Source organism: uncultured Marixanthomonas sp., assembly GCF_963974425.1.
Taxonomy (GTDB): domain Bacteria; phylum Bacteroidota; class Bacteroidia; order Flavobacteriales; family Flavobacteriaceae; genus Marixanthomonas.
In genome coordinates, this window is the sequence record NZ_CAXBCK010000014.1 from 1 (window position 1) to 57,671 (window position 57,671).

The 57,671-nt window shown below is 34.8% G+C and carries 55 protein-coding genes and 1 pseudogene (1 of these 56 running past the window's edge); 35 read left to right on the forward strand and 21 right to left on the reverse strand.

The genetic code is table 11. The annotated features are described in order from the left end of the window. From AACZ92_RS05395 to AACZ92_RS05410, 4 genes and pseudogenes are all read left to right on the forward strand, one after another. A pseudogene (locus AACZ92_RS05395) lies at positions 1-130 on the forward strand (magnesium chelatase); the annotation flags it as partial. A gap of 1 nt (position 131) precedes the next feature. Further along, positions 132-1,463 carry a DUF58 domain-containing protein gene (locus tag AACZ92_RS05400; RefSeq protein WP_339698021.1) on the forward strand — a complete coding sequence of 444 codons (1,332 nt, stop codon included), beginning with the start codon at positions 132-134 and terminating at the stop codon, positions 1,461-1,463. 105 nt (positions 1,464-1,568) lie between these two features. After that, positions 1,569-1,997, forward strand: a complete 429-nt coding sequence (locus tag AACZ92_RS05405; RefSeq protein ID WP_339698024.1) for a DUF2141 domain-containing protein — start codon at positions 1,569-1,571, stop codon at positions 1,995-1,997. 138 nt (positions 1,998-2,135) lie between these two features. Then, on the forward strand, positions 2,136-3,074 hold the full coding sequence (locus AACZ92_RS05410; protein ID WP_339698027.1) for a hydrogen peroxide-inducible genes activator: 939 nt from the start codon (positions 2,136-2,138) through the stop codon (positions 3,072-3,074). 29 nt (positions 3,075-3,103) lie between these two features. Here AACZ92_RS05410 and AACZ92_RS05415 read toward each other — a convergent pair whose 3' ends face one another. From AACZ92_RS05415 to AACZ92_RS05455, 9 genes are all read right to left on the reverse strand, one after another. Continuing rightward, positions 3,104-3,301, reverse strand: coding sequence for a hypothetical protein (locus AACZ92_RS05415; protein WP_339698030.1), 198 nt, complete (start codon positions 3,299-3,301; stop codon positions 3,104-3,106). 126 nt (positions 3,302-3,427) lie between these two features. Beyond that, on the reverse strand, positions 3,428-4,228 hold the full coding sequence (locus AACZ92_RS05420) for a TIGR00266 family protein (RefSeq protein WP_339698033.1): 801 nt from the start codon (positions 4,226-4,228) through the stop codon (positions 3,428-3,430). Positions 4,229-4,307: 79 nt separating this feature from the next. Further along, positions 4,308-4,649 carry a 2TM domain-containing protein gene (locus AACZ92_RS05425; RefSeq protein WP_339698221.1) on the reverse strand — a complete coding sequence of 114 codons (342 nt, stop codon included), beginning with the start codon at positions 4,647-4,649 and terminating at the stop codon, positions 4,308-4,310. Further along, positions 4,646-4,996 carry a 2TM domain-containing protein gene (locus AACZ92_RS05430; RefSeq protein ID WP_339698036.1) on the reverse strand — a complete coding sequence of 117 codons (351 nt, stop codon included), beginning with the start codon at positions 4,994-4,996 and terminating at the stop codon, positions 4,646-4,648. The genes AACZ92_RS05425 and AACZ92_RS05430 overlap by 4 nt, the downstream gene beginning before the upstream one ends. 8 nt (positions 4,997-5,004) lie before the next feature. Beyond that, complete coding sequence (locus tag AACZ92_RS05435; protein WP_339698039.1) at positions 5,005-5,322, reverse strand: 2TM domain-containing protein; 318 nt, start codon at positions 5,320-5,322, stop codon at positions 5,005-5,007. A gap of 100 nt (positions 5,323-5,422) precedes the next feature. Continuing rightward, positions 5,423-6,754, reverse strand: a complete 1,332-nt coding sequence (locus AACZ92_RS05440) for a 2TM domain-containing protein (RefSeq protein WP_339698042.1) — start codon at positions 6,752-6,754, stop codon at positions 5,423-5,425. After that, positions 6,754-7,380 carry a hypothetical protein gene (locus tag AACZ92_RS05445; RefSeq protein ID WP_339698045.1) on the reverse strand — a complete coding sequence of 209 codons (627 nt, stop codon included), beginning with the start codon at positions 7,378-7,380 and terminating at the stop codon, positions 6,754-6,756. The genes AACZ92_RS05440 and AACZ92_RS05445 overlap by 1 nt, the downstream gene beginning before the upstream one ends. A gap of 142 nt (positions 7,381-7,522) precedes the next feature. Further along, on the reverse strand, positions 7,523-7,936 hold the full coding sequence (locus AACZ92_RS05450; protein ID WP_339698048.1) for a DUF2141 domain-containing protein: 414 nt from the start codon (positions 7,934-7,936) through the stop codon (positions 7,523-7,525). Between the two features lie 127 nt (positions 7,937-8,063). Continuing rightward, on the reverse strand, positions 8,064-10,232 hold the full coding sequence (locus AACZ92_RS05455) for a TonB-dependent receptor (protein ID WP_339698051.1): 2,169 nt from the start codon (positions 10,230-10,232) through the stop codon (positions 8,064-8,066). Between the two features lie 178 nt (positions 10,233-10,410). On the opposite strand from AACZ92_RS05455, the gene AACZ92_RS05460 reads away from it, so the two are divergent. The 3 genes from AACZ92_RS05460 to rlmH are packed head-to-tail and all read left to right on the forward strand — an operon-like array spanning position 10,411 to position 12,596. Beyond that, positions 10,411-11,007, forward strand: a complete 597-nt coding sequence (locus tag AACZ92_RS05460) for a YdeI/OmpD-associated family protein (protein WP_339698054.1) — start codon at positions 10,411-10,413, stop codon at positions 11,005-11,007. Further along, on the forward strand, positions 11,007-12,116 hold the full coding sequence (locus tag AACZ92_RS05465; protein ID WP_339698056.1) for an adenylate/guanylate cyclase domain-containing protein: 1,110 nt from the start codon (positions 11,007-11,009) through the stop codon (positions 12,114-12,116). Before AACZ92_RS05460 ends, AACZ92_RS05465 begins: the two co-directional genes overlap by 1 nt. A 6-nt stretch (positions 12,117-12,122) precedes the next feature. Further along, positions 12,123-12,596 carry a 23S rRNA (pseudouridine(1915)-N(3))-methyltransferase RlmH gene (gene rlmH, locus AACZ92_RS05470; RefSeq protein ID WP_339698058.1) on the forward strand — a complete coding sequence of 158 codons (474 nt, stop codon included), beginning with the start codon at positions 12,123-12,125 and terminating at the stop codon, positions 12,594-12,596. A gap of 2 nt (positions 12,597-12,598) precedes the next feature. On the opposite strand, the gene pgi is transcribed toward rlmH, so the two are convergent. The 9 genes from pgi to AACZ92_RS05515 all read right to left on the reverse strand — a co-directional run bounded on the left by pgi (position 12,599) and on the right by AACZ92_RS05515 (position 23,468). Beyond that, the gene (gene pgi / locus AACZ92_RS05475; RefSeq protein ID WP_339698060.1) at positions 12,599-14,164 is read right to left on the reverse strand and encodes a glucose-6-phosphate isomerase; all 1,566 of its coding nucleotides are present in this window, start codon (positions 14,162-14,164) and stop codon (positions 12,599-12,601) included. Positions 14,165-14,166: 2 nt separating this feature from the next. Further along, entirely contained in the window at positions 14,167-15,018 is an 852-nt protein-coding gene (locus AACZ92_RS05480) for a BadF/BadG/BcrA/BcrD ATPase family protein (RefSeq protein ID WP_339698062.1), read from the reverse strand. A 2-nt stretch (positions 15,019-15,020) separates the two neighbouring features. Then, positions 15,021-16,016, reverse strand: a complete 996-nt coding sequence (gene gap / locus AACZ92_RS05485) for a type I glyceraldehyde-3-phosphate dehydrogenase (protein WP_339698064.1) — start codon at positions 16,014-16,016, stop codon at positions 15,021-15,023. A 49-nt stretch (positions 16,017-16,065) separates the two neighbouring features. Further along, on the reverse strand, positions 16,066-17,052 hold the full coding sequence (pfkA, locus tag AACZ92_RS05490) for a 6-phosphofructokinase (RefSeq protein WP_339698066.1): 987 nt from the start codon (positions 17,050-17,052) through the stop codon (positions 16,066-16,068). A 273-nt stretch (positions 17,053-17,325) separates the two neighbouring features. Next, positions 17,326-19,326: a cytochrome c biogenesis protein CcdA gene (locus tag AACZ92_RS05495; RefSeq protein WP_339698069.1), complete on the reverse strand. Its 2,001-nt coding sequence runs from the start codon at positions 19,324-19,326 to the stop codon at positions 17,326-17,328. A gap of 7 nt (positions 19,327-19,333) precedes the next feature. After that, complete coding sequence (gene tilS, locus AACZ92_RS05500; RefSeq protein ID WP_339698072.1) at positions 19,334-20,644, reverse strand: tRNA lysidine(34) synthetase TilS; 1,311 nt, start codon at positions 20,642-20,644, stop codon at positions 19,334-19,336. Further along, positions 20,644-21,348 carry a DUF3307 domain-containing protein gene (locus AACZ92_RS05505; protein ID WP_339698076.1) on the reverse strand — a complete coding sequence of 235 codons (705 nt, stop codon included), beginning with the start codon at positions 21,346-21,348 and terminating at the stop codon, positions 20,644-20,646. The genes tilS and AACZ92_RS05505 overlap by 1 nt, the downstream gene beginning before the upstream one ends. Positions 21,349-21,353: 5 nt before the next feature. After that, a complete protein-coding gene (locus tag AACZ92_RS05510) occupies positions 21,354-22,040 on the reverse strand; it encodes a fumarate hydratase (protein ID WP_339698079.1) in 687 nt (228 codons plus the stop codon). A 135-nt stretch (positions 22,041-22,175) separates the two neighbouring features. Continuing rightward, a complete protein-coding gene (locus tag AACZ92_RS05515) occupies positions 22,176-23,468 on the reverse strand; it encodes an anthranilate synthase component I family protein (RefSeq protein WP_339698082.1) in 1,293 nt (430 codons plus the stop codon). Positions 23,469-23,712: 244 nt separating this feature from the next. Here AACZ92_RS05515 and AACZ92_RS05520 point away from each other — a divergent pair, with 244 nt between their 5' ends. Together AACZ92_RS05520 and AACZ92_RS05525 are read left to right on the forward strand one after the other, a co-directional pair. Further along, complete coding sequence (locus tag AACZ92_RS05520) at positions 23,713-24,915, forward strand: hypothetical protein (protein WP_339698086.1); 1,203 nt, start codon at positions 23,713-23,715, stop codon at positions 24,913-24,915. A 147-nt stretch (positions 24,916-25,062) separates the two neighbouring features. Beyond that, positions 25,063-25,578, forward strand: a complete 516-nt coding sequence (locus AACZ92_RS05525; protein WP_339698089.1) for a hypothetical protein — start codon at positions 25,063-25,065, stop codon at positions 25,576-25,578. 76 nt (positions 25,579-25,654) lie between these two features. On the opposite strand, the gene lpdA is transcribed toward AACZ92_RS05525, so the two are convergent. Further along, complete coding sequence (gene lpdA, locus AACZ92_RS05530) at positions 25,655-27,058, reverse strand: dihydrolipoyl dehydrogenase (RefSeq protein ID WP_339698093.1); 1,404 nt, start codon at positions 27,056-27,058, stop codon at positions 25,655-25,657. A gap of 84 nt (positions 27,059-27,142) precedes the next feature. Further along, complete coding sequence (locus AACZ92_RS05535) at positions 27,143-27,604, reverse strand: Lrp/AsnC family transcriptional regulator (protein ID WP_339698095.1); 462 nt, start codon at positions 27,602-27,604, stop codon at positions 27,143-27,145. A gap of 177 nt (positions 27,605-27,781) precedes the next feature. Between AACZ92_RS05535 and AACZ92_RS05540 the strand changes: the two genes are divergently transcribed. The 11 genes from AACZ92_RS05540 to ribB all read left to right on the forward strand — a co-directional run bounded on the left by AACZ92_RS05540 (position 27,782) and on the right by ribB (position 38,901). Next, the gene (locus tag AACZ92_RS05540) at positions 27,782-28,993 is read left to right on the forward strand and encodes an aminotransferase class I/II-fold pyridoxal phosphate-dependent enzyme (RefSeq protein WP_339698098.1); all 1,212 of its coding nucleotides are present in this window, start codon (positions 27,782-27,784) and stop codon (positions 28,991-28,993) included. A 118-nt stretch (positions 28,994-29,111) separates the two neighbouring features. Next, positions 29,112-30,593 (forward strand): Na+/H+ antiporter NhaC, encoded by a 1,482-nt coding sequence (gene nhaC, locus AACZ92_RS05545; protein WP_339698102.1) that lies wholly within the window; start codon positions 29,112-29,114, stop codon positions 30,591-30,593. Positions 30,594-30,761: 168 nt separating this feature from the next. Continuing rightward, positions 30,762-31,397 (forward strand): peroxiredoxin, encoded by a 636-nt coding sequence (locus AACZ92_RS05550; RefSeq protein WP_117159946.1) that lies wholly within the window; start codon positions 30,762-30,764, stop codon positions 31,395-31,397. A 5-nt stretch (positions 31,398-31,402) separates the two neighbouring features. After that, positions 31,403-31,717: a thioredoxin family protein gene (locus AACZ92_RS05555; protein ID WP_339698109.1), complete on the forward strand. Its 315-nt coding sequence runs from the start codon at positions 31,403-31,405 to the stop codon at positions 31,715-31,717. Then, positions 31,698-31,946, forward strand: coding sequence for a hypothetical protein (locus tag AACZ92_RS05560; RefSeq protein ID WP_339698112.1), 249 nt, complete (start codon positions 31,698-31,700; stop codon positions 31,944-31,946). Before AACZ92_RS05555 ends, AACZ92_RS05560 begins: the two co-directional genes overlap by 20 nt. A gap of 147 nt (positions 31,947-32,093) precedes the next feature. Beyond that, on the forward strand, positions 32,094-32,594 hold the full coding sequence (tpx, locus tag AACZ92_RS05565; RefSeq protein ID WP_339698115.1) for a thiol peroxidase: 501 nt from the start codon (positions 32,094-32,096) through the stop codon (positions 32,592-32,594). A gap of 1 nt (position 32,595) precedes the next feature. Then, on the forward strand, positions 32,596-32,955 hold the full coding sequence (locus AACZ92_RS05570) for a diacylglycerol kinase family protein (protein WP_339698118.1): 360 nt from the start codon (positions 32,596-32,598) through the stop codon (positions 32,953-32,955). A 177-nt stretch (positions 32,956-33,132) separates the two neighbouring features. Beyond that, the gene (locus AACZ92_RS05575; RefSeq protein WP_339698121.1) at positions 33,133-35,511 is read left to right on the forward strand and encodes a DNA translocase FtsK 4TM domain-containing protein; all 2,379 of its coding nucleotides are present in this window, start codon (positions 33,133-33,135) and stop codon (positions 35,509-35,511) included. Beyond that, positions 35,492-36,154, forward strand: a complete 663-nt coding sequence (locus tag AACZ92_RS05580) for an outer membrane lipoprotein carrier protein LolA (RefSeq protein ID WP_339698124.1) — start codon at positions 35,492-35,494, stop codon at positions 36,152-36,154. The genes AACZ92_RS05575 and AACZ92_RS05580 overlap by 20 nt, the downstream gene beginning before the upstream one ends. Positions 36,155-36,216: 62 nt before the next feature. Then, positions 36,217-37,665: an LptF/LptG family permease gene (locus AACZ92_RS05585; RefSeq protein WP_339698127.1), complete on the forward strand. Its 1,449-nt coding sequence runs from the start codon at positions 36,217-36,219 to the stop codon at positions 37,663-37,665. 87 nt (positions 37,666-37,752) lie between these two features. Beyond that, positions 37,753-38,901 carry a 3,4-dihydroxy-2-butanone-4-phosphate synthase gene (gene ribB / locus AACZ92_RS05590; RefSeq protein ID WP_339698130.1) on the forward strand — a complete coding sequence of 383 codons (1,149 nt, stop codon included), beginning with the start codon at positions 37,753-37,755 and terminating at the stop codon, positions 38,899-38,901. 165 nt (positions 38,902-39,066) lie between these two features. Here the strand turns inward: ribB and AACZ92_RS05595 are convergent, their stop codons facing one another. Then, the gene (locus AACZ92_RS05595; RefSeq protein ID WP_339698133.1) at positions 39,067-40,260 is read right to left on the reverse strand and encodes a DegT/DnrJ/EryC1/StrS family aminotransferase; all 1,194 of its coding nucleotides are present in this window, start codon (positions 40,258-40,260) and stop codon (positions 39,067-39,069) included. A 297-nt stretch (positions 40,261-40,557) separates the two neighbouring features. Between AACZ92_RS05595 and lysA the strand changes: the two genes are divergently transcribed. The 15 genes from lysA to AACZ92_RS05670 all read left to right on the forward strand — a co-directional run. After that, positions 40,558-41,763: a diaminopimelate decarboxylase gene (lysA, locus tag AACZ92_RS05600; protein ID WP_339698136.1), complete on the forward strand. Its 1,206-nt coding sequence runs from the start codon at positions 40,558-40,560 to the stop codon at positions 41,761-41,763. 299 nt (positions 41,764-42,062) lie between these two features. After that, positions 42,063-43,046, forward strand: a complete 984-nt coding sequence (locus tag AACZ92_RS05605; protein ID WP_339698139.1) for an SDR family oxidoreductase — start codon at positions 42,063-42,065, stop codon at positions 43,044-43,046. 67 nt (positions 43,047-43,113) lie between these two features. Beyond that, entirely contained in the window at positions 43,114-43,488 is a 375-nt protein-coding gene (locus tag AACZ92_RS05610; protein ID WP_339698142.1) for a four helix bundle protein, read from the forward strand. Between the two features lie 86 nt (positions 43,489-43,574). Beyond that, positions 43,575-44,936, forward strand: a complete 1,362-nt coding sequence (locus tag AACZ92_RS05615; protein WP_339698146.1) for a nucleotide sugar dehydrogenase — start codon at positions 43,575-43,577, stop codon at positions 44,934-44,936. A gap of 3 nt (positions 44,937-44,939) precedes the next feature. Further along, the gene (wecB, locus tag AACZ92_RS05620; RefSeq protein ID WP_339698150.1) at positions 44,940-46,061 is read left to right on the forward strand and encodes a UDP-N-acetylglucosamine 2-epimerase (non-hydrolyzing); all 1,122 of its coding nucleotides are present in this window, start codon (positions 44,940-44,942) and stop codon (positions 46,059-46,061) included. 6 nt (positions 46,062-46,067) lie between these two features. Beyond that, positions 46,068-47,279 carry a UDP-N-acetyl-D-mannosamine dehydrogenase gene (gene wecC / locus AACZ92_RS05625; protein WP_339698153.1) on the forward strand — a complete coding sequence of 404 codons (1,212 nt, stop codon included), beginning with the start codon at positions 46,068-46,070 and terminating at the stop codon, positions 47,277-47,279. Between the two features lie 5 nt (positions 47,280-47,284). Next, positions 47,285-48,637 (forward strand): oligosaccharide flippase family protein, encoded by a 1,353-nt coding sequence (locus AACZ92_RS05630; protein ID WP_339698156.1) that lies wholly within the window; start codon positions 47,285-47,287, stop codon positions 48,635-48,637. Further along, positions 48,631-49,857 carry an O-antigen ligase family protein gene (locus AACZ92_RS05635; protein ID WP_339698159.1) on the forward strand — a complete coding sequence of 409 codons (1,227 nt, stop codon included), beginning with the start codon at positions 48,631-48,633 and terminating at the stop codon, positions 49,855-49,857. The genes AACZ92_RS05630 and AACZ92_RS05635 overlap by 7 nt, the downstream gene beginning before the upstream one ends. Beyond that, positions 49,841-50,734 carry a hypothetical protein gene (locus AACZ92_RS05640; protein WP_339698162.1) on the forward strand — a complete coding sequence of 298 codons (894 nt, stop codon included), beginning with the start codon at positions 49,841-49,843 and terminating at the stop codon, positions 50,732-50,734. The genes AACZ92_RS05635 and AACZ92_RS05640 overlap by 17 nt, the downstream gene beginning before the upstream one ends. Positions 50,735-50,826: 92 nt before the next feature. Continuing rightward, complete coding sequence (locus tag AACZ92_RS05645) at positions 50,827-51,978, forward strand: glycosyltransferase family 4 protein (protein WP_339698165.1); 1,152 nt, start codon at positions 50,827-50,829, stop codon at positions 51,976-51,978. A 65-nt stretch (positions 51,979-52,043) separates the two neighbouring features. Further along, positions 52,044-53,942, forward strand: coding sequence for a heparinase II/III family protein (locus AACZ92_RS05650; RefSeq protein ID WP_339698168.1), 1,899 nt, complete (start codon positions 52,044-52,046; stop codon positions 53,940-53,942). Further along, positions 53,939-55,180 (forward strand): glycosyltransferase family 4 protein, encoded by a 1,242-nt coding sequence (locus AACZ92_RS05655; RefSeq protein WP_339698171.1) that lies wholly within the window; start codon positions 53,939-53,941, stop codon positions 55,178-55,180. Before AACZ92_RS05650 ends, AACZ92_RS05655 begins: the two co-directional genes overlap by 4 nt. Beyond that, positions 55,173-55,778, forward strand: a complete 606-nt coding sequence (locus AACZ92_RS05660; RefSeq protein ID WP_339698174.1) for a sugar transferase — start codon at positions 55,173-55,175, stop codon at positions 55,776-55,778. The genes AACZ92_RS05655 and AACZ92_RS05660 overlap by 8 nt, the downstream gene beginning before the upstream one ends. After that, entirely contained in the window at positions 55,771-56,409 is a 639-nt protein-coding gene (locus tag AACZ92_RS05665) for an acetyltransferase (protein WP_339698177.1), read from the forward strand. Before AACZ92_RS05660 ends, AACZ92_RS05665 begins: the two co-directional genes overlap by 8 nt. Before the next feature lie 433 nt (positions 56,410-56,842). Further along, positions 56,843-57,671: the 5' portion of a DMT family transporter gene (locus AACZ92_RS05670; RefSeq protein WP_339698179.1), read on the forward strand. Its footprint extends 77 nt past the window's final position; 829 of the gene's 906 nt are visible here — the first part of the coding sequence; it begins with the start codon at positions 56,843-56,845; its stop codon lies off the right edge, out of view.

Sequence of the window (57,671 nt, forward strand, 5' to 3'; positions counted from 1 at the left end):
GGATGCAAAACGTGCTTTAGCACCCGTGCTTCGCCATCGAGTTATTGTGTCGCCAGAGCGTGAAATGGAAGGCATGACACCCGAAACAGTGATTGATATGATTGCCCAATCCATAGAAATACCTAGATAACGTGATTAAATTTATAAAATCCTTATACCTCACGCCACGTTTCTTTTACGTGTTGGCAAGCCTTTCGGTGTTGTTTTTGGCATCGTATTGGTTTACAGAAGTGTATGGTATTATTTGGATTTTAGTATTAGCATTCTTGGTCTTCATTCTGTTTGAAATATCCATGCTGTACAGCAAAAACGGATTGAAAGGGGAACGAATTTTACCCGATAAATTTTCAAATAGTGATGTGAACGATGTGCAAGTTCAGCTTAAAAACAACTATAAATTTACCATTGAAGTCGCTCTGGTAGATGAATTGCCTATTCAGTTTCAAAAACGAGATTTTTTCAGAAAAACTATACTGCCGGGAAAAAACAGAAATACTCTGCAATACCAAGTACGACCGGTGGAACGGGGTGAATATAGCTTCGGGAATTTAAATTGTTATGCAACTTCGGTCATTGGGCTTATAAGACGACGCTATACCTTTAACAATGAACAAATGGTGAAAGTGTATCCGTCTTTCATTCAAATGAAAAAATACGACTTTCTGGCTATTGATAATCGATTACGGCAAATTGGTTTAAAGAAAATACGTCGTATTGGTCACACCATGGAGTTTGAACAAATAAAAGAATACGTGGTGGGCGATGATGTTCGTACCGTAAACTGGAAAGCGACTGCAAAACACGGTCACTTAATGGTGAATCAGTATCAGGACGAAAAAATGCAGCCTATCTATTCGATTATTGATACCAGCCGGGTAATGAAGATGCCGTTTAACGAATTGAAACTACTCGATTACGCCATAAACAGCTCGTTAGCTTTCAGCAATATCGCATTAAAAAAAGGCGACAAAGTGGGAGTGGTGGATTTTTCGAACAAATTAGGAGCTTTTTTACCTGCAAATGCCAAGAAAACATATTTAAAGACCTTGTTGGAAACTCTTTATAATGTAGACACCAAATTTAAAGATTCCGATTTTGGAATTTTACAAGCCTTGGTACGGAGAAAGATCACCCAGCGCAGTTTGTTGTTGCTATACACAAATTTTGAGCACATTTCATCTTTAAAACGACAGCTTCCCTATTTGCAAGCCATCGCAAAAAAGCACGTGTTGGTAGTCATCTTTTTTGAAAATACTGAACTGAAATCGTTGAGCGATACAGATGCTGAAACCATCCCCGAAATTGTAGACAAAACCATAGCACAACAATTTCAGTATGACAAGAAGTTGATGGTTCGTGAATTACAACAACGCGGCATACAAACCGTCCTAACTGACCCAGAGGATTTAACAGTAAACACCATCAATAAGTATTTGGAAATTAAGGCTAAAGGGCTTTTGTAACAATTCAGTCACTACATTATACAGTTGGGTAGATTACTTTATTCTGAAACAAGGAAACACCCCATCTTTGTTGTAAGAAAACAATAACCACCTAAATACTGTATTATGAAAACAATCATTGTAACATTAAGCTTAGCTTTTACTTCGCTATTTTTAAATGCTCAAACGGAAGTAGAAACAACTTCAGAAACTCAAACCATTACCGTAACCGTTCCTGTTCAAAGCGAAGAAGGAAACGTCGTTTTTGGTCTCTATGACGAAACTTCTTTTATGAAACAACCACTTGTGGGATTAGAAGGGGAAATCAAGGATGGAAAAGCATCCGTAACCTTTGAAGATGTAAAACCGGGAACCTACGCCATCTTATTGTTTCACGACAAAAATGGAAACAAACAAATGGATTTTGAAGCCAACGGTATGCCAACTGAACCGTATGGAGCAAGTAATAACGTAATGAGCATGGGACCTCCACTATGGAGCGACACCAAGTTTAAAGTGACCAACGAACCTGTTGACCTTGAGGTTAGAATGTAACATTCGTATTATTAAAAATGTACTAAAGCGCAATGATAAATAACTTCATTGCGCTTTTTGTATAAGAAAAAACATAAAAAATAAAATTTTAATAGATTTTATCAATAACATCGTATCTTTGCAATAAAGATAAAAGCTATGACCATTACCCAACTAAAATATGTTCTTGCTGTTGCTGAACACCAAAATTTTACCAAAGCAGCACAGAAAACGTTTGTGACTCAACCTACTTTGAGTATGCAGATACAAAAGCTGGAAGAAGAGCTTGACATTCTAATTTTTGATCGTAGCAAAAAACCTATTGAATTGACAGCTGTGGGTCAAAAAATTGTTACTCAAGCCCGTAATATTGTTAATGAGTCTGAACGTATGCAAGACGTAGTAGACCAAGAAAAAGGATTTATTGGAGGTGAGTTTAAGTTAGGTATCATCCCTACCATCACGCCTACGCTACTACCTATGTTTTTAAAAGCGTTTACTAGTAAATACCCTAAAGTTCAGCTTAAAATTGAAGAACTTACGACTCCTGAAATTATTGCAAAACTTCAAGATGGTCATATAGATGCCGCAATTGCTGCAACACCATTGCATATAGAACGAATAAAAGAACGTGCTTTATATTATGAGCCTTTTGTAGGATATATCCCTTCTAATCATAGGCTATCTAAAAAAGAAAAAATAGACAGTACCGATTTAGAACTAGACGATATTCTGTTATTGGAAGATGGACATTGCTTTCGGGATGGAGTAATAAACCTCTGTAAATCGTCAAAACTTAGTGGTAATGACAAGTTTCAATTAGAAAGTGGCAGTTTTGAAACGTTGATAAAGCTTTCAAATGAAGGATTGGGAATGACACTCCTTCCCTATCTACATACCCTAGATGTTTCAGAAAAACAACAACAAAACCTTCGTTATTTTAATGAGCCGTCACCAGCAAGAGAAGTAAGTTTAATTTACAGTAAAAGTGAATTAAAACTGCAAATAATCGAGGCATTACACGACGTTATTTCAGGTGTTGTAAGAGGTGCAATAGCTTTTCAAGATGTGAAAATTATTGATCCTTTAAAAAAATAAAAAAGTCCGGTATTACTACCGGACTTTCTTTATGGGTTTAATAAAATTAGACATTGATTTAATTCGGGATTCTGTTTAATAAGAGCATCTACCCAAGCTTTAAGTTCCTCAATTTCATAAGGAAGCAGCCTGTCCATCGCCTTCTTCAACTCTTTACAGAACAAATTCACATCAAAACTCACCTTTGAAAGCACAGCTTTGGTGTAATCAAACATTGCTCTAGCCATCGTTTAACTAAATTTAAAATAGGTTAAGTAGAAGTGTATCTATATGCAGAGGGTTTAATTGGTTAGTTTGTTTAAATATAACAAAAATATTTCAAAAATATTTCTTTTGTTGATAACTAAAGAATGTTAAAATCGGTTATCCCCATCTAATAGGCTTCCAAGTCCGCCAAGCACACTGCCTTCGCCTTTATCTTTACCACCACCTTTTGGAGCAGCTGCCCAAACTCGGTTTGCCAATCGGCTAAAAGGTAAGGATTGTATATAGACGGTTCCAGGACCAGTTAAGGTTGCAAAAAACAATCCTTCTCCACCGAATATGGTATTTTTTATACCACCTACAAATTCAATATCATAATCTACCGTTTGGTCAAAACCAATAATACAACCTGTATCCACTTTTAGCTTTTCACCTGGTGCTAATTCTTTTACGGCTGTTGTTCCACCAGCGTGGACAAAAGCTTTTCCAAAGCCTTCTAGTTTTTGCATTATAAAGCCTTCACCTCCAAAAAAACCACGACCTAACTTCTTGGAAAATTCAATACCAATAGAAACGCCTTTTGCCGCACAGAGAAAAGCATCTTTTTGACAAATAAATTTTCCGTTGAATTTTTCAAGATCAATAGCAATTATTTTTCCAGGGTACGGAGAAGCGAAACTTACTCGTTTTTTCCCAGGAACGGTATTGTAAAAGGCGGTCATAAACAGACTTTCACCTGTCAATAGACGTTTTCCGGCTCCGAAAACTTTTCCTAATAATCCTTTGTCATTTTTTGATCCATCTCCAAAAATGGTTTCCATTTTAATGCCGTTATCCATCATCATAAAGCTACCGGCTTCGGCAACAACGCCTTCGTTGGGATCTAGTTCAATTTCCACATACTGCATTTCTTCGCCGTAAATGGTATAATCGATTTCGTGTGCTTTCATTCTGCTAGGGTGTTTTCTATTAGTTGTATAAAAATAAAATATGTTACAAATGGAAGTAGCTAAAAGCTTTCAAAAATTATTATTCACAGAGATTATTATTCTGAAAATCTTTTTCTTCCTCTTCCATAAATTGTTTTATTTTTCGCTCTTCCCAATCTCTAAAAGGCATCAATTTTGGCTTAAAAACATAGAGCCAGTTGATAACAATTACTATTCCCCAGAAAAATGGAGTCGTAAAGTAAGACCAATTTGGAAAATGAATAGGTACGAAAGTGTCTTTAAATACACCAAGCACTGCTAGAAGCATTATTCTATTGATTGTAAGGTAAATACTTAGGTGGATATAAAAACCCTTTATATCTTCTACTCTTTTTTTTAGCGCGTGCGTATTTTGTTTTGTCTTCGGGTTCCATGCTACTATTGTTTAAGTTTTTCTTCAGCCTCCATAAACTGCTTGATCTTTTTTTCTTCCCAATTTTTGAAAAATGAAATTTTAAACGCTTTAAACTTATCTCCTTTAAAGACTTTTAGTCCGTGGAAAATCAATACGATGGTCCATACTATTGAAAAGAATAAAAAATTTGCGTCTATCCAATTTTTGAATCCTTGATTTTCAATAGTTTCATAAAAGCCTCTAATTACAAAAAGCCAAATTAAAATAGAGGCGATATTAATGAGTAGATAAACAATAATGTGATTGTAAAATACTTTGATGGTATCTACTTTTTTCTGAGCACGATGATATGCGGTTTCGGTATAGTTTTTCATAATTAAACTTATTTCCAAAGGTCTTTACTGTTTTTTTCATCTTCTTCCATGAACTGTTTCATTTTACGTTCTTCCCAGTCTCTTCCTAAAAAGGAATTAAACTTAAAAGCTTTTGCAGCTTGAAACACAATGCCTATTCCCCACCCCAATGCGGCCCATAAAAACCAAGGGTAGCGTAATTCGTTGGTATAATAATTAAGCCCAGCAAGAAAAAGGATAAATACTATGTAGAAGAATAAACTGGTATAGAATTTTTTTATATTTTCCATACGTTCTTTAGCACGCAAGTACTTGTTATCTCTTTCTGTATCTCTATCGGTATTCATAATGCGTTGTATTTTATTTTTAATAAAGGTATTTCAATCGGTTTCATTTTTAAAAGAAAGGTTACTGGATTGTAACATATCCCGACTGAATTGTCATCTATTAATCGTCTTCTTCCATCAACTCCTTAATTTTTTGTTTTTCCCAGTCTTTTCCGAAGAAAGGATTATAATTAAACGTTTCTGCAGCGTGGGCCAGAACACCCATACCCCACCCGGCTATTGGGAAAATAGCCCAAGGGAAACCCGCTCCCGATTTATAATTGACCCAAATAAATACCGGTATAAAAATTATGTACATCCCCAAGTTTCCATAAAAACCTTTCAGTTTTTGAACGCGTTCTTTTGCTCTCGCATATTTTTTTTCTGAAATATAAGTTTCTTGTGAGGACACAGTCATCGTCTGTTGTGTTAAAAGTGGTATGGAGATTCTAAATTGTTTTGCATCTTGTTGAATTTCAACAGGTCTATTGGTCAATAAACCGTAGCGTTGCCGAATGTTCTTCAACCCTACTCCACTACTTTCCCTAACAACTTGTTTGGGTTGATAATTATTAGTGATTAATAGGTTGCCTTTATCTTCAGTAATGACAATATGCAACTTTTTTGAAGGGGTAACTTGGTTATGTTTCACTGCATTCTCAAGTAGTAATTGCAGTGATAGTGGTACTACCTTGGCTTCCGGATTGCTTAATTGTGAAGGCACCATAAATACAATGCTTTCTTCAAATCGCATTTTTAGTAATGACATGTACAATTGGGCAAATTTCAGCTCTTCTTCAATCGTTACCAATTGTTTATTTTTCTGTTCTAAAACATATCGGTACACTTTTGAAAGCGATGTTGTAAATCGGGTGGCAGCTTCTGGGTTTTCTTCAATTAAACTAGTCAATACATTCAAGCTATTAAACAAAAAGTGTGGATCTAATTGGTTTTTTAATGCATCGAACTGGGCTGAAGCAGCACCGGCAATTATTTTCTGTTCTTTAACCCTTTTTTCTTGCGTATGCTTATAATAAAAGAAGCCATAAAATATAATCAGTACTACAATAGAAATAATTAATGAAACCTTATAAAAATCAAAGTTTTGTGCTGCTATAAAATCAGGTATTGTATTTCCCTTAATAACCACACTTATTATAAAATGAATTAAAAATAAGGTAGCCATAGTAACAATAATATTCGTTAAAACAGCTTTCCACAATATTTTTCGAGAATACAAAGCGCCTTTAAACTTTTCAAGAAAATACATGATCACATAGGCGTTTGCCATATACAAGGTAACCGAATAGAACTGGTTGTATAAAAACCGACGTAAGAGTTCTGTTCCGGTTTCTATGGTGTTCCCAGTTGCAAATTGTATGAGTCCTAATACTAAAAATATGAGAGAGCCCACAAAAAATGCCTTACCCAATTCTTTAAAAAATCGAATCATTATTGTTTACAGTTTGTTTCAAAAATTTTTTGGGCACGTTCTTCTCCATAGGTGGGGTAGAATTTGCCTTCAGGTTTAAAGGTAGCAAAAAGTTCTATGGCTTTTTGAATGTCCTTGCAGTAGGGTTCTACAGACTGTTTAAAATAGGTTGCGCTGCCTATATCCCATTCGGCTTTACTTAGAATAACGCGTGGGTTATTAGGGGCTAATTGTAAAGCTTTTTGATACAGTTGTTGTACTTTTCCAGAATACTTCATTCCGTATTGCTGTCCATCAAAGGCGATCCAAGCAGTATACCATTGCGCTTCCAATATGAGTATTTCGGGGTTTTCTTTTGAATTAATTTTGGCTTGATTTATAAAATCTTGCGCTTTTTCCAATTGTGCCGTTAGTTTGGTTTTATCTTTTTCGCCGAAGCTATTGATCACATTTATTTGCGCCACATAATAAGGTGGCAACCATTTTTCGGGTTCTGCCTGGGTAATACGCTCAAAAAGATTAGCAGCCTCCCAAGGTTTTTCGGCTTGCCAAAGCTCGAAGGCTTTTTGCATCCCAGTTTCATATTTTGATTGACAGAAACCAATTCCCGAAATAAGCAATACAGTAAGTATAAGTAGTTTTTTCATCTTTTTCTCTTTTAATAGTAATTAATAAGTAGTAAAACCCCGCCTACTAATAAAAATAGGCTTACAAACAGTAGTGCTGTTAGGGTATTTGGTTTTTTGTGTTTTGACAGTAAGACACCTAACATACTCTCTATGTTTTAAGTTAAAGATTAATTTCAAAAGTCTTTGTTTCACTATTATTTATCTCAAACTTGGCGTCCTTCCACTTGGGTGGCCCAAATTTGGCTGGTGCATTGTTTGAAGTGCCATAGTCTTCAGTAGGCATCATTCCCATAAACATATTTAGTTTTTTGTTATCGTCTTCATCATGAAAGCAAGAAACGGCATATACACCATCTGGTACATCCATGAAGGTCACTGTTGCTGTTTGATTTTCAATTTTAGCAGTGCGTGACATAAAATTCTTTTCTAAAAAGGTTTCTTCAGAATCATATAGCCCGACCAAAGCAGTGCCGTTATCGTTATCAAAATCAGTCATAGTTACAGTAACAGTATTCTGCGCTTGCAGAATAAGTGTGGTGAACAAAAGTGTTATGATTGTGATTATCGTTTGCATGTTGTTTTAGTTTTTAATTTATATGTCAAATATCCTTTAAGAAAAGGGTTTTATAAAATTTGATGTACTGAATTGTTTCTTTTTAAGGTTGAACTGTGTTCTTGATATACATAGATTAGTCTAACATCTACAAATTGTCTAACTGATTGTCTTCCCCATCATCACTAATAGTCCAGAAAAAGCCTACAAAGAAAAATTGATCTGTCGCTGGCCGTAATGTCCTTCTTGCAAAGTCACCATTTACAGTTGGTGTATCGGCATATTGATAGCCATTCACATTAGTAAAACCTAATACGTTGTTTACCGAAAAATACAATATCTTTTGTTGCGACAACAAGTACGCCCAGTTTAAACTAATACTGTTATAATCCTTTGTTTTATTCTGTAGAAATCCGCTTTCATTTGGATTGGTATAAGTTCGACCACTTCCGTACTGATAACTAAAGCCCACTTGGCTTTTCCAGTCTTCAATCCAGTATTTACCAACTACCGAAAGATTATGCGTACTAGCAAAATTGGGTGTGGCGGCAATAGGGTAGTTTTTGTACTTCCTTTCAGTATCCAAATACGAATAACTCACCCAATAATCCATATTCTTGAGGCTTTCATTATCTCTCCAAAATAGATCAATTCCTTGAGCAAAACCGTCTCCATTAGTATTAAAATTAGTGTCAAATGAAGGGAAGTCTGAATTGTAAGTAATTAAGTTATCATACTCTTTTCGATAAAATTCAGCTCTAAAAATTCGGTTATTGGCGGTATATTGATAATTCAGTATATAGTGTTGGGACTTTTGTGCATCCAAATCCTGCTGAAATTTTAAATACTCATTAAGTGGCTGTTGATAAAAATCGCCATATGCTAATGATAACTGACTGTTTTTACTCACCTTATATGCTAACGAAGCTCTTGGGGAAAGAGTTACCGCATCAAAAAGCTGACTATACTCACCTCGTAACCCTAACTTTACAGCAAACTTTTTCGAGAAAATAACATCAGCTTCGGTAAAAGCTGCAGAAATGTTATTGTTGAAGTCATAATTAGTGATAAAGGATTCATTTTCGAAATCTTCATTAAAGTCGGTAAAAAACTGCTCTACGCCGTAACTCATTTTAAAACGATTACTAAAGTTTTTCCGCAGTTTCAATTTTAGATGAGCAGATTTCTCAGTATCATCAATATTATCTTCAATAACATTAATAGCTGTCTTTGAAAGCGTAAAGCTAGCTCCTGTTTCCAATTTCCATTTGTTTTTTAACCTGCCAGAATAACTAGCATTGGTATATAAGTTTTGGTTATTTAGCTTAAAATTCACTCCTTCAGGCTGGTTAATATCTTCTTGTGTTAATTGAAATTCGGTAGCATCATACGCTCCATAAATTTTCAATAGTCCGCTTTCAAATTCGTGTCGATAAACAGACTCCCCTGCAAATGTTTCAAAGGGTTTTTGCCAATCGTTTCTACCTGGAAATAATTCATTATACGGCGCTAAATTAATGTAGCTCGCATTTACACTTAACGAATTATTGCCCCAAATTTGGGTGTTACCTACTCCACCGCCTACACTCATAATAGAGATTTCGGTTTTTTCTTGATCTGGAAAATCAACCGTATTTAACAATAAAACAGAAGACAATGCTTGTCCATATTCCGCAGAATACCCCCCTGTAGAAAAGGTTATCCCATCAAACAAAAAAGGGCTATACCGTCCTCGCGTTGGAATGTTATTAGTACTAGGCGTATAAGGCGTAAATACACGAATGCCATCTATAAAAATTTGAGTTTCACCTGCATCTCCACCACGTACAAACAGTCGGCCGTCCTCAGAAACTGTTGTAGTTCCTGGTAAGGTTTGTAAGGCTCCTACAAAATCGCCCAATGCACTGGCTGTGGTAACCACATCCAAAGGTTTTAAAACTGAAACCTTACTGTTATCGCCTGCTTCAAAAGTACCGGCAGAAATCACCACGGTATCCAACGAGCTTACATCTTCACGAAGCTGAATAGTTAGGTTTTGCATTTCAGTTACTAATTTGGTTACTCTAAATGTTTCAAAAGAAACAAAAGAGACTACTAAGATCTGTTCTTTAATTTCAGATGTGGAAAACGAAAACCTTCCTTTATCATCTGTTGTGGTTCCATCATAGGTGCCTTCCAAATAAACATTCGCCCCAAGAATGGGTGTTCCATTTTTTTGTGTAACGATACCTGAAATTCTAACTTGGCAAATTGCCGAAAAAGAAACAAAGAAAAATATGATGGCAAATTTTAAATTTATAGTATTTTGAAGTTTCATGGGTAGTTAGTTTAATATTGCCCCACAAAAATGAATAAGATTTAATCTATTTCAGAAAAAAACAAACCGAACTGTATAATATATATTCTCAATTGTAGTATGTTTATTTTAATCTTTCTTTAGAAAAATAGCTTCGGAAAAATAGTATCTTCGATTTAAGAGTAACAACTAATTAATTATGGACACTTCAGAAAAAGTAACTGCATATATTGACAAACATGAAAAATGGAGTGATGAACTATTAAAACTCCGAAGCATTTTTCAGAAAACAGAACTTACCGAAGAAGTAAAGTGGGGAGCGCCTACCTATACGCTTAATGGTAAATTGGTCGCAGCATTAGCTGGTTTTAAAAACCATTATGCTATCTGGTTTCACCAAGGTGTTTTTTTAAAAAATAAAGAGGACAAATTGGTAAATGCACAAGAAGGCGTTACCAAAGCATTGCGGCAATGGCGTTTTGAAGAAGGCGACCCTATAGAAGCGGATTTGATATTAAAGTACATACAAGAAGCCATTGAAAACTGTATTGCGGGTAAGGAATTAAAGCCTAAACGTAAAAAAGATGCAGTAATACCTCCATTACTAGAAAAAGCATTTAAAACTGATACTAATCTGGCTAAGGCTTTTAAAAACCTAACACCAGGAAAACAGCGAGAATATGCCAATCATATTTCAGAAGCTAAAAGAGAAGCCACCAAAGAAAGTCGACTCCAAAAAATAATTCCCATGATTTTAGATGGTAAAGGACTCCACGATAAATATAAGAACTGCTAATGGATTTCAAGCTTACTCGATATACTTCGCGCCAATTATGGTTTTATGGCAAGCGTGCCTTTTGGATACTCATCTCGTGGGTACTCATTTCGAATATTTTATTTTTTTACGAGTATTTTACTTTAAAAAGCGAAGGGGTTTTAAGTTCGGCTTTCGATTTTGAATCTTCTTTTACAGCTAATTTAATTGTTGGTGTTAGTGCTGGACTTATTGGTGGTTTATTTACCATTAACCTCATGGAACAATGGCTGAGAAGGCATGTATTTTGGAAAGCTCTATTATACATAATTGGTACTTATATTGCCGGAGCTCTTTTAATTAGCACTATCGGAGCATTATATTTTAATAGTGAAAATTTAGGTGTCCCTTTTTACCACCAAGATGTGATAGTAGCGACACAAGTATTTTTCAGTACGTGGCTGTTTCTTAAAAACTTCATTGTTTGGTTATTTATCGTTATTATCACTTTAATCGTTTTAATAGTAAACGATAAATATGGTCCTGGTGTATTTCCAGATTATTTAATGGGGCGCTATTTTCATCCCAAACACGAACGACGCATTTTCATGTTTGCTGACATTAAAAATGCCACCGGTATTGCCGAAACCTTAGGGGAAGAAAAATATTTTAATTTTCTGAAAGACTTTTTCCGGCATATTGCTCCTGCTATTGTGCAAACTCGGGGCGATGTTTATCAATATGTAGGGGATGAAGTCGTGGTTTCATGGAAAATGAAACATGGATTAAGACGCGGAAATGCCATACAGTGTTACTTTTCTATGCAACGTATCATTAAAAGAAAGAGTTATAAATACCTAAAAAAATATGGTATTGTACCCGAGTTTAAAGTAGGCTACCATTTTGGTCCCGTAATGGTAGGAGAAATTGGAGCTATTAAACGTGATATTGCCTTTTCTGGCGATGTACTTAACACAACAGCCCGCATACAATCTATTTGTAACGAACTGGATGTAAAGATATTAGCGTCAAAGGAATTTGCGAATATCGCTTATAAATTACCAAAAGGAGTAACCAAGCTAGATATGGGCAAAGAACAATTACGCGGAAAAGCTGAAGAAATTGGTTTAGTAACCTATAAAAAAGGATAAGTACACATGAAAATTACCCTATTGGCAATTGGTAAAACGGATGATAAAAATTTACAAACTTTAATCGCAGCATATACTAGGCGATTAAAACATTACGTCCCATTTTCCTTCGAACTCATTCCTGATATTAAAAACGTTAAAAATCTTTCTGAAACCTTACAGAAACAAGCAGAGGGCGAAGCAATTTTAAAACGGCTACAAAATGCCGATATACTTATTCTTTTAGATGAAAACGGAAAGCAATTTAGCTCGGTAGGTTTTTCACACTTTCTTCAGAAAAAAATGAATAGCGGCCTTAAGAATCTTGTACTTGTAATTGGCGGACCGTATGGTTTTAGCGATGAAATTTATAAACGGGCAAATGGCAAAATATCACTATCAAAAATGACATTTTCTCATCAAATGGTACGGTTATTCGTTGTTGAACAGTTGTATAGAGGCTTTACTATACTAAAAAATGAGCCGTATCACCACAGATAAGTTTATTTTTTAATTTTGGCCAGTAAGCCTTTGGTTGATTGGTTGTTTATTAATGAGAAATCATTAGTTTTAATAGCTTCCATCACATTTTTAGCAACGGTTTTCCCTAGCTCTACTCCCCATTGGTCATAACTAAAAATATTCCAAACCACACCTTGCACAAATAGTTTGTGTTCGTACAAAGCTAATAAGCTTCCTAAGCTATGCGGTGTTAGTTTTTTTATAAGAATGGTGTTTGAAGGCTTATTGCCTTGAAATTCTCTGAATGGATTCTCAATACTTTTACCAAACGTGCCTTGTAGCAAGGATTCAGATTGTGCAAAACAGTTTGATATGAGTTTTCTATGATGCTCTTTATCTCCGTGTAGCGATTCTATAAAAGCAATAAAATCTACTGGAATTAAGCGTTTTCCCTGGTGAATTAACTGAAAAAAAGCGTGTTGGGCATTGGTACCTGTATCACCCCAAACGATGGTTCCAGTAGTGTAATCTACTTTACTACCATTTCGGTCGGTGCCTTTTCCGTTGCTTTCCATCACTGCCTGTTGCAAGTAGGTAACCAATTTGCTTAAATATTCAGAATATGGAATAACCGCTTCACTTTCAGCTTCAAAAAAGTTTGCATACCATATAGAAAGCATCGCAAGAATCACTGGAGTATTATCACCTAAGGCTGAGGATTGAAAATGAATATCCATCTCGTGTGCTCCTTTCAATAATTCTTCAAAATTATCATAGCCCACTGCGCAGCAAATAGAGAGACCAACTGCACTCCAAAGAGAGAAACGACCGCCAACCCAATCCCACATTGGGAATATGTTTGTTGAAGCAATCCCAAAATCAAGAACCGCTTCTTTATTAGTAGAAACCGCTACAAAGTGATGTTCAATATCTTTTTCTGAATGTTTTACTAAAAACCAATTACGAATCGTATTCGCGTTGGTTAAGGTTTCAAGCGTCGTGAAACTTTTTGAAACCACTATAAACAAAGTTGTTGCTGGATTTAAACTTTTTATGGTTTCCTTCACGTGATCACCATCTACATTTGAAACAAAATGAACGTTTAAATGATTTTTATAAAAATGTAGTGCTTCGGTTACCATTTTTGGTCCTAAATCACTCCCGCCTACGCCAATATTTACAACATCGGTAATAGGTTTCCCAGTACAACCTTTCCAATTTCCTGAAATAATTTTTTCTGAAAAAACCTTCATTTTCTGAAGGGTTTCTTTCACTTCTGGTTTCATTTCAGTAAAATCACGCAATGCAGTATGTAGAACCGCTCTGCCTTCCGTTTCGTTTATTTTTGCACCTTTAAACTGAGCTGATATAGCTTCTTCTAACTTAACTTCTTTTGCTAAGTCTATTAATAATGATTTTGTGGTATCTGTAATTCGGTTTTTGGAATAGTCAATATAAAAATCATTCCACTCGATGGAGAACTTTTTAGAACGAGATGCGTCCTTTGCAAACAAATCTTGCATATTTACATCTTTCATTTCTGAAAAATGTGCTTCTAAGGCATTCCAAGCTTTCGTTTGTGTGGGGTTTATTTTGGGTAAACTCATTCTTATAATTCCTTAGTTTTATAATAAGTAATCAGCCCATCAATGGGTCTTTTAATAAAATTTCCAGGTTTCAAATTATACTCTTTTAAGCATTGACTAACTACTTCTATTGAAAAATGAGCAATAGATCCCACAAAATGAATGGGAACTTGTTTTGCCTCTTTATAAATAAGCACCTGATTTTCAACAAACAGCGCTATTCCTGTTTTTATTAATTGATTGAAATAATTTTCATCTTGCTTACAAAGAAAGAGAAATTCGGCAAAAGAAGCTAAATATGCGTTGGGATTTGCTTTTTTATATAAGTTTACTTTAATAGTATCAGGGTCAAGATCGAATGTACTTTCAAATTCTGAAGCAACTTTAGTCGGCATTTTTTTATAGAAGTAATCCCGTAATAATTGTTTGCCGTAATAATTTCCACTAGCATCATCCATTACCGAATAACCCAATGATGGAGCACCTGAATGAATTTTAGTACCATCAAAATAACAGGAGTTAGAGCCTGTACCTAAAATACAAATAATACCAGGTTTTGTAGTTGTTGCATAGACCGCAGCAGCTATATCTTCGTGTACAGTGACCTTTGCTAAAGAAAACAAATTACTTAAAGCTTCTTGCAATAGTAATCTTGGTGTTTTTGTACCACAACCAGCACCGTAAAAATCAACTCTTTCAGTTGTACTGAAAATAGCATTTAAAGCTTCATTACTTTGAATACGGTCTTTAATTTCAGATTGAGATACAACTGTAGGATTTAAACCTAACGTACGGGTTTTTTGAATGACATCGCCAGACTTATTTAAAAGAATCCAATCGCATTTTGTTGAACCGCCATCAGCTATTAAAATCATACTTATACTGTTGCAACGTGAGCGGTAAGTTCAATTAACTTTGCCGAATACGCATATTCATTATCATACCAAGCCACTAACTTAAAGAAATTATCATTAAGCGCAATCCCAGCTTCGGCATCAAAAATGGAAGTTCTTGGATCGCTTACAAAATCTTGTGATACTACTGCTTTTTCAGTATAGCCAATTATTCCTTTATAATCGGTTTCTGAAGCTTCTTTAAAGAGTGCTTTTACTTCATCGTACGTTGCACTTTTTTTAGTTCTTACCGTTAAATCTACTACCGAAACATCTGCTGTAGGAACACGGAAAGCCATTCCTGTTAGTTTTCCTTCTAAATCTGGGATAACTTTGGTTACTGCCACTGCAGCTCCGGTTGTAGTTGGTATAATGTTACGTAAGGCACTTCTGCCTACACGATAGTTCTTTTTTGAAGGTTGATCAACCGTAGATTGTGTAGCTGTTGTTGAATGTACAGTTGTCATTAAACCTTCCACAATACCTAACTTATCATTGATTAATTTTGCCATCGGTGCCAAACAATTTGTTGTACATGAAGCATTTGAAACTATGGTATCTTCAGGTTTAATATCTGTATGATTCACCCCCATTACAAACATAGGGACTGATTTTGAAGGCGCTGAAACTACTACTTTTTTTGCTCCAGCTTTTAAATGAGCTTCAGCCTTATCTTTTTCTTTAAAGACACCAGTACAATCAATTACTATTTCAGCATTAACTTCATTCCATTTTAGGTTTTCAGGATTTTTTTCAGCAGTAACCCGTATTTTCTTTCTGTTGATAACCAAGTTGTTATTTTCTACGGAAATAGTTCCAGGAAATCTTCCATGAACAGAATCAAACTCTAACAAATAAGCTAAGTGGTCAATATCAACCAAGTCATTTACTGCTACTATTTCTATATCATCACGTTGTGAAGCGATACGAAAAGCAATTCTTCCTATTCGTCCAAAACCATTTATTGCAATTTTTGTCATATTCTTTATTATCTTTTAAAAGGTTCGCTTACTAAATAAGGTACTAAAATTAAACCGAAGTAATATCAGCCACTCGAACCAATTCTAAATCAAGATCATTACTGCTTTTAATAGCTTCGGAAAAAGGCACGGTGGTAATTTGGTTATGCGAAATGCCAATCATGATATTGCTTTTACCATCTAATAAAGTATCCACAGCGCTAACTCCTAGCCTACTCGCCAAAACGCGATCATAACAACTAGGTGCTCCTCCACGTTGAATGTGACCTAATACTGTTACCCGAACTTCATATTCGTTGAGGTTTTTTTCAATATAATCAGCTAGTTTAAGAATATTTTTTCCAATTTGATCTCCTTCAGAAACCACAATAATACTTGACGTCTTACCTGACTTTTTACTTCGCTTAAGGGATTCTATCAATCGATCATGACCTAGATTTTCTTCAGGTATTAATATTTCTTCAGCACCAGCTCCTATCCCAGCATTTAAAGCAATATTTCCAGCATTTCTGCCCATAACTTCTACCAAGAAGAGACGATTGTGTGAATTTGCAGTATCTCTAATTTTATCTATGGCTTCAACTACTGTATTCAAGGCAGTATCGTAACCAATAGTCACATCGGTACCATAAATGTCATTATCTATGGTTCCTGGAAGCCCTACAATGGGAAAGTTAAATTCTTCTGTAAAAATAGATGCTCCGGTAAAGGTTCCGTCTCCTCCTATGACTACTAAAGCGTTAATGTTTTCTTTTTTTAATTGCTCAAAAGCCTTTTTTCTGCCTTCCTTTGTTCTAAACTCTTGAGATCGGGCAGATTTTAAAAAGGTCCCTCCTTTGTTAATGATGTTTTTTACAGAACGAGGTCCTAACGGTTTAAAATCTCCTTCAATTAAACCTTCGTACCCTCTAAAAACACCTACACAATCTAATTTATGAAAGGCACAAGCTCTTACTACAGCTCGTATAGCGGCATTCATGCCAGGTGCATCTCCTCCGCTTGTCAATACTGCTATTTTCTTTATTGTTTGGCTCATTTCTGTAAAACTAAGTGAATAATGCCACTTAAGCAACACCTATTTTCCTTTTAAATAGAAAAAAATTATTTGAAAAATACGTGTATGCACGTATGGTTTTACGTACAAACAAGTCATATATTTGACAGTGTATTAGTGAATATGTAACTGCATTATAATTTTTTGTGGGGATAAAAAATTAGAATCGTTACTATATTAAAATTTACTAAGTTAGGTTTGTTATTAGCGTCCCGCCGAAAGGTCGGGACGCTTTTCTTTATAAGAATTTAAAACCTATTTTGAAGTATCTTTCTCAGTGAAATTTTTAAGTCCTTCTTCTAGCCAATATAAGTATTCATCGGCATCGGGTGTATAACCAACAGGCTTATTTAAAAGATTAAAGTTAGTATCCATTAAAATGTAATACGGTTGTGAGTTATTTTTAAAATTAACCGTTTGGAACGTTGCCCACTTATCTCCTATTGTTTTAATCTTTTTAACACCTCCACTTGGTTTTAAAAAATTAAATTTTTGATCATCTGGCAGTTCTTTTCTATCATCAACATACAGTGAGATTAAAACATAATCTTCATTGATGGTTTCAAAAATATCTTGACGGCTCCATACTTGTTCTTCCATTTTTCGACAATTAACGCAAGCCCAGCCTGTAAAATCTATCATAATAGGTTTACCAGCAGCTTTTGCAACAGCCAGCCCTTCCTCTAAATCTTTATAGGCTTCAAGTCCTAAGGGAGCATCGGTGTCTTTATCATATACACTATAAAATAGTGGTGGTGGGAAACCACTTAATAATTTAAGGTTGGCATAACTTGAATTTGTCAGCCCAGGAATAAGGTAAAGCATAAATGCAAATGTTACCACACCAACTAAAATATTTCCCATTGGTGGTCTTTTCTTTTTAGGTCCGTCGTGTGGAAAACGAATAATACCAAAGAGGTACAATACCATTCCTAATGCACATATAATCCATATGGCAATAAATATTTCACGTTTTAAAAGCCCCCAATGTTCTACCAAATCTGCATTTGAAAGAAATTTGAAAGCCAGACCCAATTCAATAAAACCTAATACCACTTTAACTGTATTAAGCCATCCTCCACTTTTGGGCAAAGAATTCAGCCAATTTGGAAACAATGCAAAAAGTGCAAATGGCAAGGCCAATGCCAAACCAAAGCCGCCCATACCAAAAGTAAGTTGCATCGCCCCACCATCACTCGTCAACGAACCTCCTAATAATGAACCTAAAATGGGTCCCGTACAAGAAAATGACACTATAGCCAATGTTAAAGCCATAAAGAAAATACCAATCCCTCCGCCAATACTAGAAGCTTTGCTATCCATACGTGAACTCCAAGAGTTTGGTAGTGTAATTTCATAAAACCCGAAGAATGAAAAGGCAAATACCATGAATATCACAAAAAAGATGATATTCAAAGTGGTATTTGTCGATATATTATTAAGTATTTCGGGATCTAGTGAATCTAGTAAGTGAAAAGGTAAACTAAGTAATAAATAAATTGCAAAAATGAATACGCCATACAAAATGGCATTGGCCAATCCCTTTTTCTTATTCTTAGCTCCTTTTGTAAAAAAGGAAACTGTTAACGGTATCATTGGGAAAACACAAGGTGTAAGCAAAGCAATTAATCCTCCTACAAAACCTAATAAAAAGATGGTTAAAAACCCTTTTTCTGATCCTTCCTCATGCTCAGTTCTATATTGATCTTTATTGCCAATATCAATTGTCAATGCAGCGGTTTTTTCTAAGTCATCTGCTGTTACTTCGGCGAGGTCTTTTTTCCCTTTACCTGAAGCTAAATCTACTTCAAAAGTTTTCGTGTCTGGAGGTAAGCATTTTTCATCATCACAAACTGAATAATAAATCTCAATATTTACTTTTAAGTCTTCCGGATTAACCACTTTTATAGCCTGAATAAAAGTTGCTTTATCTTCAAAAAAGATAACATCTAGATCAAAAACCGGATCGTGTATAGGACTCACATCTGGTTCTTGGGTTTCTCCTACTAATGTAAAGGTTTCTGGTGTGTTGTTATAAGCAAACTCTGTAGGTATGGGACCTTCAAACTCTTCACCAAATTGTTTTTGGCTATACAAATGCCACCCTTCTTCAATTGTGGCTTTCATTAATACATTATATACATCGTCTTTTTCCTGTTGGACTGTCACTTCCCAAGAAACAGGATCTAAAACTTGTGCAGTAAGTGTATTGGATAAACAAAAAACTGAAATAAAAAGTAAGAGGAATTTTTTCATTGTAGAATTAATTTTTAACCGTGATTTTCAATATGTCTGTTGTTTTTGAAGTTACTTTAAAACGTTCATCAGCTCTGTGACCAATAATCCAAATAATTTCTGAATCACTACAGAGCACCCAGATTTTTTCTTTAGCTACCAAAGATAGCTTTTCATCTTTAAAAAACTTACTTAATTTCTTTTTTCCTTTCATCCCGAAAGGCTGAAATGCATCGCCTTTACGCCACTTTCTGAGTTTTAAAGGATAATGTAATTTATCTTTATCGACGTAAATCACACTGTTGTCAATATACCCTATTTTATCGATAGGAATAAATTCAATTTGTAATGGAATTTCAATTTTTTTTATATTTTTTTTTATTAATATTTCATCTATTTGTTCTTCTGAAGTGATTTTTGTTAGCAATAACACATTTCTATCTTTTAATAACCTATGTGTAGTTGAAAAAACTTGCTTTCCACTTTGAGCTTTTAACAATTCTGGAACAACTTCCCAATCTGTAAAGCCAAAAGGGTGTAATAGTTGGTACAAAACCGCTTCGGTATGAGGAAGTTCTTGCAATTTTTCAATATGAAGGGTATAACCATCAAAATTTTCGGTAACGGCTAGATTATAGACCAACGCCATATAATCTTCAACTAAATCTTGGCTGTCTTTTAAGTATTTTTGTGTTTTCTGAAAGTTTTGTAACACTCCTTCTGTCGCATTTTTATACTCTGGTAATACATCGTGTCGCAATTTATTTCGAAGATATTCGGTTGATGCATTACTACTGTCTTCTCGCCAAGTAAGTTTGTTTTCTTTAGCGAAAGCCACAATTTCTGAGCGGGAAAATAGCAACAAAGGTCTGATTACTGTTTCATTTATTTTGGGTATTCCCGTTAATCCTTGTAAACCACTCCCTCTACTTAGATTAATAAAAAATGTTTCTAAATCATCATCGGCATGATGACCGGTTGCCAGGTAATCGTACTTAAAGTCTTTTAAAATTTCATAAAACCAATGATAACGTAACTCCCGAGCAGCCATTTGTGTTGAAAGTTTGTGATCTTTGGCAAATTCTTTGGTATCAAATGTTTCCGTAAAAACTGGGATTGATAATTTATCTGCCCAATCTATCACAAACGTTTCATCACCATCACTATCTTTTCCACGCAATGAAAAGTTACAATGCGCCAAACCAATGTTAAATCTTGATTTTTTCAGCAAAAAAGAGAGCACAACACTATCCACTCCCCCGCTGCAAGCTACTAGCAGCTTCTTATCTTTCAAGAATGAAAAATGTGTGTCAATATGTTCCTTAAATATTTGAAGCATTATATCGCATTTGTAATAATTCCTAAGACCACTGCAATACCAAAGCTGAGCATCGTGCCAATGAGAACATATTCGGTTTTTAAAGTTTCTTCATCTCGATAACGTAAAATGGATTTTGCTGCAATAAGGAAGCCAACTGCTTCGTATTGGTCTATCACTATAAAAGTTAAAGTTAATAAACGTTCCAAAACCCCGATTACTTTCCCAGCATTAGGTAGTTCATTGTCACTAGTCACTTCAATTTGAGTCGCACTGAACACTTCGCGAATAAATATATTGGCCGGTTTTAGACAAATAAGATACCCAATAATTAAAAATAACTCTTTGTTACCTATTGGAAATTCCCAAAGTGAATTTATCCCTTGGTATTTAGCAAACCCCCAGCTTACAATCATTAATACAATAATATGCATGGCTTGATCTATAAAAAAGGCATAACGACCTATTGATTTGCTTCGGTTTATATAAGGTTTGCAACCATCTATAACAAAATGTAGCACAGCTATTATTACAGCTCCATAAATAAAACTTAACTGAAATGCTAACAGCCATGATAATGCAAAGACAATTAGTATGTGCCACACCAAGAGACCACTTTTAAAACCTAAACGGTTTTTTTGTTCTGCCATGACTGACCATTGAAAAAAGTAATCGGCTAAAAAATGTGCTAATAGCTGAAGCAATAAAAAGGTTGAAAATTCCATGGTAGTTATTTAGAGAGGGTTTTTGAAAAATCTAGGACAGCCGTTTCAATAGCATTCCAGCCTACACTTGTGGAGTGCCTATTAACAGCTGATTGGCCAATGCCCAATGTTTTTGCTATTTCGTCTTCTTGTTGGTTTAATAGTTTTAAATATAACACTTCGCTCTGTCTTGCAGTTGCTTTACTTAGCAGGGTATCTAATAATTCAAAAACAGGTTTAAAGCGGTTGTTGAGACTTGTGTTTTCTGAAACAAAAAACAAGGTGTTTTTAATAACTACCCGTTCTTTATTGTGTGTAGACATCCCACTAATTTCACGACCGGACAAGTAAATGGCTTCTCCATCAATAATTCCTTCTTTAGGTTTATATCTACTTAATGATCCATACCCTATTGCTAATCGTAATCCGTGGGTTTTAAAAAGCCGAACACGGTTTTTGTCTTTTTTATAATTACTCAGTTCAATCGGGATTGATTTCACAAAACTTTTAATTGCCAAAGCCACCCGCAAACCATCTTCAGCTTTTGGGACTACACATTCTATGTAATCTCCTTTTATAATTCGACCATATACTTTAAACTCGTCGTCTAGGTTTTTTAATAATTTGACAAGTTCTTTCTCTACTGTGCTACGGTCTTTATTGTGTAAACTAGTAGATGAGACTATATCTCCAGATAAAACTGAATACATCATTATTGTTTCTTTTAATCAAATATACAAAAATATGCGTATTTAAATACATAAAATAAGTTTATGTGTTAATAAGCACATAAATAGTAAATATGCCGTTTAAAACTCATAAACAGGTTTTATGAGTATAATAGGTTATCACGACTCCAAAACTGTTCGCATGGCTCGGGCTTTTAACAGACATTCTTCATATTCATTTTCAAGTACAGATTTTGCAGTTATAGCACCTCCAACTGAAAAACTAACATACTTTTTTGCTTCATTGTATAAAATACTACGAATAACCACATTAAAATCAAAATCGCCCGTAGGTGTAAAATAGCCTACTGCGCCACTATATAAGCCACGTTTAGCATCTTCTAATTGCTCAATGGTTTTCATGGCTGAAACTTTAGGAGCACCTGTCATACTTCCCATAGGGAAACTATTTTTAATGATTTCAACAGGAGAAACTGATTCTTTTACTTCGCATCGGATGGTAGAAATCATTTGATGCACTTGTTCAAACGTGTATATTTTACAAAGCTCTTCTACAGCAACCGTACCTTTTTTAGCAATTCGAGATAAATCGTTTCGCACCAAATCGGTAATCATGATATTTTCACTGCGTTCTTTGGGATCGTTCTGTAGCTGATTTATCATTTTTTTGTCTTCGGAAAGGTTTGATAACCGTTTGGCTGTTCCTTTTATAGGTTGCGAAACTACAACATCTCCAGTTTTCTTCAAATATCGTTCTGGCGAGGCAGACAATGCATATAAATCCGTAAACTTTAGAAAGGTGGCAAAAGGTGATAAAGATATTTTGTTTAAATGAAGAAAAGTGGATAAAGGATCAATTACCGTGTCTTCTGCATAAAACTCTTGACAAAAATTGGCTTCATATATATCGCCGCGTTCTATATGCTTTAGCATAGCACCTGCTTTTTCGAAATAAGTATCTTTGGAGGTTCGTAAGCTAATTTTAACTGAATTATTCGTCTTAGGAGTTTCAGAAAAATCTGTACTCAATATAGTTTGCCAATCGTTTTCTAATTCATCATCTACCATATTTAGATAGTGCATTTCTACTTCAGTTTCAGAAAAAAAGAAGATTTTTTTAGGCTGAAAAAATTGTAAATCGGGAAAACTCAATCCGTCAATATTTGAAGACGAAAGGTTTTCAACATCGTTTTTTAAATCATAGGTTAAATAACCAAAAAGCCAATCTTTAGTAGTGGATTGGTATTCTTCTAACTTTTTAAATGCATTAAAATGGTCGGTTCGGACTGCCGTAAAGGCATCGACAGCCAATATTGCACTATACTTGCTATGGCCGTCTTTAAAACTATTGCTATCCATCCAAGCAACTTCTTCAAACTCTTGCGCCCAAGCGAGAATACGAGGTTTTAATTCGTCTAAAGAGTTTATTGATACTTTTTTAATTGCTCGCATAGTAAAAGTTTATAGAAGTAGTAGTATAACTCCATTCAGGAGAAAACACTTTTTAATTTTCCAAAGATATTTAAAATGAAACTTGAAACCATATTAAAAAAAACACTTAAAAAGAAACCAACTTACGTATTTAATCGTAAATAAATTGTGATTCAACGATTTTTATAGGAATTGCCCTACAAATCAGTTAATTGCGTTATTTTTTTTATTAATATTGTTAACAGATAACCCAAATCTCTTACTTATGAACAAAATTACATTTACCAATTTGGTAATTTTGGTTCTATGCATATCCCCCTACCTGAATGCACAGGTTGGTATAGGAACAACCTCACCAAAAAGCTCGCTAGATATAAAAGCTTCTAGCCAATCTACACCTAATAATACCGATGGTATTTTAATACCACGATTTGATGCTTTTCCAGCTACAAACCCTGGAGCAAATCAAGATGGTATGTTAGCTTTTTTAAACAATGCTATTGGCACAGACGATAAAGGTTTTTATTATTGGGACGATGATCAAAAAAAATGGATCAACATTGGTGCCGAAGAATGGAAGGCTGGGACTAACCCAAGTGGAGACAATTTAATTTATGCCACACGGGCAAAATTAACCGGTACAGACATGGTAATAACCGATGATGGCCGCATTGGTTTTGGTACCGATGACCCAGTAGAACGTTTTGAGTTTAGAGGCCCTGGAGATAATGATTTTCAAATTACAAGTGCAAATGAAAACCCTCCAAATTTCATTTTATACAATACGGGAGGATCTTTAGAAGAGCCAGGAACTTTACCTGCGAATAGAGAAATAGGCTCCTTTATTGTAAAAACCCATGATGGTAGTGATATAGTTGAACCAGGGGGCTTTCGTTTTTTCATGGACGGTGTTGCCACTCCTGGAAGTTCCCCTTCACGTTTTGTAATAAATACCACCCCAGAGGGAAGCACAACCCAACAAGAACGGATTATTGTAAGAAGTACTGGAAACGTTGGAATTGGAGCCCAAAACCCAACCCAATTATTAGATGTAGATGGGAACGCACGTGTACGAGGATTAACTTCTGGATCTGTATATAGTGACGCTAATGGAAACTTAACAAATACACAAACAGGTATTCATACAGTTGCAATAGGAAAAATAAATGCTGATGGTACAAATGCAAAAATAAGAGGAGCATCGGTGGTTAAAAATAGTGTTGGAAATTATACAGTGTCTTTTCTTTCAGCCCGACAATCTGCTAATTATATCATTCAACTAAGTACTTTAAATTGTAACAATTGTTCAGGCGCTGCGGATGATAGCATAAATATATATTATGAAAATCAAACAATTAATGGTTTTGATGTTATTATAGGGTCTAATGATACTGGACAGGGAAACAACGCATCCAATAAAAAGGTTCTAACCGACAGAGAATTCATGTTTATTGTTCTCGATTTTTAATCGTTAATAATATATATATACAAAGGCCAGCAATTTTTGCTGGCCTTTTTTTTGGTTTTAACATATTGATATTTATGATGTTAAAAATTATTTAAAACCTTTTATTTAAATTTTCTGCTTTTTAGATTGTATAAAAAACCTATACTTATGTTAAAATCACTCTTAAAATTCCCCGTTTTATTTTTGTTAATTTCCAATGTGATGTATTCGCAAGTAGGAGTTAACACCACAACACCCGATCCCTCAACTGCCTTAGATGTCAATGGAACAACTAGGGTCAGAACCCTATCCAATGGTGCCGTATATAGCAATGCCAATGGAGATCTAAATAATAATGGGCCACAAACTATTGCTGCCGGTTTAATTCAAGGAAATGGAACTGCCATAAAAATTAGCGGTGCAACTGTTTCAAGACTAAATGAAGGTGATTATCAAGTTACTTTTAATACACCTAGACCCACAACTACCTATATTATCAATTTAGCTACAATAGATTGTGGTGGAAATTGTAATGGATCAGCAAATACATATGATGACCCTGGTATTACGTATTACCAAAGACAAGCTGCTGGTTTTAGGATTAATATTGGTGATAGTGATAATGGTGCCACACAAAAAGATGATATTGATATTGAATTCACCTTTTCAGTAATCGATTTTTAAAAAAATTAGAATTATCCATTAAAAAAGCCTACTTAATTATTCAAGTAGGCTTTTTTAATAATAGTTATTTTATTAACTATGAATGTATTGGTCTATTTTCAGTTGCCGCTAATGCAGCTTCTTTAACAGCTTCAGCATACGTTGGGTGTGCGTGGCTCATACGAGCTATATCTTCAGCACTCGCTCTAAACTCCATTGCTGTTACTGCTTCAGCAATTAAATCGGCAGCACGGGCACCTACCATATGTACTCCCAACACCTCATCGGTTTCTTTATCGGCTAATATTTTTACAAATCCATCTGTGTCACCACTTGCACGGCTTCTTCCTAAGGCACGCATTGGAAATTGACCGCTTTTATACTCAACTTTATCTTCTTTTAACTGCTCTTCTGTTTTTCCTACCGAAGCAACTTCTGGCCAAGTGTAAACTACACCAGGAATAAGATTATAATCGATATGCGGTTTTTGTCCGGCTAATATTTCAGCTACTAACGTGCCTTCTTCTTCCGCTTTATGCGCTAACATAGCACCTTTAACTACATCACCAATTGCGTAAATATTTTTCACGCTAGTTTGTAAGTGCTCGTTCACTTCAATCTGTCCTTTTTCATTTACTTTCACACCTGCTTTATCCGCTTTTAAACCATCGGTAAACGGTCTTCTTCCGACTGAAACCAAACAGTAATCACCTGTAAATGTTACTTCTTTATCTTTTTTATCGGTCGCCGTAATTGTAACTTCATCTTTCTTTCTTTCTACTGCGGAAACTTTATGCGACACATAAAACTTCACACCTTGTTTTTTCATCACTTTGGTAAGCTCTTTACTTTGCGCTTTATCCATCGTTGGAATGATGCGGTCCATATATTCTACTACAGAAACCTCTGCCCCCAAACGACGATACACTTGACCTAATTCTAATCCAATAACACCCCCGCCAATAACGATCATGTGCTTCGGGATTTCCTTTAAAGTCAATGCTTCAGTTGAAGTTATAATGCGTTCCTTATCAATTTCGATAAAAGGTAGTGTCGCGGGTTTACTTCCGGTTGCGATAATGGTGTGCTTAGCTTCGATGGTTTTATCACCATCTTCAGAAGAAACAACAATATGCGTTTCATCTTTAAAAGAACCTACACCAGTAAGTACGTCAATTTTGTTTTTATTCATCAAAAAATCGATTCCTTTTGTAGTTTGTTCTACTACCGAAGCTTTGCGATCGATCATTTTTTTGAAGTTGATTTTTACATCACCTGGAAATTCAATTCCGTGGTCTTCAAAATGTTTGATTGCCTCTTCATAATGGTGTGAAGAGTCTAATAATGCTTTACTTGGAATACACCCAACGTTAAGGCAAGTACCGCCAAGGGTGTTATATTTTTCAATGATTGCGGTTTTCATCCCTAGTTGTGCGCAGCGAATTGCAGCAACATATCCTCCGGGACCAGAACCGATAACGGCAACATCATAGGTGCTCATAAGGTGTGTTTTTGGTTTAAAACCGCAAAGTTACAATGTAATTTAACAATGGGCAATTTTGAAGTGTAAAGGATTGTTAATTTATTACTGTAAACTTAGTTGGGTTGTGTTTTTCACTTCGCTAATGCTAAAGGAACTTTGTGTACTCCCTATATGTTTAATAGTGGTAAGCTTGTTTACCATAAAAGATCGAAACTGCTTAATGTCCTTCACTACAACTTTCAGCAAATAGTCATAATCCCCACTTACATGAAAGCACTCTAAAACCTCATCAAGACTTGTAACTTCTTCTTCAAACATAGTTAAGTAATCTTGGGCGTGCTGTACCAATTTTATATGACAAAAAACCGTAAATCCTTTGTTTACTTTTTCTTTATCCAATATGGATACATATTTAGTGATTATACCTTCACGCTCTAGTTTTTTTATCCGTTCATAAACTGCTGTAACTGATAAATTTAACTGTAAAGAAAGTTGTTTATTAGTCTGTTTTGCATTTTCCTGAAGTAATTGCAATAAGGCTTTATCTATTGTGTCTAAATTCATACCTGAAAATTTTTCTGAAACATACTGAATTTAATGAATATTTAAGTTATAAAATCCATAATAATTAATTTAAACCGTTTTATAATCTAAATATTCGACCAACCATTGACAAATAGTCTAACAACCATTATTTTTGAAAGAATTGAAACTAAAATTTTAAACTCAAAATATATTTTAATGGCCGATTCTAAAGATTTTAATCCAGCAGACAGTATACAAGACCTTCAATATTTTGGAGAGTTCGGTGGTGTGAATCCATCAATATCAGACTCTTCAACCTACACTTTCCTTTCAGCAAAGACAATGTTCGATACTTTTGAAGGCAATGCTGAAGGATGTTATTTATACTCACGTCACTCTTCCCCCTCAAACCTTTATCTTGGAGAAGCACTTGCTGCAATGGAAGGTACGGAAACTGCAAATGTTGCCGCAACTGGAATGGGCGCTATTGTACCAGCCATCATGCAATTGTGCTGTGCTGGTGATCACGTAGTTTCTAGCCGAACTATTTACGGCGGGACCTACGCTTACCTAAAAAACTTCGCTCCCCGCTTAAACATCAATACTGCTTTTGTAGATATTACCGATATAGATAAAGTTGAAGCAGCGATTACCGAAAACACAAAAGTAATTTTCTGTGAAACCGTAAGCAACCCGTTATTAGAAGTAGCCGATATTGCTGAACTTTCTAAACTCGCTAAAAAACACGGCATAAAACTATTAGTAGACAATACCTTCTCTCCTCTTTCGGTTTCTCCGGCGAAGTTTGGTGCCGATGTTGTGTTACACAGTTTAACAAAATTCATAAATGGTAGTAGCGACACTATGGGCGGTGTTATGTGTGGAACGCAAGAGTTTATTAACGAGCTTAGAAGTGTAAACGATGGTGCTAGCATGCTCATGGGAGCATCGATGGACAGTATGCGTGCAGCTTCTATCCTTAAAAATATGCGTACGTTACATATTCGGGTGAAACAACACAGTAAAAATGCAATGTATTTAGCCGAAAAATTTCAAAAGGATGGGTTAAAAACTGTATACCCAGGATTGGCTTCACACCCAAGTCATGAAAAATTCAAGAAAATGATGAATGCTGAATATGGATACGGCGGCATGTTAACTGTTGATGTTGGCAGCTTAGATAAAGCCAACGAATTGATGGAACTCATGCAAGAACGCAACTTAGGGTATCTAGCTGTAAGCTTAGGTTTTTATAAAACGTTATTCAGTGCTCCGGGAACTTCAACCTCTTCTGAAATTTCTGAAGAAGAGCAAGCTGAAATGGGCCTTACCGATGGATTAATACGCTTTTCTATTGGGTTAGATAACAATATAGAACGCACCTATGATATGATGCGAGCATGTATGGTGAAAGTTGGAATTTTATAAAGCAAAATACATACTTTTTAAATAAAAGCGGACTTGATAATTATATTCTCGTCCGCTTTTTCATTTGCATACCATTTTACAAAATCGTAACATTACATCTAATTTAAACACTACATTAATGGAGGGCCAAAACCAAAATCCTGAAAACGAAAACGTTATAGAAAACAAGAATCTTAACATTTGGGAAGCTTTAATTCCCGTTTTTGCTTTAATAGGGATGCTGGCCTATAATGTATATGTATATGGTGACGATGCATTAAGTGGAAGTAATCAATTTATTTTATTAATGGGGGCTGCTGTAGCTGCCATTGTAGGGGCTTACAATAAAGTAGATTACAAAATGATGATAGAGGAAGTTGCTAAAAATATAAAATCGACTTCTGGAGCCATTCTCATATTATTAATGGTTGGTTCTTTAGCTGGTACTTGGCTTTTAAGCGGTATTATACCCACCATGATTTATTATGGGCTACAAGTATTAAATCCTACTATTTTTCTAGCAGCTTGTGTTGTTATCTGTGCTATTATTTCAGTAGCCACTGGCAGTAGTTGGACAACTTCAGCTACCGTAGGTATTGCTCTAATTGGTATTGCCGAAGCACTTGGTATCTCATTAGGAATGACAGCTGGCGCTGTACTTTCGGGCGCCTATTTTGGAGATAAGCTCTCCCCTTTGAGTGACACTACAAATTTAGCACCAGCTATGGCTGGGACCGATTTGTTTACGCACATTCGATACATGACATTAACCACGATACCAACCATTATAATTACCATATTGTTTTTTGTCATATTAGGATTTACATTGGATACAGAGGGCGTGGCAGACACCGCATCAATATTGTCGTCTATTGAAGCGTCTTTTAATGTTAGTCCGTGGCTTTTTCTTGTACCTGTTTTAGTTATTGGAATGATAATTAAAAAAACACCTCCCTTAATCGCCTTACTAATTGGTACTTTATTAGGAGGCGTGTTTGCTTTAATTTTTCAACCTGGTGTAGTTGCCGCCATAGGCGGATCCGAAAACTTAACTTTTATGAGTGGCTATAAAGGTGTAATGGATGCTATAACAGTAGATATCGCCATTCCAACTAATAGTGAAGTATTAAATGATTTATTTTCAGCTGGAGGAATGTACGGAATGCTTGGTACCATATGGTTAATAATATGCGCTATGGTTTTTGGTGGAATTATGGAAGCGATTGGTGCTTTAGCTGCTATAAGTAGAGCTTTATTAAACTTATTCCATACCACGTTTGGTTTATTTGCGAGTACCGTTTTTACTTGTTTAGGTTTAAACTTTACCGCAAGTGATCAATACTTGGCTATTGTAGTTCCTGGAAAAATGTATGCGCAAGCATATAAGGATAAAGGGTTGGCTCCAGAGAATTTATCTAGAACTTTAGAGGATAGTGGTACCGTGACTTCTGTTTTAATCCCTTGGAACACTTGTGGTGCTTATCATAGTGGCGTTTTGGGTGTGCCTGTTATAGATTATCTTTTCTTTGCAGTTTTTAACTGGTTAAGCCCATTTATGACACTATTTTTTGCCGCTTTCCGGATCAAAATCAAAATGCTCAATGAAGCTAAAGCTGCTTAAAACATACACTTTACAAGCAGTATAATGTTTCTTCTATAATTACACATATAAACTATTTATTTTATCTATACTTAGATAGAATTTTACGTTTTTATTTAGAAAATTAAGCGGTTATTTCTCCTATTTTTGCCAGTGAAATAAAACAATAACTTTAAAATTAATTTTTATATGTCATTAGTAGGAAAACAATTTCCAAATATTACAGTAGATGCTATGAACGAGATGGGAGACACCCTTCAAATTAACGTTCTAGAAGAAGCTAAAAAGAATAATAAGAAAGTAATCTTATTCTGGTACCCAAAAGACTTTACTTATGTGTGCCCTACTGAAATTCACAAATTTCAAGAGGCTTTAAAGCAATTTGAAGACAAAAACACAATGGTAATTGGTGCTTCTTGCGATACTCCTGAGGTTCACTTTGCGTGGTTAAACACACCAAGAGACAATGGAGGAATTGAAGGCGTTACTTACCCATTATTGGCAGATACAAACCGTAACCTTTCAAGTGCATTAGGTATTCTTGACATTGAAGGAGAATCGTATGACGAAGAGCAAGATTTAGTTACCCTTAAAGGTTCAAATGTAACATACCGTGCAACTTACCTAATTGATGAAGAAGGTAAAATATTCCACGAAAGTGTTAACGACATGCCATTAGGTCGTAACGTAAACGAATACCTTAGATTAGTTGACGCATACACTCACGTTCAAGAAAAAGGTGAAGTATGCCCTGCAAACTGGGAAGAAGGTAAAGAAGGTATGATTGCCACTCGTGATGGTGTTGCTACGTACCTACAAAACTAAACAGCATGTTAGTAGAGCTTAAAGACGATAGTCTAAAACAACTGGTTGAAGAAGAGCAAAATGTGGTGGTACAGTACGCTGCATCTTGGTGTGGGAACTGTAGATTGATGAAACCGAAATTTAAGAAGCTTTCTAATGAAGTAGAAAATTTTAAATTCGTAATTGTTGATGCAGAAAAATTCCCAGAAAGCCGCCAAATGGCTACTGTGGATAACCTGCCTACATTTGCAACCTTCAAAGACGGAAAATTTGTTAATCAGGTTCAAACCAACAAGTTTGATCCATTAAAAGAGTTAGTAGATGAAGTTGCCAGTAATTAGACACTTACAACGTAATAACTCCACAGTACAAATAGAGAATTGCATTGAAGTCTTAGAATCTTTTAGCGAATACAATCGCATAAGTGATGAAGAGTTAAATGTAGTTGGTGAATTAATCACCAATCTTTGTGGTGCTGTAGAAGTTAATCAAATGATCGAAGACGGAATGCCGGAACGTGATGCAGCTAATGCTTTTTCAAAGAAAGTTATTGGTTCTATAGACCGGTAGCACGTAATAAATAACACTTATAAATCCCCCTTCACAATAGTTGTTGGGGGATTTTTATTTTCAGAAAAGAGTCAAATGTTTATGATTACTTTTAGAAATATCAACCAAAGGTTTATGTAACTTTATATTTCATAAAAAATAAAAGAGATGGCTACTATAACATTAGGCGGAAATAAAATTGAAACTTCAGGGAAACTACCTCAAAAAGGCGATAAAGTCCCTAATTTTAAATTGACTGCTCAAGACATGTCAACCAAGACGCTTGAGGATTATAAAGGCAAACGTGTTGTTTTAAATATTTTTCCGAGTATCGACACCAATGTGTGTGCAACTTCTGTAAAAACGTTTAACGAAAAAGCAACAGGTTTAAAAAACACCGAAGTATTGTGTATTTCACGCGACCTTCCCTTTGCTCAAAAACGTTTTGTAAGCGATGAAGATATTACTAACGTGACTAATCTTTCAGACTTTAAAACTGGTAACTTCGGGAAAGAATATGGACTAGAAATGATTAGCGGTGCTCTAGAAGGACTACACTCAAGAGCTGTACTTGTATTAGATGAAGAAGGTACTGTAATTCACTCGCAACAAGTACCTGAAATTGGTGAAGAGCCCGATTATCTTTCAGCATTAAAGCCTTTATTATAGTATGTGGGATTCCTTTCTTGGTAAACGCCTTAAAGGTTGCGGCTACGCAGCCAAAGGTGCTTGGATGTTACTCAAGAATGAGCATAGCATACAAGTGCAAGCCTTTATAGCGGTTATAATGACTATTGCTGGGTTTTACTTTCATATTTCTACAACCGAATGGATGCTACAAATATTTGCAATTGCACTAGTGATGAGTATCGAAGGATTGAATACAGCCGCTGAAGAAATTGCAGATTTTGTCCATCCCGACTTTCATAACAAAATAGGACTTATAAAAGACATCGCCGCTGGGGCCGTTTTTTTTGCTGCAGTCGGTGCTGTTATAATTGGATGCATTATTTATATTCCGAAGTTTTAAAAGGATTACTTCTCATCTACATCTAGTTCCAGTGCCTCATAGATGCATATTTTTAATCTAAGATTTAATTGTTTTTTTCAATTTACTTTCTCAAAAATACAGCTGCATTTTCAATAATTTTATGTAGTTTGTGACGTTCTATATTGTATTTTTGCTCAAAAGACAACCCAATCCTCCATGGCGAGAAAGAAGAAAAAAGCAACCAAAAAAACCAAGACGCCGCGTAAAAAGATCCCTTTTACCCTTTCAAAACAGCAAAAAATTGTTTTGGGTGGTTTTTTATTTTTCTTAGGATTAGCCCTACTCCTTTCCTTTTTCTCCTATTTCTTTACATGGCAAGCAGATCAAAGTGAAGTTGGGATTATAGCCGAACGCGAGCTAGAAACACAAAATTGGCTCAGTAAATTTGGCACCAACCTTGGACACTTTTTTGTGTACGAAGGTTTTGGTATCGCAGCTTTTATACTTGCCTTTTTAATTACCCTAACTGGAATCTATTATTTTTTCGATTATACCAAAACACAACTAAAACGATTCTGGTTTTGGGGGGTATTGGTTATGATTTGGATTGCTATATTCTTTGGCTTTTTTACGAATACCAACAGTCTGCTTAGCGGTGTCATTGGCTATGAAATTAACGACCTTTCACAAGATTATTTAGGCCTTACTGGAACTATTTTAGTGATGGTTTTTTTAGCAATCGTTTATCTTGTAATCAGATTAAATATAACGCCTGATCGAGTTGCTGCAGCTTTCAGAAAAACTAAAAAAGAATTGAAAAGTGACTTCTCTGAAGATACTTCGGAAGAAAAACCATCGCAAACAGATTATGAAAAATCTGTAGTCGATACCGTTACAACACAAGAAACGGCAACTGTTGCAGCAGATATTTCCGAAGAAAAAGAGAAAAAAATAGAGCCCGAATTGAAAACCACTCCAAAAACCGATTCAGAAAATGACGTTACCATGGAAGTGGAAGAAGCCGTTGAGGAGGAAGAAATTGAAGATGATCCTAGTAATAAATTGGTAGAAGATTTTGGAGAGTTTGACCCTACTCTAGAATTGAGTAAATATAAATTCCCCACTATTGAACTGCTAAAAGATTATACGGGCGGAAAAGGAATTACCATCAACCAAGAAGAGTTGGAGGAAAACAAAAACCGAATTGTAGAAACACTGAACAACTACAAAATTGGTATTTCAAACATTAAAGCAACAGTTGGTCCTACAGTAACTTTATATGAAATTGTTCCTGAAGCAGGGATTCGCATTTCAAAAATTAAAAACCTAGAAGATGACATTGCCTTATCCCTTTCGGCTTTAGGGATTAGAATTATTGCCCCTATTCCCGGCCGCGGAACCATCGGTATTGAGGTACCAAACAAAGATGCTCGCATTGTATCGATGCGTTCGGTAATTGCTTCGCCTAAATTTCAGAAAGCTGAAATGGAATTGCCGCTTGCATTAGGAAAAACAATTAGCAACGAAACTTTTGTAGTCGATCTAGCAAAAATGCCTCACATGCTTATGGCAGGTGCAACAGGGCAAGGTAAATCGGTTGGTTTAAATGCTATCCTTACTTCCCTATTGTACAGTAAGCACCCTGCCGAAGTTAAATTTGTACTCGTTGATCCTAAAAAAGTCGAGCTTACTTTATTCAACAAAATTGAACGCCATTATTTAGCCAAATTACCCGATAGCGAAGAAGCCATTATTACCGATACCAATAAAGTAATTAATACACTTAATTCACTTTGTATTGAAATGGATGACCGCTACGACTTATTAAAGGAAGCCTATTGTCGAAATATTAAAGAATATAACACCAAGTTTAAAAAACGAAAACTCAACCCCCATGAAGGACACCGTTTCCTTCCGTATATCGTGCTAGTTATTGATGAATTTGCCGATTTAATCATGACTGCCGGTAAAGAGGTTGAAACTCCTATTGCTCGATTAGCGCAATTGGCACGTGCCATTGGCATCCATTTAATTGTCGCTACGCAACGTCCTTCGGTAAATGTAATCACGGGAATTATTAAAGCCAACTTCCCGGCACGGGTTGCTTTTAGAGTAACCAGTAAAATTGATTCGCGAACCATTTTGGACAATTCTGGAGCCGATCAATTAATTGGCCGTGGTGATATGTTGTTTACGCAAGGTAATGACCTGACACGATTGCAATGTGCTTTTGTGGACACCCCCGAAGTAGCTGATATTACGGACTATATTGGCTCACAAAAGGCCTACCCTGAAGCCCATCAATTACCTGAATATGAAAGCGAAGAAGGTGGCACAACTCTTGATGATATAATCGACGAACGAGATAAACTCTTTCCGCAGGCTGCCGAAGTGTTGGTTATTGCCCAGCAAGGTTCGGCTTCCTTATTACAACGGAAGTTAAAATTAGGATATAACCGTGCCGGAAGAATAATAGATCAATTAGAAGCAGCAGGAATAGTAGGACCGTTTGAAGGCAGTAAAGCCAGACAAGTATTAGTACCAACTTTAGAAGCACTTAAACAACATTTAGATAATGAAAACAACGATGCATAAATTGAAAACAGCAACTTTTATAGTCTTAGCATGTTTATCAGTAACCTTTTTACAGGCTCAAGAAGCCAAAAGTTTGTTGAATGAAGTTTCAACAAAGGCAAAAAGCTACGATAATATTAAAATTGATTTTAAGTATAACTTGAATAATACCAAAGAAAATGTAAGTCAAGATACCCGTGGCGATGTTACCATTTCAGGAGAAAAATATGTTTTGAATATGTTGGGAACCACCAGTATGTTCGATGGGAAAAAGATTTACACCATTGTCCCTGAAGATGAAGAGGTAACTATTTCAAACTACAACCCAAAAAACGATAAGCAGATTACTCCTTCAAAGATGCTTACGTTTTATGAAAACGGATATCGTTATAAAATGGATGTTACGCAAAATGTAAAAGGTCGTAAAATTCAGTTTGTAAAATTGATACCTATTGATTCAAATGCTGAAATTAAAGATATTTTACTAGGTATAGATGTACAAACTAAGCACATTTATAAGTTAATACAGACCGATGCTAACGGTACTACCTATACATTAACGGTTAATTCGTTTAAAACTGATCAACCACTTTCCAAAACTTTGTTCAGTTTTGATGAATCAAAATATGAATCTGACGGGTACTATATTAATAAGCTTGATTAATTACAACCTTCTTTGATTAAGCATAATCACAATCATCTTTATTATGTTATTTTTGTAGCCAAATGAAGATTTTAGACAGATACATTTTAACTACCTATTTGAAAACGTTCTTGAGCGTTTTCATTATTTTAATGTTCATCTTTGTACTGCAAACCATTTGGTTATACATTTCAGAACTAGCAGGTAAAGATCTTGATGTCTGGATTGTGCTCAAGTTTCTTTGGTACGTTTCTCCACGATTAATTCCATTAGTATTACCACTCACCGTTTTAGTGACGTCTTTAATGGTTTTCGGAAGCTTTGCTGAAAAGTATGAATTTGCCGCTATGAAATCTACAGGAATCTCACTACAGAGGTCCATGCGGGTGCTTATGGTGTTTATAGCCATACTATCGATAACTGCTTTTTTCTTTGCCAATAATGTTATTCCTTATTCAGAATATAAATGGCAAAATTTACGGCGAAACATTGCGCAAACAAAACCTTCTATGGTAGTTACCGAAGGGCAGTTCAACCAAATTGATAATTTCAATATTAAGGTTGCAAAGAAGAGTGGTGATCAAGATCAGTTTTTAGACAACGTCGTTATTCACAAAAAAAATAACGATAAACCCAACGGAAATTATACGGTTATTATTGCAGACACGGGCGAGCTAGCTAGCGAAGAAGGCAGCAATACCCTTTCCTTAATCTTAAACGATGGTAATTATTATGAAGATGTACAGGTTAAAGATATAAAAGACCAAAAAAGAGAGCCTTTCGCCAAAAGTGAGTTTAAAGAATACATCATAAATATTGATCTCACCGAGCTTAACAATGCAGATTTCGACAAAGACAACAACTACAATAATGAAAATATGTACACCACTGGCGAATTGGTTGTGGAGCTTGATTCGTTATCTGGAAGTTATAATGCCGATGTGAAGTCTTTTTCAAACAATATGTATTTTAGAAGTGGTATTTCAAAGTTTGGCACTCATCACACATCGTTAGACCGAAAAGAAATAGATACTGATACGATCAATACTATTTTAGATATTTTTAATACATCCGAAAAGGTCCGTATTTTAGATCTTGCTATCAATAATTCTCGGGGAACTATACAATCTGTAGAGGCTAAAAAAAGGGACTTTTTCGTAAAATCGAAACGACTCAATAAATTTGAGATAGCTTTTCACGAAAAGTATGTCTTAGGCGTAGCTTGTATCATTCTCTTTTTCGTTGGCGCCCCCTTAGGTGCCATTATTAGAAAAGGAGGAATGGGGTTGCCTATGGTGGTAGCTGTTCTTCTATTTTTAACGTATCACTTTATAGGTATTTTTGCCAAAAATAGCGCTGAAGATGGTACCATGCATCCGTTTATTGCTACATGGCTTAGTACGGCAATTATGTTCCCCTTGAGTATTTGGCTTACGTATAGAGCTACCACAGATCAAGGCATCGTGGATATTGATTCTTTTCTACAACGAATTGGTAAGCTGTTTAAAAAGAAAGAGGAAAAAGAAGAATAAACTTTTATTATATTTCAAAACTGTCTTTCTATAAAACTTCTTTCATTTAGCTCGCATTACGTATCTTTGCATCCATAATTAAACGCTATGATTCCTACGGAAAAAGAAACCACTATACAGTTAAATACTATTAAAGAAGCCATTGAAGATATTAAAAATGGTAAGGTTGTAATCGTTGTTGATGATGAAAATCGTGAAAATGAAGGCGATTTTATCGCTGCAGCTGAAATGGTAACACCTGAAATGATCAACTTTATGGCCACACACGGTCGAGGTCTTATTTGTGCGCCTTTAACCGAAGAACGCTGTAACGAATTAAGCTTAAACATGATGGTGGAGAATAATACTGTTTTACACCACACACAGTTTACGGTTTCTGTAGATTTAATTGGTCACGGTTGTACTACCGGAATTTCGGTACACGATAGATCCAAAACCATACAATCGTTAGTTAATAAAGAAACAAAACCTAATGATTTAGGAAGACCAGGACACATTTTCCCGTTGCGTGCCAAAGAAGGTGGTGTTCTAAGAAGAACTGGACATACCGAAGCCGCTATCGATTTAGCACGATTGGCTGGATTAGAGCCAGCAGGTATTTTGGTTGAAATCTTAAATGAAGATGGAACCATGGCCAGGCTTCCACAATTAGTGGAGGTAGCACAAAAATTCGACCTTAAATTAATTTCTATTGAAGATTTGGTTGCATACCGAATGGAGCACGATTCTTTAATTGAAAAAAAGGAAGACTTTGATATTAATACCAAGTTTGGTAAATACCGACTACGAGCGTATAAACAAACCACCAACGATCAAGTGCATATCGCTCTTACCAAAGGAAGTTGGAAAGAAAATGAACCTGTTCCTGTGCGTGTAAATGCGACTTTGGTAAACAGTGATATATTAGCGGCTTTAACTAATAATGCCGAAAAGAAATTGGATGATATGTTTAATGTCATCAATAACGCAGAAAAAGGTGCTATTGTATTTATAAATCAGCAGAGCCAATCGCTTAATCTTTTAAATCGATTAAAAGAATTGAAAGACAATCAAAGCGATGACGATGTATCAAAAGCACCACGTATTAAAATGGACAATAAAGATTTTGGCATTGGCGCCCAAATATTGCACGATTTAGGAATTCATAAATTACGCTTAATCTCTAACAGTGAACAGACTAAGCGTGTTGGGATGATTGGTTATGGACTAGAGATTATCGAATATGTGAATTATTAAAATGTAAGACTCATATGCTTCCATTTAAAATGCAGCCTTAGTCATTTCGACGATAGGAGAAATCACACACACCTCCTTTTCTATATTTACTTTTTATTTAAAATTATGGCTGTTTACTCAAATGGGGTTTCTCAGTTGTTCCTCCTTCGAAATGACAACGCACTATTAAAGCACCGACTGTATCGCCTTTTTCATAGCCTCTGCCCTATTTTTAACTTCGGCTTCGGTCCATCCTATTTTTATTAAAGAAGAAATGGTACGGCTCATCCACGCATCACTTTTTGAAAAGTCGGTATTGTTTAAATCTTGAATTTGATTTTTAATTTCAGAAGAAAGTAGCGCCAAAGATTTTAAGTTACGAAGGTGTTCCCAACCGTTTATATAATGCCAATTATTGGTGTACCAGTAAAAACAAGCTTCTACCCCACTTTCAGATAATGCTTTGTGTGCTTTTGTGGCTACTGCTTCAGAAGGTAAAAAGAAGTTTAAAAAGGAATAATTTTCTTCTCCACCTTCCGGAACACGTCTAAAGGTTACTCCTTTAATTGTTTCTAATACCTCTCGAATAATAGTATAATTCTTTTTTTGAGTAGCAAGAATAGCATCTAACTTATCTAATTGCGCGATCCCTACGGCTGCATTTAATTCAGAAATACGAAAGTTATAGCCCAAATGCGGATGTGTTTCAGCACCGCGATCAGTACCTACGTGATCGTGACCGTGATCTTGATATTGATCGGCATTAACAGCATATTTCTCAGAATTTGTAATTACAGCACCACCTTCGCCACATGTAATTGTTTTCACATAATCAAATGAAAAACATCCTAAATCACCATAACTACCTAATGGCTTTCCTTCAAAAGTGCCGCCAATAGCTTGGCAGGCATCTTCTAATAGCAGTAAGTTATGTTTATCACATATTTGTTTCAGTGCCCATAAATCTGCCATAGAACCGCACATATGTACTGGCATAATACATTTTGTTTTTGGAGTGATAGCATTTTCTACAGCTTTTGGATCTAATGTTAGTGTATCGTCAATATCTACTAATACCGGAACAGCCCCTAACATCATTATTGATTCAAAACTAGCAACAAATGTAAAGGTGGGCATAATTACTTCATCTCCGGCTCCTACTCCGGCAGAAGCTAATGCTACAGTTAAAGCAGAAGTTCCGCTTGAGACTAGCTGGCAATGCGCGCTTTGCATTCGTTGAGCAAATGTTGTTTCAAATTGCTTCGCTTTCCAATGGCCATTTCTCATTCCATCAAAACCATAGCGCATTAATACACCACTCTCTAATACGTCATTCACTTGTTTGCGCTCTTCAGCACCAAATACTTCAAATCCAGGCATAGTTTGTTTTTTCTTGTAAACAAAGGTAGGACTTGCCTTTTGAAGTTGCAAGTGAAGTATGCGGTGTTTATGTTTATTTAAGTAGTCCTTTTTTACTGTTATAATTTGTAAGAATTTACTATTGATTTCCTACAAAACAATGAACTATCTATGGAGTATCTATGGAGTATCTATGGAGTATCTATGGAGCATTCTTTTACTTCTTTTTAAATTTTACCATTTTATTAGTAGTTAACTCGCTTATTCCTATTAATTTTAGCAACTTTTTTAACCTTTAATTTTTTTAAAACTAAGATTATGACAAATCAAGACCTTTTAGCCGTAGCGCAAGAGTTTGGAAGCCCAGTTTATGTATATGATGCTGATACTATAAAAAAACAGTATAAAACGCTAACAAATTCTTTTAAACAGGTTAAGAAGGTGAAGATTCATTATGCTGTAAAAGCCTTGTCTAATATTTCAGTTTTAAAACTGCTTAGCTCCTTAGGTAGTGGTTTGGACACCGTTTCCATTCAAGAAGTGCGTTTAGGTATAGAAGCTGGTGTAGACCCAAAGAATATTATTTACACGCCAAACGGCGTCTCCTTAGAAGAAATTGAAATTGCCGCAAAATTGGGTGTGCAAATCAATATTGATAACCTTTCCATTTTAGAACAATTTGGAACGAAGCACCCAACGATCCCGGTGTGTATTCGTATTAATCCACACGTTATGGCAGGTGGAAACACCAATATTTCTGTGGGCCATATAGATAGTAAATTCGGAATTTCGATTCACCAATTGCCCTTGATGGAACGTATTGTTGAAAATACAGCCATGACTATTAACGGTATCCATATGCACACGGGTAGTGATATTCTAGATATTGAAGTATTTTTATATGCTGCTGAAATTTTATTTGAAACCGCTAAGCACTTCAAAAACCTAGAATTTATTGACTTTGGTAGCGGATTTAAAGTACCCTATAAAAAAGATGATATTGAAACAGATGTTTCAGAATTAGGAAAAAAACTAAGCAAGCGCTTTAATGAGTTTTGCAAAGACTACGGGAAGGAATTAACCCTAGCTTTTGAACCTGGTAAATTTCTGGTAAGTGAAGCTGGTAAATTTTTAGTACAAGTAAACGTAGTGAAGCAAACTACCTCTACCGTTTTTGCACAGGTAGATAGCGGGTTTAACCATTTAATACGACCCATGTTATACGGATCGCAGCACGAGATTGAAAATGTATCAAACCCTAAAGGGAAAGAGCGTTTTTACAGTGTGGTTGGGTATATATGTGAAACTGACACGTTTGCAAATAATAGGAGAATTTCAGAGATTCGCGAAGGCGATATTTTGGCGTTCAGTAATGCTGGGGCGTATTGTTTTTCTATGGCGAGCAATTACAATTCAAGATATCGCCCAGCCGAAGTACTTTGGTACAAAGGAAAAGCGCATTTGATTAGAAAAAGGGAAACGTTTGAAGATATCCTTTCCAACCAACAGGTAATTGAATTATAGTAATCAGCCCCTTAGTTGGGGCTTTTTTATTATTTTTCAGAATATGAAACTCACTAAACTACAATTGATTTTAATCAGTATTGGAATACTAGTCACCATAATCGGACTTATTACCGGGTGGTACCTATTTATTTTTCTTTGGTTGCCTTTGGGGTTTTTATTTAGAAAGAAGTGATTTAAAACATAAGAATAAGGTATTATTAGAGTTGATAGACGTAAATGAATTGTATATTTGCAAAAATTTTAAAAAATACTTTCTCCCCAAAGTATACTTGAATACTATACAATAACAACCTAATATGTTTAATTCACTCAAATACAAAACTGTTTTAGTTACAGGAGGAGCAGGTTTTATAGGCTCCAATTTATGTGAAGCCCTATTAAAAATTGGAAGCTCTGTTATCTGTTTAGACAATTTTGCAACGGGACACAAAAAGAATATAGCTCCTTTTCTATCACAAGAAAACTTCCATCTAATAGAAGGTGACATTAGAGACTTAAAAACCTGTCAAGAGGCATGTAAAGGTGTAGACTTTATTTTACACGAAGCTGCATTAGGGTCTGTTCCTCGTTCTATAGAAGATCCTATTACCAGCAATGATGTAAATGTTTCTGGTTTTTTAAACATGCTTGTCGCGGCTCGTGATAATAACGTAAAGCGCTTTGTATACGCGGCTAGTTCCTCTACTTATGGTGATTCTGAAAATCTTCCGAAAGTAGAAGAGGTTATCGGAAAGCCATTGTCTCCCTATGCCATTACAAAATATGTTAACGAATTATATGCTGACAACTTCAAACGGACGTATAATTTAGATACCATCGGGTTACGCTATTTTAATGTATTTGGAAGAAGGCAAGACCCTAATGGAGCTTATGCCGCCGTGATACCAAAGTTTGTTATTCAATTTATGAATCACGAAAGCCCTACTATTAATGGGGATGGAACTTTTTCACGTGATTTTACGTATATAGACAATGTGGTACAAATGAATTTATTGGCTATTACAACCGATAATCAAAAAGCTTTGAATGAAGTATATAACACCGCTGTAGGAGACAGAACTACTATTAAATCTATGGCGGAAGATTTACGCACTTATTTATCTGTTTACGATTCTAAAATAGCTGATGTAGCAATAGAACATGGTCCTAACAGAAAAGGAGATATTCCGCATTCATTAGCATCTATAAATAAAGCAAAACAAAACTTAAACTACAATCCTACCCACGTGTTCAAAGAAGGTTTACAAGAAGCGGTGGATTGGTATTGGGAGCATTTGTAAATGTTTGATGACTAGGAGACCGGAAGACTGGGTGACTGGGAGATTTGGAATTATAAAACAAACTGATATGGGTAGTATTAAAACACATAAAGACTTGAAGGTCTATCAGCTTTCGTTTGAGGCTGGTATGCTTATTTTTGATGCTACCAAATCCTTTCCGAAAGAAGAACGGTTTTCGCTGACTGACCAAATACGAAGATCATCCCGCTCCGTTTCAGGAAATTTGGCTGAAGCTTGGCGCAAACGAAGGTATGAAAAAGCATTTATAACTAAACTTTCGGATGTAGAAGGTGAAGCGGCAGAAACACAAACCTGGTTAGATTACGCTCAGGCCTGTGACTATATAGAAAATGAAGTCCATTCAGAACTTTTTAAAAAGTACGATCACATTTTGGGCATGGTAGTCAATATGATTATTCACCCAGAAAAATGGACGCTTTAAATCAAAATACAAATCAAGAAATAAATAGGTAAATACAACCTCAATAATTAGTTTTGCATTCCGCTAAACATCTTTTTATAAGCAACATGGAAATAGAAAATAATAATTCTGATAAAGCATCATCTTCCAATCTCCAAAACTCCCAGTCACCTAGTCCCCAAGTTAAGATTGCAGTCATCGGTTTAGGCTATGTTGGCTTGCCCTTAGCCAGACTTTTTGCAACAAAATATGCTGTTGTAGGATTTGACATTAATCAAGCACGTGTAAATGAGCTAATGACTGGTCGAGATAGCACCTTAGAGGTTGAGGATGATATTCTTCAAGAAGTTCTTGTTTCAAAAAACCCAACACATAATAATAAAGAAAAAGCTGGGCTTTTTTGTACTACTAATTCTGAAGACCTAGAAGACTGTACTTATTTTATTATTACTGTCCCCACTCCTGTAGACAAAAATAACCGTCCCGTTTTAACGCCACTTATTAAAGCAAGTGAAACAGTAGGAAGTATTCTTAAAAAAGGAGCTATTGTAATTTACGAATCTACTGTATATCCTGGTGCAACCGAAGAAGAATGTATTCCCGTTTTAGAACAAACTTCTGGTCTTACTTTCAATAAAGATTTTTATGCGGGCTACTCTCCAGAACGTATTAATCCAGGAGACAAAGAACACACAGTAGATAAAATATTAAAAGTCACTTCTGGCTCCACTCCTGAAATTGGGAAACAAATTGATACATTGTATGCCTCAGTTATTACTGCAGGTACTCACCTCGCCCCTACTATCAAAGTAGCCGAAGCTGCTAAGGTAATTGAAAACTCACAACGCGACATCAACATTGCTTTTGTTAATGAATTAGCAAAAATTTTCAATATGATGAATATTGATACCCACGCCGTTTTGGAAGCCGCCGGAACAAAATGGAACTTTTTACCCTTTAAACCCGGTTTAGTTGGCGGGCACTGCATAGGGGTCGACCCTTACTATTTGGCTCAAAAAGCACAAGAGTTGGGCTATCACCCTGAAATCATTTTGGCTGGACGCCGTATGAATGATAGTATGGGACAGTACGTAGCTAGTGAAGTTATAAAATTAATGCTTCGTAACAATTTAAAAATTAAGAATGCCAATATTCTAGTATTAGGGATTACATTTAAGGAAAATTGCCCTGATGTGCGAAATACAAAAGTAGTCGATGTTATTAAACAGTTAAAAGAATATGAAACAAAGCTGACCATTTACGATCCATGGGCCGACCCAGAGGAGGTACAACAGGAATATGGTTTAAACACCATAAAAAATTGTCCTACTGGTAATTATGATGCTATTGTACTTACTGTTGCCCACAACCAGTTTTTAGAATTGGATTTGGAACGGTTGAAAAATAAGAATACCGTTGTTTATGATGTGAAGGGTATTTTAAAAAATAAAGCTCAAGCTAAGTTATAGAACATGAAAAAAGTACTTATCCTTTTTGGCACAAGGCCAGAAGCCATAAAAATGGCCCCACTTGTAAAAGAGTTTCAAAAAAACTCAAATACATTTGAAATCAAGGTATGTGTAACAGCACAACACCGGGAAATGTTGGATCAGGTATTAGATTTTTTCGATATCGTACCCGATTACGATTTGGACCTGATGAAACCTGGCCAAAACCTATATGGCCTCACCGGAGATATAATTTTAGGTTTAAAACCAGTATTAGAAGAGTTTAAACCAAATTACGTCTGCGTTCATGGAGATACCACCACTACTATGGCTGGAAGCATAGCTTCCTTTTATAGCGGTGCTAAGGTGTGTCACGTTGAGGCTGGATTACGTACACATAATAAATGGTCTCCTTTTCCAGAGGAAATTAACCGCCAGATAACCGGAAGGGTTTCCGATTATCACTTTGCTCCTACTGAAACATCAAAAAACAACTTGATTTCAGAAAGTGTGTCAAAAGAATCCATTTTGGTAACAGGAAACACAGTAATCGATGCCTTGTTACAAAGTGTCGATAAAGTCAATGAAAATCCAAGCAATTTGATAAAAGACTTAAAAAAACAATTAGGCTCCGATGAAGTTATTTTGGTTACTGGGCATCGTAGGGAAAATCACGGAGATGGGTTTATCCGTATTTGTAATGCTTTAAAGGAAATTGCTGAAAGCAGACCCAAAACCACCATTGTATACCCCGTACACTTAAACCCTAAAGTACAAGAACCTGTTAACCGTATCTTAAAAAATGTATCTAACATTAAATTGATTGATCCATTGGCTTATCAAGACTTTATTTGGTTGATGAATCGTTCCAAAATAATAATAACAGATAGTGGCGGCGTTCAGGAAGAAGCCCCTAGTTTAGGGAAGCCTGTTCTCGTTATGCGAGACACAACAGAACGCCCAGAAGCAGTAGATGCCGGAACGGTAATACTGGTTGGTACAAACCAGAAACTTATTGTTGATGAAACGCTTGACCTTTTAACCAATAAAGATAGATTTAATGCAATGAGCACCTTACACAATCCGTATGGAGACGGAAAAGCCTGTAAGCATATCGTTGCGTTTTTAAAAAAATTAGACAATTAATACAAGATGGAAAATAAAGTTACAACCATTGGCCTTGGGTATATAGGCTTGCCTACTTCGGCACTTATCGCAGACAACAAAATCCCTGTTCACGGAGTTGACCTTAATCAAAAGGTGGTGGAAACCATAAACAAAGGAAAAATACATATTGTAGAGCCTGACCTTGATGCTGTAGTTGCTAAGGCGGTCGAAAACAGTTACCTTAAAGCTGACATAACACCTATTGAAGCTGACACCTATTTAATTGTAGTGCCCACCCCTTTTAAAGGGAACCATGAACCAGACATTTCCTATGTTGAAGCAGCAACCAACGGAATCTTACCACTATTAAAAGAGGGCGATTTGTATATTATAGAATCTACATCTCCAGTTGGGACAACAGAAAAAATGCGCGATCTCATTTATACAAAACGACCAGAACTTACCAATAAAATTCACATTGCGTATTGCCCGGAACGTGTATTGCCCGGAAATGTAATGCATGAATTGGTACACAATGACCGTGTAATTGGTGGGGTTGATAAGAATTCCACACTAAAAGCAATTGATTTTTATAAACAATTTGTGAAAGGAGAGCTACACGAAACCAATGCTCGGACTGCTGAAATGTGTAAACTCACGGAAAATTCAAGTCGGGACGTCCAAATTGCCTTTGCTAACGAATTATCGCTTATTTGTAACAAGGCAGATATTAATGTATGGGAATTAATAAAACTTGCCAATAAACATCCTAGAGTAAATATTTTGCAACCCGGTTGTGGGGTTGGTGGGCATTGTATTGCAGTAGATCCTTATTTTATTGTCTCAGAGTTTCCCTTGGAATCCCAAATAATTGGTAAAGCCCGAGAAATAAATAATTATAAGTCCTTTTGGGTTGCTGAGCAAGTTAAAAAAGCAAAGCAGGACTTTCATATTAAAAACGGGCGTAAGCCGAGTGTTGCTCTGATGGGATTGGCTTTTAAGCCTAATATAGACGATTTACGGGAATCTCCTGCCAAATACATTGTACAAAAAGTATTGCAAGATGCCCGTGATGAAAACTATTATATTGTAGAACCCAATATTGAGGACCATCAGGTTTTTAAATTAACAGATTATAAAGAAGCGGTACAGAAAGCTGATATTGTTGTGCTTTTAGTGTCACATACTGAGTTCAAAAATCTATCTTTTAAAGAAGATCAAATTGTGTTGGATTTTTGTGGAGTTAGAAATAAATAAATGTCTTGCTTAAGAAAATATTTTCTTACGGTTTTATTGAAGGGATAGCAAAAGGGTTAAATAAACTAACAATCCTTTTGCTGCCTTTACTATTGTCTACTACAGATTATGGAAAAGTAGGGCTTTTAGTTTCTATAGAAATGGTGATTCCTTTGATTTCACTTCTTGGCTTTGAACGTGCCGTTTTACGTTTTTATGGGGAAAAATCAAAGTATACTGGTTTTAAAAAAACTATTTTCTCTTCGGCATTATGGACGCACTTATTTTTAATCATAATTATATCAATTTTATACGGAGCAGGATATAAAACTTTTTTTGGTTTACATTTATTTCCCGATCTTATATTGGTTGTAGTACTTATTTATTTTCAGGGCACTAACCTTATTACCTTGAATATGCTCCGAGTCGAGGAAAACCATAAAAAGTACTTTAAGGGCAGGCTGTTTATCCAAGGGTGTAAATTCACTTTGGTACTTTTATGTGTTTTTATTTCCCAGCATTACTTGGGTTACGTAGTGGGAGCTATTATTGCAGCTATTACAGCAAACATTTTATTTAGAACCCAACGTACCGACAATGAACAACCAACTTTCAGCAAAAAAACATTTTTGTCCCTATTCGCTTTTTCTTGGCCTTTTATGTTTCACGGTGTAGCAGGAAATTTGTTAGGAAATGCAGATAAGTTTATTTTAGAACGTTATATGTCTTTAAATGAGGTGGGGCTCTATACATTAGCCTATTCATTTGGTTCGACCATGATTTTTGCGTTTGTAGGTATATCAGTTTTTTTGGAGCCTATGATTTATAAAGAAAAGCGGGACGCCCAACGAAAACAGATATTAAATAAATTTTTGTTGATTTCAATAGGTTTTGGTTTGCTTGCATATATTTTAATTACATTGGCATCAAATTATGTTTTACCCTATTTTTATGACGAAAGTTACACGTTGGTTTTTAAATACATACCACTTATTGCCATTGCATTTTTAATATACCCCTATTACCTCAAGTCTAACTATACTATGATTTATGATAAAAGATCACTCCCAATCGCCGTTATGTCCATTGTTAGTGCGTCTATTAATATAGGGTTAAACGTTTACTTTATCCCTATTTACGGCATTTATGCCGCTGTGTTTACTACTCTCATATCTTATATAATTCAAGCATTCTTATTTGTATTTATGGCTAATAAGTACAAGTTTAATGGTGAGCTTTTAGAGGTTTTTATTTTTGGAGGGATACTGTCGTTGTGTGTTTATTATAAACTAAACTTTTACTTTATAGCTATAATAATAATCTTCTTTTTGACCTATATTTACTTTTATAAACTTAAAAGCAAAAAAATTGAATGTTAAAGAAAAAGTTAAATAATTCAAACATTATTTTATTTTTCGGAATATTTTTCCTGACCTTTTTGGGTTATTTTACAATTTTACTAGTATTATTTGATGCTGGAATGAGTGAGTTATCTCGAAAAATAACAATTCCCTTAAGGTTATTTATAATAGGAATGCTATTAATACTCTTATGGAAAAATAGAGAAAACTTAAGAGAAAGTAGTGGGATAAAATGGTCTTTATTCTTTTTTTTAGTTTTTAGTTTTCGCCTACTGATTGAATATCTTAGAGGGATCAATTATTATATGTCTATTTTGGATGTTTTCCTATATTTTATAGCATTTTGTGTATTTCCATTTATGGGTATTGTTTTTCAACAAATAACATTAAAAAGATTAAACATTATTTTTAACAGTTTTCTTATTGGCGGTGCTGTTTTTTCTATATTAACGATATTATCATATAAACAATTTATAGGCAACGTAGGTAGATTGGCGAGTGGTATTGTAGGAGAAGCTATAATCTCTCCTTTAACTTTATCTTATTGTTCAGCCTTAACTATAGGGGTATTAAGCTTTTATTTGTTAACAAATTCTGTTTCTTTTCGTAAACGTTTTTTAATGCTTATTGTTATTTTTTTGAGTGTAATTCCATTTTTTCTAGGTGCTTCAAGAGGGTCATTGGTTGCAGTTTTTGTGCCTTTTATTATATATTTTTTTTCAGGCAAAGGGGCAAGTTTTTTTTTAAAAAGTTTTACTGTGTTAATTATTTGTCTTTTGTTATTTGTTTATTTAGATAATACATTAAAAAGTGGGTTGTTAGATCGCTTTTTAAGTATTTCTGAAGCTATTGAACAAGGCAATAGTTCAGCATCGAGATTATCAATTTGGGAACGATCTTTTAACCAGTTCAAGAATAATCCAATTTTTGGTGATTCCTTGAAAGTAAAAAATTACCCATTATACCCTCATAATATTTTGTTTGAGGTTTTACAAGCTACTGGAATTGTGGGGTTTATTCCTTTTTTTGTTTTAATTTTTAAGACATGGAAATCATGCTTATCTATATTTAAAAATCATAAAGAATTAATATGGGTAGCCGTAATTTTTATCCAATCTTTTGTTCAAAATATGTTTTCAGGAGCTATTTATAATGCTTCATGGTTTTGGACATCTATGGCATTAGTATTAGCAACAGATTATTCTTTAAAAAAAAGCATTCATGAAAAATATGTGTAAAATAATTATTATACCTTTTTTATTATTTTATTGTTTTTCTTATTCTCAATATCAGAAAAGCGATTTTAATATTTATGTATTCAAAAGTCGATATTCTGAAGAGGGCAAGTCTTTTATTAATGAGCAACCTTATCTTTCTGAAATCAAACTTCTAGGAGGATATATGATCGACCCTCACAAAAAAGGAACAATAAATTTAGAGAGTGTTGACAAACATTTAAAAAAGCTATTTCCTAAACCAAACGACGAAGGCGTTTTATGTGTTAATTTAGAAAATCGTTATTATGACAATATAAGGAATTATGACGTTACTCACAGAAAATATAAAGAAGCAATTCAAGAGTTTAAAAAATTGATCAACTTTATACGTATACGTAGACCTAATGTTAAGTTAGGTATTTATGGTCTTCCTTATAGAACATATTACAAATCTCAAACTAAGTGGAATGTTGGTACAAAATTGGATGCAATACTTTCAGAAGTAGACTATATATTCCCTTCGTTATATGTTTTGTATCCCGATAAAGAAAAAGGAGAAAAAGCCAATAACATTTATTGGAATAAAAACCTAGATACTGCCTTTAGTTATGCAGATCGCTTAGACAAGAAAGTCATTCCTTTCGTATGGTATATCGTAAGTACTAATAACAAAATGTTTGGTGGTGAATTATTAGGTAAAAATGAAATGTCTAGATATTTAGAACACATAAAAAATTACATTTCACCATATAATTGTAAAGTAGATGGAGTAGTATGGTGGGAATCTTCAAAAAAAAGCTTTAAAAAAAATGTGCAATCCGCCACTCATTTAAATGAAAGTATTGATTTAAAAAATAGTACAATATTAAAAACCTACACTCAACATTTAAAAAATTGAGTTATTAATTAATTTAATTTTATCAAAGCTAACAAAGTGAATACTTTTAAAATGTTTTTTCAAACATAGAATTGAATCTTTTCTAAAAAAATATGCCTAAAAAAACGAAACTAGTAGTACTTTATCAAGTTATTATGCACTACCGACTGCCATTTTATGAAAAAATTGCAGAAGATGATCTTTTTGATTTCGATCTTTTTTATGGAGCTGGTATACCTAATACAAAATTAAAAAACACCTCATTTTCACATACCAACATCAAAAGTAAAAAGTTTTTTACAATTAGATTACCATTTAAAACCAATAATAGTAAAGGAGCAATGCCTTTTTATCCTTTTTTGTTTTTTAGATTAATTATTGCAAATCCAAAAGTAATTTTTTCTGAAGGTTCGTCTTCTTTAATAAACGCATCGATTGCATTTCTCTATGCAAAGTTATTTGGTAAAAAATTTATCTGGTGGAGTTTAGGAAAATTAAAAAACCGCCAATTTAAAGGCATAAGAAGGCAAGTAAAAAAATGGGAGATTTTTATAGAAAGAAGGAGTGATGCAATTTTCACGTACAGTACACAAGGTGAAAATTACTTTATTTCAAACGGTATTCCTAAAGAAAAAATTTTTATAGGTGTAAACGTTTTGGATACAAATAAAAAACTGAAGGAAATTAAAGAATATCAAAATAATACAGTAAATTATTCTTTTCAAAATTACTTTAATATATGTTTTATAGGTTCAATAACCAAGTCTAAAAATTTAGATGTATTAATTAATGTACTCTCACAGTTCAACAAAAAGTATAACAATATAGGACGTTTACATGTTATCGGAGATGGAGAATATTTAGAAGAAATAAAAAATAAAACCACTAAAATTGGTGTCGCTAAACAAGTAGTTTTTCACGGACGTATAAATAAAGGTGCAAGTAGTATATTACAGTATTGTGATATTATGGTTTTACCAGGACTAGGAGGTTTAGCAATTTGCGAAGCTATGCTAAATAAATTACCAGTAATTACTGGTATTGCAGATGGCACTGAACATGACCTCATTGATGATACTAATGGATTTATTCTTGAAAATTTAAATGAAGAAATTTTACTTGAAAAAGTTTCGTATTTATATACTAATGAAAAGATTAGAAAAGAGATGGGAAGACAATCCTTTGAAAAGATTACAGGTATTTATCATTTTGACAATTATTATCAGCATTTTTGCAACGCAGTTCAGTATAGTTTAAAGAATTAAATATGCTACTTTCAAAAATTGTCTAATAAATTTTAAATAAAAAATATACTTGAATAAATTTCTTTATGAAAAACTTATTACGGATACTTGATTTTTTTCAGAATATGGGCTTCCGTTACGTTCTATTCAGGATTGAATATTTATTCAACGCTAAAACAGGCATTTTAAAAACAAAATTCCCTACGAGTCCCACATTTAAAACCTTTATAACACTTAAAGAATGGCGCACTAACACACCTCCCTTTTTTTTTCAGGGAAAAAACATTAAAGAGTTAGAGAAGACCTCCTACCCTATTTTGAAAGATACTGTGAAAAAGATAAAATTGGGAAAAATTAAATTCTTCAGTAGCCAAACATTTGATTTGGGAATAAATTATGACTGGATTACCAACCCAGAAACTGGATATCAATATAATATAGAAAAACATTGGTCTGAGATACAGAGCTTTTCAGAAGAAACAGGAGATATAAAATTTGTATGGGAAAAAGCTCGTTTTTCTTATTTATACGATCTTATTCGGTTTGATTACCATTTTCAAGAAGATCAATCTAAATTTGTATTCTCAGAAATTGAAGACTTTATAGCTAAAAATCCAATTAATCAAGGCCCCAATTATGTGTGTAGCCAAGAAATGAGTTTGCGAATCATTAACTGGACATTTGCCCTTTATTACTACAAAGAATCACCTCAATTAACTGAAGCACGTTTTGCGATTATAATGAACAGTATCTATTGGCAATTGCACCATGTTCGTCAAAACATTCATTTTTCAAGAATTGCTGTTAGGAATAATCACGCTATTACCGAAACATTGATGCTATCATTGGCAGAATTATTATTTCCATTTTTCCCTGAATCAAAAAAATGGGCAAAAGATGGTCGTAAGTGGTTCGAGCAAGAAATAGATTATCAAATATACAAGGATGGAACTTTTCTACAATTTTCTATGAATTACCATCGTGTAGTTATACAACTTCTTTCTCTCGGACTTTCCTTAACAGAAATTCATAAAAAACCGTTTTCTAAAAACGTTTATAATAAAGCATACAAATCGGTAAACTTTCTTTATCAATGTATGATGGATTCCTCTGGCCACCTCCCCAATCAAGGCTCAAATGATGGCGCGCTATTTTTTCCATTAACAAACACAGAATACAGGGATTACCGAAGCCAATTAAATACGTTGCATTCCATATTGACAGAAAAGGATTTGTTTAAAAGTAAAGAGATAGTTGAAGAAAAAAAATGGTTTGGTTCTGTAGTTAGTAAGTTTAATTTATTGGCAATATTAGAAAAAAAGCAAATCTCTTCATTTGAAAAAGGAGGTTATTATATGTTTAGAGACCAAGAATCTTTCTCATTTTTTAGATGCGGAGTATATAAGAGCAGACCAAACCAATCAGATAACTTACATTTTGATCTTTGGTATAAAGGAGAAAACATACTTTGGGACACAGGTTCGTTTAAATATAATACTACAAAAAAGAATATAGCATTTTTTAGAGGAGTCGAAGGTCATAATACCGTTTCAGTAAATGGTGAAGATCAAATGTTAAAAGGTAGTCGGTTTATATGGTATTATTGGGTTAAAAATGCTGCTGCTACGTTACAAAAAGACGCATCAAAATTTAAATTTCAAGGAACCATACGTGCATTTAGACAAATCAAAAGAAATATATATCATACCCGAAGTGTTCAAAAAATTGACAATCAAACAATATGGAGTATTGAAGACAAAATAAAAAACACCAATAACCTTGAACTTACCCAATATTGGCAGATAAATCCGGATTTTGAACATTTTGTTACTATAACAAGTAAAGATTTTGAAGGTAATACTTTACAACCTATAAGAGAGGTTAAATCATATTCTAGTTATTACGGAAAAAAGCAGAATTCCATTAGGCTTAGTTTTAAAACGAAAGGCAATGGTTTCACAACACTAATTAAATTAAATAAATGAAACTATTAATAATCCATCAATATTTTAAGGAGCTGGATGTAACTGGTGGTGCTCGTTTCAACGAAATGGCCAGAATCTGGCATGAGAAAGGGCATGATATTACGGTTATTGCAGGAGATCTCGACGGACAATCAAAAAAGAAGAAAAAGGAATATAGGGGTAACTTTGTAACAAAACGAGAACAGAAAGGGATTACTGTTTGGCGGTGTAATGTTTCTGAATCTTACAACTCGAATTTTTTAGGAAGACTTTGGGCTTATTTTTCCTTTGTCTTTTCTGGGACTTATGCCGGTTTATTTAAGATAAAAGGAAAATATGATTTAGTTTTGGTGACGAGTCCTCCATTATTTGTAGGTATTATCGCTTATTTAATTTCTGTATTTAAACGTGTACCGTTTGTTTTTGAAGTACGTGATTTATGGCCAGAATCTGCTATCGATACCGGTGTTCTAAAAAACAAGATAATCATTAAGTTTGCGTATTGGTTTGAAAAATTTATTTATAAAAAAGCAACCCTTATTAATGTACTAACTCCAGCTTTTCATGAGAAGTTGATACATAATAAAAACATACCGGAAGAGAAGCTGATTATGATCCCAAATGCAGCTGATTTTGAAATGTCCGAAAAGTTAATCAATGACTTTGATAGCTCTAAATTTAGAATAGATAGAGGCTGGGAAGATAAATTTGTTATTACCTATATTGGCGCCCATGGTTTAGCAAATGGATTACATCAAATTATAGATACTGCAATATTATTAAAAGATTCGAATGTACTCTTTGTTTTAATTGGTGATGGTATGAAAAAAGAAGAACTTGTCTCAAGAGTACAAGATGAAAACATTCAGAACGTTGTATTTTTTGACCCTGTTCCAAAACAAGAAGCGCTTAAATTTGTTATTTCTAGTGATATGGGGGCTTCAGTTCTCATAAAAAATGATACTTTTAAAACTATTTATTCTAATAAAACATTTGATTACATGTCTTGCAAAAAACCTATTCTACTTGCGATTGACGGTGTGTCAAAAGAACTAGTTGAAACGGCTGACTGTGGAGTATTTGTAGAACCTGAAAACTCAAATGACTTTGTTGATAAAATTAACTTATACCGGCAACTAAATCCGGAAGAGCTAAAAAGATTAGGTGAAAATGGGTATCGTTATGCCAAAGATAATTTTGATAGATCTGTTTTGGCCAATAGTTATTTGCAGAATCTAAAAAAAATTGCTGATGTATAAAAACACCCTGAAAATTTTATTTGACTTTATTGTAGCTTTTCTTGGATTACTAATTTTTAGTCCATTTTTTTTAATTATAGCTGTTGGACTTTTCATTGCAAATAATGGGAAACCTTTCTTTCTTCAAGAAAGACCTGGTAAGAATGAAAAAATTTTCAGTATTATCAAATTCAAAACCATGAACGATAAAACAGATAATAATGGCAACTTACTTCCCGATCAGCACAGATTAACAAAAATAGGATCTTTTATTAGAAAAACTTCATTGGATGAGATTCCTCAACTTTTAAATGTTTTAAAAGGTGATATGAGCCTAATAGGTCCTAGGCCACTTCGAGTGCATTATTTACCACTATATAATAAAACACAAAAAAAACGACACGAAGTACGTCCAGGTATTACGGGTTGGGCTCAGGTAAATGGTCGTAATGCAATTTCTTGGAAAGAAAAGTTTAAATTTGATGTTTGGTATGTAGAAAACCTAAGTTTAACTCTAGATGTTAAAATTTTTGTTTTAACAATTAAAAAAGTTTTCCAGTCAAAAGATGTTAATAGTTCAAAAACCTTAACTATGAAACCTTTTAAAGGGGATGAATAATATGGAAAAATGTGTTATTTATGGCGCTGGAACCTATGGAGAGGTTTATGCATCTTATTTGAAAGATCAATACAACGTCTTGGGTTTTATCGATGATAACCCCTTGTTAATTGGAAAAAAGGTTAGTAAGTATCCTATTTTAGGAAATTCTGAGTTCTTATTTTCAAAATTAGATCGCACTATTTCAGTATTTGTACCTATTGGAAATAATCAAATAAGAGTGTCTTTGCTTGAAAAGATTAATCAAGAAGGTTTTTCTACACCAAGTTTTATACATTCAGAAACTTTGATACATCACTCCGTATCTATTGGTAACGGAGTTTATATTTTACCTTCTACCAATATAATGCCATTTACTTCTATATCTGATTATTCTATGATAAGTATGGGAGTAAATATAGCTCATCACGTAATTATTGAGAAAGGTTGTTTTTTTTCACAAGGAGTTAATATAGGTGCGTCTATAAATATAAAAGAACAAGCTTATTTTGGAATCGGTTCTATTTTAATGACAGGTGTAAGTAATGTTGGGAAGAAAACAATGATTGGCGCTGGTGCAGTAATAATTAAAGATGTTCCTGATGGAGCTGTTGTTGTTGGAAACCCTGGAAGGATTATTAGGTATAATTAGTGAAATCATCCTTCGGCTCACTTCAACTCCGCTCAGTGACTATCGCTAAGTAACCTTGGTGTATTGCTTTTTCAAAACTGACCTTTCGATACGCTTCGACAGGCTCGGTATACCGCACCCCTTCTATCAGGTGCCAATCAAAGAACTAGATGTGGTCTATCTAAAAGCAAAGTCAAAGTTGTCAGAGCCTGCCTGCCGTATTTTAAGCAGATGAATTTAAAAGCGCATAATAATTTTTAAATTCGTATCAAGGATACTAGCTGCAGAAGACGAACCAAAGGTTTCCGAGTGGCCCCGATGTAAATCGGGATTGTATCGAGGCCACCGACTGTACTAGACTAACCAAGCAAAACTCCTCCTTGAAAATTTCCTTGAAATACCTTGGACATGCCTTTTTATCAATTTACATTTAAGCTTTGAAATAAGAGCTTACATGAAAAATCAAAAACAAGCCTATATGTATGCGGGGATTGCTGTGCTTTTATGGAGTACAGTAGCAACTAGCATGAAAATAGCTTTGCAAAGCTATAGCTTTTTACAATTGCTGTTTTGGTCTTCGGCCACGGCTTTGATGGCCTTGAGTATACTCATGTTGGTGACCAAGAAATACCGAAACCTGGCTAAACTCCCTCCAAAAGCTATTCTGAAGTCGGCTTTTTATGGCGCGGTAAATCCATTTTTGTATTATATCGTTTTGTTTAAAACCTACGATTTATTACCTGCCCAAGAAGCGCAAGCGCTGAATTATACTTGGCCCATTATGCTCAGTTTATTAGCAGTACCCTTGCTTAAACAAAAAATAAGTATAAAAAATATAATGGCTATTGGTATTAGTTTTATAGGGGTACTTATTATCGCTACCGGTGGTAACCTAATTAACTTATCGTTTACCCGTGAGGAAGGTGTTCTTTTGGGTCTCGCATCGGCTATCATCTGGGCCTTATTCTGGATTTTTAACATCAAAGACGAGCGCGACGAGTTAAGCAAACTTTTCTTTAATTTTTGCTTCGGGTTTGTATATATTGTGATTGCCTTGCTCTTCACTTCAGAAGTCGTTTTTATCAACGTTAAAACTTGGCTAAATGCAGTGTATGTTGGCCTATTCGAAATGGGAATCACTTTTGTTATCTGGTCTATTGCCCTTAAAAAGTCGATCACTGCGGCCAAAGTGAGTAATTTGGTGTATTTGGTGCCCTTTTTGTCGTTGGTAGTCATCTATTTTGTGTTGGAAGAAGCTATCCAGCTTCCAACCATAATCGGTC

Bases quoted from the DNA above. Each gene is read 5' to 3' on its own strand.
- wecC (WP_339698153.1), top strand. From the start codon at position 46,068: ATGGAAAATAAAGTTACAACCATTGGCCTTGGGTATATAGGCTTGCCT.
- wecB (WP_339698150.1), top strand. From the start codon at position 44,940: ATGAAAAAAGTACTTATCCTTTTTGGCACAAGGCCAGAAGCCATAAAA.
- gap (WP_339698064.1), bottom strand. From the start codon at position 16,016: ATGACAAAAATTGCAATAAATGGTTTTGGACGAATAGGAAGAATTGCT.
- lysA (WP_339698136.1), top strand. From the start codon at position 40,558: ATGACAAATCAAGACCTTTTAGCCGTAGCGCAAGAGTTTGGAAGCCCA.
- AACZ92_RS05650 (WP_339698168.1), top strand. From the start codon at position 52,044: ATGAAAAACTTATTACGGATACTTGATTTTTTTCAGAATATGGGCTTC.
- AACZ92_RS05575 (WP_339698121.1), top strand. From the start codon at position 33,133: ATGGCGAGAAAGAAGAAAAAAGCAACCAAAAAAACCAAGACGCCGCGT.
- AACZ92_RS05510 (WP_339698079.1), bottom strand. From the start codon at position 22,040: ATGATGTATTCAGTTTTATCTGGAGATATAGTCTCATCTACTAGTTTA.
- nhaC (WP_339698102.1), top strand. From the start codon at position 29,112: ATGGAGGGCCAAAACCAAAATCCTGAAAACGAAAACGTTATAGAAAAC.
- AACZ92_RS05655 (WP_339698171.1), top strand. From the start codon at position 53,939: ATGAAACTATTAATAATCCATCAATATTTTAAGGAGCTGGATGTAACT.
- AACZ92_RS05570 (WP_339698118.1), top strand. From the start codon at position 32,596: ATGTGGGATTCCTTTCTTGGTAAACGCCTTAAAGGTTGCGGCTACGCA.
- AACZ92_RS05540 (WP_339698098.1), top strand. From the start codon at position 27,782: ATGGCCGATTCTAAAGATTTTAATCCAGCAGACAGTATACAAGACCTT.
- pgi (WP_339698060.1), bottom strand. From the start codon at position 14,164: ATGAGTTTACCCAAAATAAACCCCACACAAACGAAAGCTTGGAATGCC.
- AACZ92_RS05465 (WP_339698056.1), top strand. From the start codon at position 11,007: ATGGATTTCAAGCTTACTCGATATACTTCGCGCCAATTATGGTTTTAT.
- AACZ92_RS05560 (WP_339698112.1), top strand. From the start codon at position 31,698: ATGAAGTTGCCAGTAATTAGACACTTACAACGTAATAACTCCACAGTA.
- lpdA (WP_339698093.1), bottom strand. From the start codon at position 27,058: ATGAGCACCTATGATGTTGCCGTTATCGGTTCTGGTCCCGGAGGATAT.
- AACZ92_RS05520 (WP_339698086.1), top strand. From the start codon at position 23,713: ATGAACAAAATTACATTTACCAATTTGGTAATTTTGGTTCTATGCATA.
- tilS (WP_339698072.1), bottom strand. From the start codon at position 20,644: ATGCTTCAAATATTTAAGGAACATATTGACACACATTTTTCATTCTTG.
- AACZ92_RS05460 (WP_339698054.1), top strand. From the start codon at position 10,411: ATGGACACTTCAGAAAAAGTAACTGCATATATTGACAAACATGAAAAA.
- AACZ92_RS05635 (WP_339698159.1), top strand. From the start codon at position 48,631: ATGTTAAAGAAAAAGTTAAATAATTCAAACATTATTTTATTTTTCGGA.
- AACZ92_RS05430 (WP_339698036.1), bottom strand. From the start codon at position 4,996: ATGAAAAACTATACCGAAACCGCATATCATCGTGCTCAGAAAAAAGTA.
- AACZ92_RS05660 (WP_339698174.1), top strand. From the start codon at position 55,173: ATGTATAAAAACACCCTGAAAATTTTATTTGACTTTATTGTAGCTTTT.
- ribB (WP_339698130.1), top strand. From the start codon at position 37,753: ATGATTCCTACGGAAAAAGAAACCACTATACAGTTAAATACTATTAAA.
- AACZ92_RS05450 (WP_339698048.1), bottom strand. From the start codon at position 7,936: ATGCAAACGATAATCACAATCATAACACTTTTGTTCACCACACTTATT.
- AACZ92_RS05405 (WP_339698024.1), top strand. From the start codon at position 1,569: ATGAAAACAATCATTGTAACATTAAGCTTAGCTTTTACTTCGCTATTT.
- AACZ92_RS05445 (WP_339698045.1), bottom strand. From the start codon at position 7,380: ATGAAAAAACTACTTATACTTACTGTATTGCTTATTTCGGGAATTGGT.
- AACZ92_RS05455 (WP_339698051.1), bottom strand. From the start codon at position 10,232: ATGAAACTTCAAAATACTATAAATTTAAAATTTGCCATCATATTTTTC.
- AACZ92_RS05410 (WP_339698027.1), top strand. From the start codon at position 2,136: ATGACCATTACCCAACTAAAATATGTTCTTGCTGTTGCTGAACACCAA.
- AACZ92_RS05610 (WP_339698142.1), top strand. From the start codon at position 43,114: ATGGGTAGTATTAAAACACATAAAGACTTGAAGGTCTATCAGCTTTCG.
- AACZ92_RS05415 (WP_339698030.1), bottom strand. From the start codon at position 3,301: ATGGCTAGAGCAATGTTTGATTACACCAAAGCTGTGCTTTCAAAGGTG.
- AACZ92_RS05605 (WP_339698139.1), top strand. From the start codon at position 42,063: ATGTTTAATTCACTCAAATACAAAACTGTTTTAGTTACAGGAGGAGCA.
- AACZ92_RS05495 (WP_339698069.1), bottom strand. From the start codon at position 19,326: ATGAAAAAATTCCTCTTACTTTTTATTTCAGTTTTTTGTTTATCCAAT.
- AACZ92_RS05595 (WP_339698133.1), bottom strand. From the start codon at position 40,260: ATGCCTGGATTTGAAGTATTTGGTGCTGAAGAGCGCAAACAAGTGAAT.
- AACZ92_RS05480 (WP_339698062.1), bottom strand. From the start codon at position 15,018: ATGATTTTAATAGCTGATGGCGGTTCAACAAAATGCGATTGGATTCTT.
- tpx (WP_339698115.1), top strand. From the start codon at position 32,094: ATGGCTACTATAACATTAGGCGGAAATAAAATTGAAACTTCAGGGAAA.
- AACZ92_RS05420 (WP_339698033.1), bottom strand. From the start codon at position 4,228: ATGAAAGCACACGAAATCGATTATACCATTTACGGCGAAGAAATGCAG.
- AACZ92_RS05585 (WP_339698127.1), top strand. From the start codon at position 36,217: ATGAAGATTTTAGACAGATACATTTTAACTACCTATTTGAAAACGTTC.
- AACZ92_RS05440 (WP_339698042.1), bottom strand. From the start codon at position 6,754: ATGATTCGATTTTTTAAAGAATTGGGTAAGGCATTTTTTGTGGGCTCT.
- AACZ92_RS05665 (WP_339698177.1), top strand. From the start codon at position 55,771: ATGAATAATATGGAAAAATGTGTTATTTATGGCGCTGGAACCTATGGA.
- AACZ92_RS05550 (WP_117159946.1), top strand. From the start codon at position 30,762: ATGTCATTAGTAGGAAAACAATTTCCAAATATTACAGTAGATGCTATG.
- AACZ92_RS05580 (WP_339698124.1), top strand. From the start codon at position 35,492: ATGAAAACAACGATGCATAAATTGAAAACAGCAACTTTTATAGTCTTA.
- AACZ92_RS05505 (WP_339698076.1), bottom strand. From the start codon at position 21,348: ATGGAATTTTCAACCTTTTTATTGCTTCAGCTATTAGCACATTTTTTA.
- AACZ92_RS05615 (WP_339698146.1), top strand. From the start codon at position 43,575: ATGGAAATAGAAAATAATAATTCTGATAAAGCATCATCTTCCAATCTC.
- AACZ92_RS05640 (WP_339698162.1), top strand. From the start codon at position 49,841: ATGAAAAATATGTGTAAAATAATTATTATACCTTTTTTATTATTTTAT.
- AACZ92_RS05515 (WP_339698082.1), bottom strand. From the start codon at position 23,468: ATGCGAGCAATTAAAAAAGTATCAATAAACTCTTTAGACGAATTAAAA.
- AACZ92_RS05435 (WP_339698039.1), bottom strand. From the start codon at position 5,322: ATGAATACCGATAGAGATACAGAAAGAGATAACAAGTACTTGCGTGCT.
- AACZ92_RS05525 (WP_339698089.1), top strand. From the start codon at position 25,063: ATGTTAAAATCACTCTTAAAATTCCCCGTTTTATTTTTGTTAATTTCC.
- pfkA (WP_339698066.1), bottom strand. From the start codon at position 17,052: ATGAGCCAAACAATAAAGAAAATAGCAGTATTGACAAGCGGAGGAGAT.
- rlmH (WP_339698058.1), top strand. From the start codon at position 12,123: ATGAAAATTACCCTATTGGCAATTGGTAAAACGGATGATAAAAATTTA.
- AACZ92_RS05535 (WP_339698095.1), bottom strand. From the start codon at position 27,604: ATGAATTTAGACACAATAGATAAAGCCTTATTGCAATTACTTCAGGAA.
- AACZ92_RS05645 (WP_339698165.1), top strand. From the start codon at position 50,827: ATGCCTAAAAAAACGAAACTAGTAGTACTTTATCAAGTTATTATGCAC.
- AACZ92_RS05555 (WP_339698109.1), top strand. From the start codon at position 31,403: ATGTTAGTAGAGCTTAAAGACGATAGTCTAAAACAACTGGTTGAAGAA.